Here is a 53,800-nt window from a genome sequence, read left to right as displayed (position 1 = left end):
GTATGAAGCCAGTCAACAAGGACGACATTGACCCCTTTGAGGCGATCATTGAGGAGGTCAAAAAGGAGGCTGGCGTCAAGCTCGACAACGAGCTCACCACGGACCACCTCAAGGATCTAGTCAAGCGCTTCAAGGCTGCGGTCATGAAGGCTACGGGTCACGACTTCCCCACAGATCCATACGAGCAGCTCTGGGGCGCTATCATGGCGGTCTTCGGCTCATGGATGAATGACCGTGCGATCCTCTACCGTAAGATGGAGGGTATACCCGATGACTGGGGTACCGCTGTCAACGTACAGGCGATGGTCTTCGGTAATATGGGCGACACATCTGCTACGGGTGTGGCTTTCACTCGTGATGCTGCTACTGGCGAAAATCTCTTCAACGGTGAGTACCTCGTCAATGCACAAGGCGAGGATGTCGTCGCTGGTATCCGCACGCCTCAAGAGATTACAATAGAAGGTTCTCGTCGCTGGGCTGAGCGTGCTGGCATCGATGAAGCAACTCGCAAGGCTCAGTACCCCTCTATGGAGGAGACCTTCCCCAATATATATGCTGAGCTAAATGCGATACAGCACAAGCTTGAGGAGCACTATCACGATATGCAGGATCTAGAGTTTACCGTGCAGGAGGGCAAACTATGGCTTCTCCAGACGCGTAATGGTAAGCGTACGGGTCAGGCGATGGTCAAGATCGCTATGGATCTTCTTCGCGACAAGCTGATATCTGAGGAGGAGGCACTACTACGTGTGGAGCCTGCTAAGCTCGATGAGCTACTACACCCCGTCTTTGACAAGAAGGCGCTACAGTCTGCTAAGGTTCTGAGCAAGGGTTTGCCCGCTTCTCCAGGCGCAGCTACCGGACAGATCGTATTCTTTGCCGATGACGCTGCTAGCTGGCACGAGCAAGGCAAGAATGTGATTATGGTACGTATCGAGACCTCGCCCGAGGATCTCGCAGGTATGAGCGTGGCTCAGGGTATCCTTACGGCTCGTGGCGGTATGACCTCACACGCAGCTGTTGTGGCTCGTGGTATGGGTAAGTGCTGTATCACAGGTGCTGGTGGACTCATCGTAGACTACAAGGCTCGCACCGTAACTATCGATGATAAGGTCCTTCGCGAGGGAGACTTCATCTCGATCAACGGCTCTACGGGTGAGATCTACGAGGGTCAGGTTGAGACCAAGGCTGCTGAGATGGATGCTGACTTCCGCCAACTCATGGAGCTAGCCAACAAGCACTCCAAGCTCGCTGTCCGCACCAACGCTGATACGCCTCACGATGCTGCTACGGCACGTGCCTTCGGCGCTGTCGGTATCGGTCTCTGCCGTACGGAGCACATGTTCTTTGAGGACAACAAGATCAAGGCAATGCGTGAGATGATCCTCGCTACAGACACTGAGGGGCGTCGCAAGGCTTTGGCAAAGCTCCTACCGATCCAGACAGAGGACTTCAAGGGTATCTTCCGTGCGATGAAGGGGCTCCCCGTCACCGTTCGTCTGCTAGACCCACCTCTCCACGAGTTCGTACCTCAGACCGAGAGCGGTCAGGTAGAGCTCGCGAAGGCTATGGGCGTCGAGCCTAAGGTCGTCCATGACCGCGTCGAGCAGCTCCACGAGCTGAACCCAATGCTCGGACACCGTGGTTGTCGTCTTGGCAACACTTATCCCGAGATCACCGAGATGCAGACGCGCGCTATCCTAGGCGCTTGTCTGGAGCTCAAGAAGGAGGGCATCGAGACGCATCCTGAGATTATGATACCCCTCGTCGGTGTCGTCGAGGAGTTCAAGCAGCAGGCACGTGTGATCCGTGAGACCGCTGAGACGCTCTTTAAGGAGCAGGGCGATCGTATCGACTTCCTCGTAGGAACTATGATCGAGGTGCCACGCGCAGCACTGACGGCTGACGAGATTGGCAAGGAGGCTGACTTCTTCTCCTTCGGTACGAACGACCTCACGCAGATGACCTTCGGCTACTCTCGTGACGATGTCAATACCTTCCTACCGACCTATCTGGACAAGAAGATCCTGAAGGTAGACCCCTTCCAGCAGTTAGATCAGAGAGGTGTAGGTCAGTTGGTACAAATGGGTGCCGAAAAGGGTCGCTCAGCCAAGCCTACGATCAAGCTCGGCATCTGTGGCGAGCATGGTGGTGATCCCTCATCCGTAGAGTTCTGCCACCGTGTCGGTCTCAACTACGTCAGCTGCTCACCCTTCCGTGTGCCCATCGCACGTCTCGCAGCAGCTCGTGCAGCCGTTGAGGACAAGAAGTAAGTAGCGCAGGCGAGCCTCGCTCGCTGAGCTATACATAATAGTAAAGCAACTCTCAGGAGTCGCTCCCTCGTCGGAGCCTCTAGAGAGTTGCTTTCTTGTTTCGGCAGGACCGATGCATAATTCAGGATGAGTACATCTACGGCACTATCAAGGAAATCAAAGGATTCCTCGGTGAAGATCTTGGATTATCCAGCGAGGAACGGAAAAATTCTTCCGAACTTCGATTCCTTTCTTCCGAAGTTTCATTTCATTCTTCCAAACTTTTATTTCCTGGTTCTGTGGGGAATTCTCGTTTGCTCCCTGGAGATCCCCGATTTCCTCGGGAGAGATTGGGATCAACGGAGATGTGCGAGTAGCTATGGCGCTGTATAGCAGGAATCTAGCTGTATACTCCCTTGAAGGTCATCAAATGTACTCCCTACAAGAGAGACTTATAATGCGTCAGCCCTGCTTCTTTCGGACTAGTTTATTGTCAGTTTGCAAAATAGTTGTACCTTTGCGGTGCTGATTATTATCGAAATGAGATAACCAGTGCAAGCTTTTGACCTCACAAGAGCGTCGCACGGGCATCTGTGTCGGTTTATACGGAGTGCGTCCACGCTCCATTGATAGCCTACCGACAGGTGAACAGAGCCCTTACGACAGCCCCAGGGGTGACTGCGTCTTTGAAGATCAGTCCTCATCGGGGAGCTCGAGGAGCCTGCGCCTAGGGAGATCTCCTTTTGTATTAATCCCAATCAAACAATTAGCGTGAACACATTAAGCTATAAAACACAATCCGCCACCAAGGAGTCAGCTCAGAAGGAGTGGCTCGTGGTAGATGCCGAGGGGCAGCGTCTCGGACGTCTCTGCTCTATTGTTGCTAAGATACTGCGTGGCAAGTACAAGCCCTGCTTTACACCACATGCAGACTGTGGCGACAATGTCATCATCATCAATGCCGACAAGGTCGAGCTCACTGGTCACAAGTGGGACACACCTAGCTATCTAACTTTCTCAGGCTATCCTGGAGGTCAGAGGGAGTTCTCTCCAAGAGACTTCCAAAACAAGAGCTCTCGCAAGCTCTTTGAGAAGGTCCTCAAGGGTATGCTCCCTAAGAACAAGCTCGGTGCTGAGCTGCTGACGCACGTCCGGGTCTTCGACGGTCCCGATCACACTATGGAGGGTGTACAGCCCCGTAAGGTTGATATCAATTCATATAAATAAATACGCGGTAAACGATGGAACAAATCAATGCTATAGGTAGACGTAAGGCTGCGGTAGCCCGCGTATATCTCACCGAGGGCTCAGGCAAGATCACAATCAATAAGAAGGATATTGCCAGCTACTTCCCCTCTTCTGTACTTCAGTTTATTGTCAAGCAGCCTCTCGTCAAGCTTGAGGTAGCTGACAAGTATGACATCCGAATCAATCTCGCTGGTGGTGGCTTCAAGGGTCAGAGCGAGGCGGCTCGTCTTGGTATCGCTCGTGCGCTTATCAAGATCAATCCTGAGGACAAGGCTGCACTTCGTGCTGCTGGTCTCGTAACTCGCGACCCACGTGTCGTAGAGCGTAAGAAGCCAGGTCGTCCTAAGGCTCGTAAGAGATTCCAATTCAGCAAGCGTTGATGGTGCTGGGGGTATGCCCTCGCAGTGTGGAGGATCCATTCTGGTACTCCTCCTGTGGTACGGCACACCCCGCACGATCTTTCGCGTTTAGTATCTAAATTGCATCGATGGCGTGCTAGGAACTAGACTTTAGACTTTAGAAGTTAGACTTTAGAAAGGCTAGACCTCCGACGCCCTACCCTGCGATTGCTTATTACACAAGAACGTAAACGAAAAAACACTGAGACTACTATGTCACTAGTATCATTTGACCAGCTCCTAGAGGCTGGTGCACACTTCGGCCACATGCCACGTAAGTGGAACCCCGCCATGGCTCCCTACATCTTCATGGAGCGCAACGGTATCCACATCATCGACCTGCACAAGACAGTCGCTAAGATCGACGAGTGTGCCGAGATCATCAAGAATATGGCCAGCTCTGGCAAGAAGATCCTCTTCGTCGGTACCAAGCGCCAGGCTAAGGAGCCTATCGCTGAGCTCGCTAAGAGCGTAGGGATGCCCTATGTCACAGAGCGTTGGCCAGGAGGTATGCTTACCAACTTCCCCACGATCCGCAAGGCCGTCAAGAAGATGGGTCAGATCGACAAGATGCGTGAGGATGGCACCTACAACAACCTATCTAAGCGTGAGCGCCTACAGCTAGACCGCCAGCAGGCTAAGCTAGACAAGAACCTCGGCTCTATCCGTGATATGAACCGTCTGCCCAACGCACTCTTCGTCGTAGACGTTATGCGTGAGCATATCGCTATCCGAGAGGCTCAGCGCCTAGGTATCCCCGTCTTTGCTATCGTTGATACCAACGCCAACCCCAGGGATATTGACTACGTCATCCCAGCTAATGACGACTCTACACAGGCTATCGAGCTCATCGTCTCTGCCATGTGTCAGGCCATCAACGAGGGTCAGGTTGAGTACAAGGCTATCAAGGCAGAGAAAGAGGCCGAGGAGGCTGCCGAGCTAGCACCCTCTGGTCGTCGTCAGCGCACAGGTGCTCGTCGTGAGCGTATCCGCCCAGCCAATGAGGAAGAGCACAGCGAGGAGGCTCCCGAGACCGTAGAGGAGGTCGCACAGGTCGCTGAAGAGACTGCTCCAGCTAATGAGGAAGCAGCTAATCAACAATAATACTATACACCATGAGCGTAACAATAGAAGATATCAAGAAACTTCGTAAGATGACCGGCGCAGGTCTCTCTGACTGCAAGAATGCACTCAACGAGACAGCTGGTGACTTTGAGAAGGCTATCGAGATCATACGTGCCAAGGGTAAGGCTGTCGCAGCTAAGCGTTCAGATCGCGAAGCTACCGAGGGCTGTGTCCTAGCTGCACATAGCGAGGGCTTTGCAGCCATCGTCTCTCTCCAGTGCGAGACAGACTTCGTTGCTAAGAACGAGGGGCACATCTCCCTCACACAGCAGATCCTAGATGTAGCTATGAAGGAGCAACCCGCCACCAAGGAGGATCTCCTCAAGCTCCCACTAGCGGATGGTCGTGCGGTATCAGATCACATCACCGACCGCATCGGTAGCACGGGTGAGAAGATGGAGTTGGGCAACTACGAGTTCCTCAAGGCTCCCTACACCACATCCTATATCCACTTCGGCAATAAGCTGGCAGCTATCGTCGCATTCAACGAGGCTATCGACGCAGAGATGGGTCGTGAGATCGCTATGCAGGTAGCATCGATGAATCCTGTCTCAGTCTCAGAGCAGGACGTCCCAGCTCATGTCCTTGAGGAGGAGCGCAAGGTCGCTATGGATCGTGCTCGTGAGAGTGGCAAGCCTGAGGCTATCTGCGAGCGCATCGTAGAGGGCTCCATCCAGAAGTTCTACAAGGAGAACACACTCCTACACCAGCCCTTCGTACGTGAGCCCAAGATGGATGTACAGAGCTATCTGCACACCGCATCTAAGACGCTGACTGCTACAGGCTTCAAGCGTGTCAATCTGAACGAAGACTAAAGTCAATACTGAGGATAAGTAGTCGCCCCCCTGTGGGTGGCTATGAAGCTTAATTGAGAAAGCCCCATACACCTCTCAAGGTGTGTGGGGCTTCGTTCGTTGTGCACTACGACTTAGCGCACCTCCCATAAAAACGATAACTACTCCGCATCAAAATTCAACCGAGACTGTTGCAAAAGTCAACAGTCCCACAATCTTGCAAGCAAGATTGTCCTGACTTTGCAGAAAGGATGAAGCGCAAGGCGCTGAGGGTGATGTCTGAAGGGCACATGCCTCCGTATGAGACCAAAGCCGAATCCCGAAAGCAACACAGTGATCCGCCTTTATGCAACAGTCTCCAACCGAGATGTCCCTCCCCTCCCTAACTTCCAGCGAGGAATCTGCCAATAGCTTACGAGGAAACGAAAATTCTCCACCGAGGGGCGAAATAAAACATCGGAAGAATGAAATGAAACTTCGGAAGAAGCAAATCAAAGTTCCGAAGAATTTTTCCGTTCCTCGCTGAGCGATTCCAAACGCCTATCGAGCAATCTCGCAATTCTTCGCTGGAGCCCACTGGAGTTACCTTTGTTGTGAATCAGCTCCCGTTAAGCCAAAGACGAATACTGCTCGTAATATTTCCCGTTTATAGCATAGTTTGATGTTTTTTATTACCTTAGCACCTGAGTTAGAGACCGCAGGGCTACTCCTTGACAAGATAGGTGACTAGCCTTACGCCCCTACTATCGTAGCACTAACTAAAAAACCTGATAAGCAGTGAATCGAGGATTACTACTCTTTGTCGTCCTTCTAGTGGCGACCTTGACATGGCCAGTGATGGCACAGACACCCAAGCCTCTTGTACCGTGCTATAAGACGGGCTTTGAGGAGATGGAGGTGCAGACATTTACGGATGATACGGTTGAGATCGAAGGGGTGCGCTGGCGCATCGTCAACGGTCGCATCGTCGATGACCCGAAGGCTAATATACCCTTTGGCAAGAAAGCGCTTGAGCTGACGGCGGGCTACGTAGGCGACGTACCGGCAATGATCGAAGCGATAGATCCGATCCGTGGGACACAAGTAGCTGTCTCTTATACCCAAGGGTGGACGGACGCACTAATCTCCAATGCGGGTAAAAGTTGGTTTGCTCAGGAATCCTTCGACGGAGGTAAGAGCTGGGCGGAGAAGGAGATCATCTTTGATGCCACAACAGTAACGAACGATCTGTACGAGCGGATTGATACTGTTGCTCCTTCTTTCCGCTTTAGGATTATCTTCAATGATCCAGACAAGACGAAAGGTGTGGGATGGCGCATTATGCTAGATGACATATCCTTTTACGATACGGGTGAGGGCGCTCCCATACGCAACCCTTGGCGTGTCTATCCAGCGAATATACGGAGTGGCTTTGAGACAGCTCAGAGCTCTGTCTCCTACCATATCTTGACCTTCGGTGATGAATGGATGATGGGAGACCCCAAAGGGGACTCGGACTTTTTCAATTCTTATATAGAGGCGCGTCTCGACGACCAGCCCGCCACGCAGCACTGGCGGCTGAACTCTGTCGACTCGCTGATTACTTACAGCAACTTGCAGCCTGGCAAGCATACCATAGGGCTACGCTTTATGAACATAGCCACGGGAAAGCCGTACCCAGAGTTGGAGGAGCATGTAACCTACTTCACGGTCAAGGAGACTACACAGCTACACTCGCTAGAGGAGCTACTACAAGCTCCCGTGGGAGGCTTTTACGAGGTGATCTTTGACAAGAAGAAGACTTTGGTCAATATGACAGTGCCTGTGACACCCGAGAAGTGGCTCTGGGACGGTGAGAAGGGGATTATGATGTTTGACCCTCGGCTACATGACCCGATCTATGGCAATCCGCCTGAGAAGGTGCTCCTTGCTAAGCGCATCGTGGGGCAGCTGGTGGAGCGTGATCACAATATCTACTTTCAGGTAGATGCGCCCAGCACGCTAGAGGAGGTGGATCATCCCTTCATGTTTGACAACCGGACGACCAAGAGTATCAAGGATCTGCTAGACAATGTGGAATACAATATGTACGCTCCCGTCTCTATCCAGAATGTGAGGATCAAGCCACGCACAGACTCGAAGGTCCCCTATCGCTTTGGGGCGCTAGATGATATCACCATTACGGACAGCACGGGCGTGTCGATGAAGATGCAAAACTTCTTCCCCTTCCTCTTCTTGGCCAATAAAGAGGTCAATCCCTCTGGCGACTTGACCGTCTTTGGTATGCTGGCCAAACATCGCACTACGGGAGAGCCTGTGCTATGGCCACTCTTCGCACTAAACTATAAGCCGACAGCCAACGATCCTGTCCTTGCCGCTCCGAGCGATCTGCGTATTGCTACCGAGGAGGGCGTGACCCGCTTTACGGCAGAGCAACCAGTCAGCCTATTCGTATGGGATATGGCTGGGACACAGCTCTACGCATCGACCACTACCGCTACGGAGCATGTCGTCTCTGCCGAGGGGGCTGTCCTAGTGGCTGCGACCTTTGAGGATGGTCGTGTGTGGATTCAGAAGTTATACCTATAAATAATGAGTGATATGAAGAAGATTCTCTACACATTCCTAGTCCTAGGTCTCTGTCTAGGGCTACCCCTAGGCGCTACGGCGCAGGATCAGCTCCAGAATGGGCAAGTAGACACAAACTTTCGACCTGATTTAGACGCCAATCCGCAGGCTGTCATCCCGCTTAAGGATGGCAAGGTCCTCATCGGTGGTACCTTCGAGCATGTGGGTGGACGAAAGGTAACTGGTGTCATGCGTCTTAATGCGGACGGATCGGCGGACGGATCCTTTAACGCGGGAGGTACGGGCGTCAATGGCGTGGTGACACATATAGCTCTACAGTCTGACGGCAAGATCCTCGTACTCGGGGTCTTCACCACGTACAATGATACTCCTGTGGGTCAGATCATACGTCTTAGTCAGGACGGCTCGCTGGATACGACCTTCAAGAATGACAATGCCATCACCCTAGATGGTTCAGCTCACACGAGTCAGTACAAGTGGAATCTACAGCCCAACAAGCTACTGGTGTCGCCTGATGACTCCTTCTATGTCTTAGGAGGCTTCAACAGGGTCAACGGCAAGCTCGCTCCGCTGATTGCTCGCTTTAGCGCTGCAGGTGTGCGTGACGAGAGCTTCCTCCCGACAGACAAGGAGATCTACTTCAAGAGCTCTCCCTATGTGGACGGAGCGGTGCTTCTACCCTCGGGAGATATCTACTTCGGTGGCATGATCAATGGATACAACGGCTCTCCGCTCAATAAGAGGCTCTTTCACATTGATGCTCAGGGAAAGTATGACGAGAGCTTTGCGAAGCCTAAGTTTGACTTTGGCGGGCCTCGCGCCTTAGCTATGAAGGGTGCTGACACGCTACTGGTGGCGGGCTCTTTCTATGAGTCGTTCGGTCAGAAGACGCCTCTGATGACAGCGCTACATCTGGACGGGACGCCCATAGATGGCTTTAAGGTGTATGACTTTTCCATCCCCGATGCTGAGGATATGATCAACGGATTGGTCGTGACCGATCAATATATCATAATCGGTGGCGGAGACATCCAGGTTCCTAAGAGGAGCTTTGTCTACGCTCTGGACAAGACGGGGGCGGCACTGACGCCAGACTTTGACTTTGGCAAGGGACCGAACCAGATTGTCTCAGGACTTACCTACGACCCTGCGGGCTGGCTCTACGTGAGTGGATTCTTCACCGAGTTTGACGGGGTTAGTGTGAAGTACTTCACCCGCTGTAAGATAGCTGGGAGCGCGCTGAGCGTTGAGACACCAAGCGCTGCAATGACAGCGGTGCGGGTAGCGGTCAGCGAGGGGCACTTCTGCTTGCATCATTTGGAGAGTAGCGCTGAGGTGTCGCTCTACAGCAGTGACGGCGTCCTATGCGCCTCTTACCCTAGTGTAGCTGAGGGAGAGATGATCTCGCACAAGCTCCCAGAGGGTCTCTACCTGATGGTCATCACGCAGGCTACGGGCACTCAGCAGGTCAAAGTACAGCTCTAGCAACCTGCCCTAGCAACCTGCTTTAACAAAATAACAGAGCCTCTGCGCTGTGGATAGGTCTATCCTATCATCACAACGCAGAGGCTCTGTGGCTATACGGTCTAAATGAGTACCTTTGCGGTAGAGATTGCCACGAGGAGTAATGGCTTCCTCCACATTAGCACACAAGACTATGACACAGTTTAAGACGACGCACCTGTATGCCCTGCTGACCTTTGTCCTGCTGGCTCTGGTTATCACGCTACTCTCACCACATGATGAGGAGACCTTTCAGTATCAAGTGGTGGAGGGTAAGCCGTGGACGGGCGATGAGCTGCTGGTGGCGCCTTTTACCTTCCCGATCTACAAGTCGGACGAGATGATACAGCGGGAGCGTGACAGCGCACGCCAGACGGTCTTGCCTTACTATCAGATAGATACTGTCGTGGGGAGTAAGATGCTCCACAAGTGGGACGAGGATTGGAACAGTAAGTGGAGCGGTGAGGTAACGGACGATGCCTACTACTTCTATATGCGTGACTACCTCAAGGACCTCTATCGGAATGGTATCATAGAGGAGGAGGCTGCCTCTAAGCTTAGACAGGAGGATGTGCTGGAGGTCAAGCTCCTGAGCGCTGATCAGGTGAGTCGCCTGACGCCTACGACGCTCTTCTCGACTCCTATGGAGGCGTATCAGCAAGCTACTGAGAGGCTACCTCAGGGGATGAGCAAGTCAATCGTCCGTAAGTTTGACCCGAGTAAGTATATCGAGGTCAATGTCTATCCTAATGAGGCTAAGACACAGCAGGTGATTGATGATGAGCTGCGCAACCTGTCTAAGTCTATGGGCGTGGTGCAAAAAGGTGAGCGCATCATTGGCAAGGGTGAGATAGTGAGCCCGCATCAGTACGATATCTTGCAGTCGTTGCGCCGTGTCACAGAGGAGCAGCAGGATAGTAATCTACGTCAGGTACTACCGATGAGTGTGGGTACCTTCCTTATTATAGTCTCGCTACTACTGGGGTTGTGGTTCTTCCTCTTCTACTACCGACCGCAGATTGTCAAGGAGTACAAGAATACGCTCTTCCTCTCGCTACTGATACTGATCTATGCGGTCCTGACGATCATCTTCGCTCGCAATGAACTGGGAGCTTGGGTCTATGCGATCCCATTTGTCTCGGTGGCGATACTGGTGCGCACCTTCTTTGAGTCTCGTACGGCTATCTATGCCTTTCTTACGACGGTGCTGATCTGTGCACTCTATGTCGCATTCCCACTGGAGTTTGTCGTGATACAGTTTGTCGCTGGTATGGTGGCTGTCTTTAGCCTTCGGTCGCTCTCCTCACGAGCGCAGATCATCCGTGCTACTTTCCTCATCTTCGTCATATACAATGTGATGACCTGTAGCTACTCGCTGATGATGGGAGGTGCCCTGGGGGGGAATGATCTGAGCAATCTGCTTTACTTCTCCTTCAACCTGATCTTCAACATGTTTAGCTATCTGCTCATCTACCTTATCGAGCGTGCCTTTGGCTATGTCTCCAACATAACGCTCGTGGAGCTGAGCGATGTCAATCGGCCTTTGCCTCGACAGCTCTCGGAGCAGGCGCCTGGCACCTTCCAGCACTCGATGCAGGTGGCTCTCCTAGCGAGTGAAGCGGCTACGGCTATCGGTGCGGACGCTCGACTAGTACGTGCTGGAGCTCTCTACCACGACATAGGCAAGATGCGCAATGCGGCATACTTTACGGAGAATCAAGGCGCGATCAATCCGCACGACCAACTCACTCCTACAGAAAGCGCAGCGGTCATCATCAAGCATGTGACGGACGGTCTAGCTATGGCGCAAAAACACAATCTCCCGCAGGCGATCCAAGACTTCATCCGTATGCACCACGGGCGGGGTATGACGAAGTACTTCTACACTCAGTACTGTAACGAGCATCCTGACGAAACGGTCGATGCGGACAAGTTTACCTACCCAGGACCTAATCCAAACACTAAGGAGACTGGTATCCTGATGCTGGCGGATGCTATCGAGGCGAGTAGTCGCAGTCTCAAGGATCTGAGCAAGGAGACCTTGATAGCTCATGTCAATAAGATCATTGATGCGATCGTTGCAGACGGCTTGCTCAACGATACGCCACTGACCTTTAGGGATATCCAGACGATCAAGGATGTTTTTGCTGAGAAACTTGCTACTATCTATCACTCACGTATTGCTTACCCCGAGTTGAAGCGATGACACTCTATCTGATCGGCTATATGAGTGCTGGCAAGAGTACCGTAGGTCGTATGCTGGCGGAGCTACTAGGCTATGAATTTGTAGATACAGACATCTACATCGAGAGTCGCTTTCGTCAGCGGGTGTCTGACCTCTTTCGGCTGCATGGAGAGGAGTACTTTCGCCAGAAAGAGCGGATGATCCTCGAGGAGATTGCGGGGCTCAATGATGCGGTCATCGCTACGGGTGGTGGCTTGCCTATTTACCACGACAATATGGATGTGCTGATAGAGAGTGGTACTGTGCTCTACCTGCGCTACAGTAGTGAGACGCTAGCTCAGCGACTAGAGCTCACGAAGCGTACCCGTCCCTCTGTGGCGCACCTCTCGGGTGAGGAGCTCCGTCAGCATGTCGCAGAGGCGATGCGTCTGCGTGAGCCGATCTACAGTCGGGCTCATCACACGATTGATATGGAGGCTCTCGCTAAGCAAGGCATCAACAGCGAGGCGAAGATAGCTAGCTGGATAGCCCAGCAACTGCGTCTGAAGGCGTAGTGGCTCACTGCGTAGGGTCTTGCTGTGAGCCTGGCGATGCGTTAGTTTTGTGCTAGCTCAGTGGCTATATTGTTTAGCTCAGTCTCTAGATCAAAGGGGATCTGCTCTCCACGCTCGAAGGCGGCAAAGGTCTCGCTATTGAGACTCTTGTACTCGTGGATGGCCTTCTTGAGGAGGTAGACGACACCATTGACATCTCCCTCGTGGGCGAGACGCTTGAAGAGCTGTACCATCAGGCGAATCCGCTCAAAAGACTCCTCGCGGGTCTGTACGATATGTATCTTGTTGTGTGCCGTAGGGAGGTCTTTCTCCTTGTCGTGGATGGTCTCCTCGTAGAGTTTCTCGCCAGGACGTAGACCAGTGTAAATGATCTTGATGTCCTTGTCGGGCTCGTAGCCAGCTAGCTGTATCATACGCTTGGCTAGGTCAGCTATCTTGACGAGGTCGCCCATATCAAAGACAAAGACCTCACCGCCACGAGAGAGCATGCTGGCCTCTAGAACTAGTTGGCTAGCCTCGGGGATGGTCATGAAGTAACGCTCGATGCGAGGGTCGGTGACTGTCAGTGGTCCGCCCCGCTGCAATTGATGCTTGAAGGTGGGGATGACGGAGCCAGCCGAGTTGAGTACGTTGCCGAAGCGTGTCGTCGCAAAGCGTGTCGGCACCTCTGCTAGCACCTCTCCACGCTTGATGGCTAGGTCTAAGCTCTGGACGATCATTTCGCAGAAGCGCTTAGTAGCTCCCATGACGCTACTGGGGTTGACCGCTTTGTCCGTTGAGAGCATGACCATCTGCTCGACACCATACTCAAGGCATTTGCTTGCTATGTTGAAGGTGCCGATGATGTTGGTTGTGACTGCCTCACAGGGGTTCTCCTCCATAAGCGGAACGTGCTTATAGGCTGCTGCGTGAAAGACTTTGTCGGGGTGAAACTTGCGCATGACAAAGTCTAGTCGCTGAGGATTGCGTATGTCTCCCATGACATAGGCAAAGTGACCACTCGGATAGCAACGCTGTAGCTCTAGGCGCAACTCGTGCATAGGTGTCTCCGCTATGTCAAAGAGCACAATCAGCTGAGGCTCAAGCCGAGCTAGCTGACGTACTATCTCACTGCCGATAGAGCCTGTCGCTCCTGTTACGAGGATGGTCTTGTCGTGCAGCGCCTCTGAGATAGGCTTCATGTTGAGGAAGATGGACTCACGACCCAGTATGTCCTCAATCTGTATCTCCTCGATGGGTGGACGACTGTCCACGTTGAGTATGCGTCGTGGCTCCTGATCAACGAGGAGACGAATCTTGCGGTCTATGCAGATTGATGCAAAGGGGGCATTCTCGTGCAGCACATCGTAACCAGAGAAGAGGAGGACGGAGATATGGTGCTTGTCCAGTAGTGCAGAGAAGGCGGCGGTGTCTGGCGTGTAGAAGATTGGTTTGCCTCCGACGGTCATCTTTTCGGTCGGTTGGTTGGTCTCGACAAAGCCTACGACGTAGAGCCCTTTGCCCTGATAGGAGTTGGAGAGCTTGTCGGCAAGTTGCGAGGATCGGTCATCAACACCGAAGATGAGAGCTGGCGTGCGACTCATTGTCGAGGGAGCCCCATTGACAAAGCTCCAAATGAACTGCACGACAGTTCTGAAGCCCGTTAGGAAGAAGAGGGTGAAGAGGGTGTCTAGTGCGAAGTATACCACCCCAAAGAGCCACTCTCTAGACAGTACGCCTAAGGTTAGTCCAAGGACGAGCGCCTTGCATAGTGAGAGCCAAAGGTAGTTAAAGCCGTAAGAGAAGGTGCGGATACGGATGATCCCCTTGTAGACTGGGAAGAGTAGGAGTATCAGTAGAGAAAACCCTCCCGAGAGTACGATAAATGAAAGAGTTGGGTGGTCAATACCTGTATACTCAGCCACAGCCTCGTGAAAGTAGATCCCCGTGAGCGTCAGGAGTGCGTAGCTAGCGATGAAAACAGCGGACAGCGAAGCGATGACACTCAGCAGTAAGTCAATGAGTGCGATGATGCGGTAGTTGACATACCGACTACCTAAGCATTTCCGTAGGAATACTTTTGTCTTCATAATGATCAAGTGCTGTTAGTCGTTTTTGGGATGGGGCTCACAGGTGTGTGGTTATGAGCGTATCATTGTTCTTTATAAGTGTGCGTATAGGTTCTTCGTATCTAGTATAGGTCTTGGCAGATGAAATGGTCCTGCGAAAGAGCTCTATCCGATGGGTGTCCGTGCCTACAAAGCTGTAGACCCCACGCTCGAGGAGCTGCTGAGCACGTTGCTGTACCTGCTCTCCATACATCCCCGTGAGACTGAAGAGATTGAGCTGGAAGGCACAGCCTGCACCTCGCAGGTGGTCGTATGTCTTATCATCCATATAGAGGTATCGCTCAGGGTGTGCGAGCATAGGGATGGCTCCAGACACAATGACTGATTGAATGAGTCGATAGAGGTCTAGAGGAGCTCCTACGAATGAGGTCTCTACGAGTAGGTACTTGCTGTCTCCTAGCGTGAGAAGAGGCTTGTCAAGGTGCGCCTCAAAGCCTTCGTCCAGCATATGCTCAGCGCCTAGCATCAGAGGAACCCCCATATCCGACAGCTTTGGGAGCAATTGCTCTAGCTCCTGCTGGAGGGTATTGCTATCGTTGTGAGGGTAGCGCCTATAGATATGTGGTGTGGTGATGATGCGTTGGATGCCGATAGAGCGCATCGTCTCAATGAGCTGGCGGGTCTCCTCAAGAGAGCGACTTCCGTCATCGACAGCAGGGACGAGGTGACAGTGTATGTCTGTCATCCCCTCGAGCCAGCCTGCAGAGATGATGTCTACTTTCTTATGCTTCGTGAACCACCACATGTGTCTATCTGTTTATTGTAGCACTAGCACACAGTCTTACTCCTTTTCACTGCCATAGTTACCGTAGCTACCATAACCGTAACTGCCGTAGCCATATCCATAGGCGGAGGCTCCTACGCCAGCATCATTGAGTACGACGCATAGTCCCTTGAGTCGCTTATCACGATAGAGAGCCTCCAGCTCGGGAAGGAGACGACGTGGTAGGTGATTCTCACGAATGACCATAATCGTAATGTCGGTCAGATGACTGATGACTCGTGTATCAGCGAGATTGAGGACAGGTATCGTGTCCAGGACGATATAGTCAAAGGCTTCATCTGCATACTGCAGAAGCTCCTCAAAGCGTGGCGACATAAGTAGCTCAGTAGGATTGGGAGGTATGGGACCACTGGGCAGGAAGATGAGAGACTCAGTCTGTAGCGAGGGAGACATAATCTGCTCTGGTGTAATCCGAGCATCAGAGAGATAGGAGGAGAGTCCTAGTTGACCTCTGCAGTGCATACCGATTGCTTTCGAGAGGGTGTTCTTGCGAATGTCGCAGTCTATGAGGAGTACCCGCTTGCCCGACAGAGCTAAGCTTAGAGCTAGATTGGACGAGGTAAAAGTCTTACCCGATCCAGGTATAGCGGAGGTGACTAGGATGCGCTTGACTGGAGCTCCATTATCAGGAGCTAAGAAAGAGATGTTGGAGCGTATTACGGTGAAAGCCTCCGAGACGAGACTACGCCGATGGCGCCCGACGATAAACGTTCGTGAAGCCTGATCGATTACCTCACTCTGCTCCTTTGGTGTCAGACCGATGAGCTGATCCTTCAGGTGCTCAGCAGTACTCTTGACGTGATGCTTGGAGGCTTTGTAGTGGGGCACCTCTCCTAGTACAGGTATAGTCGTGTAGCGCTCTATGTCTGCCTTGCCACGTACCTTATTGTTAGCGATGCTACGTATGTAGATTATGGCCGTTGGGATTAGCAGTCCGAGCAGACCAGCAGCCAGTATGATGATTGGGACACGAGGGCTGACAGGTGCGACAGGCCCTGTGGGTGCTTGGATGAGTCGTGCGTTTGACTCGGCCGACTCTATGGAGAGTGCGTTTTGCTCCCGTACGTTGAGGAGGAAGAGGTAGAGCTCCTCCTTGATCTTCTGCTGTCGGTAGATGCTCCCTACGATGCGCTCCTGCATAGGCACGGAGGTGATGCGACCCTTATAGCTAGACTGCTCTGAGAGTATACCTTGTCGCTCCACTTCGAGGGTCGATATGAGGTTATCTATGGAGGTGATGATAGAGAGCCTCTGAGCAGCAAGCTGAGTGTTGAGCTCCTGAACGAGTGGGTTCTGGCTACTAGAGTTGGCTTGTAGTTGGTCACGCTTGAGCAGGAGCTCGTTGTATTTAGCGATAGCAGCTTCAATGGCAGGAGAGGCTATGCCCACATTGGCGGGTATGAGCGCCTCCATCTGATTCTTGTCCTTGAGGTGTCCACGGACAAACTGAGCGATGGAGATACTATTGTTGAGCTCGACGAGACGCGTCTTGATTTCTGAGCGCCCCTTGATATATTCCTGAGCTTCGGCCTGTATATCAGCGATCTGCTGTGACTGCTTGAAGCCTTCGATCTCAGCGTCTACCTGTCCTAGCTCAGAGCTAATGATCGCTAGGCGGTCATCGACGAAGCGCTGGGTGCTCTCAGCAACCTTCACCTTGTCCTCGCGCTCTAGCTCTGTGTAGACGAGGATGAGGGTAGAGAGAAAGTCCTCGGCGAGCTGTGGATTGCTAGACTGCATGGTAAGCTTGATGACGGAAGCATCTTTCTGCTGGAGTGATACTTGGAGAGAGCTCATATAGCTATCCACGACGGAGTGAAAGTTCTCTTTCTGCACCTTCAGCACCTCATAGTTAGGGAAGTTGCTGTAGTATGGTGTTGCCTCTACGACTACCTGACCAATGGGTGTCGCGATGGTGTCGCCTAGAGGTGCCGTGATAGGCTCCTGAACCTTGCCTACGAGCGAACTCTTGATGTCGTAGAGTATGACTTGGCTGTCAGATCCCTTGTCTGGCTTGACACGGAGTGTAATCTTTTCATCTGGATCTGCATTGACAAAGCGGATAGAGACGGGCGACTGCTTGTAAAGGTCTTTCTCTCGTAGGCCAGCACGGTAATGGTACTGCACGTCTAGACCTAGACGACGTACAGTCTCGCTGACGACACGCTCCGTGCTTAGGATGATGATCTGATTGGAGACATCATCGCTGTAGGCGTGCTTATCTCCTGCAAACTGAGCCAGTTGCTGCATAGCAGAGTTCATTGGAGTCTCGCTCTTGATCAAGAGGCTAGCAGAGCGACTGTACTGATGCGGGGAGGACTTGATATATAGGAATCCTAGAGCTAGGCATACGATGAGCGATAGCAGTATGAAGAGCCAGTTGGCCTTAAGGATTATGAGTATGTCTTGCAGGGAGAGCGTGCTGGTCTCCTCTGGAGAGTGTGCAGGCTCCTGCTGGATAGAATCTGTAGCGTATTCCATACTAAAAATAAACCATGCTGAGTGGTAGGTGTGAGCGCAGAGAGAGCTTATCGCCTCTGGTTAGCTACGATGGTGACGACAAAAGTAGTCAGAGAAGTAGCTGTGCTGACGATACTGAGCCAAGTGCCCACATTGTTGTTGGGGTTTATACTGGCTGTCTGCGCCTTGGCAGCGTTTGGCTCTACATATACGATATCTCCCTGACGGAGGAAATAGCAGGGAGAGTCAAATATCTTGTCACTACGTAGGTCGTGAGCCACGATGTGTCGCTCCCCGTTGATCTCTCGGATGACCAGTACATTGTCTCTGCGCCCTTGTATGGTTAGGTCGCCCGCCATGGCGATAGCGTCTAGGAGGGATAGCTGGTCACTTACCATTGGGAAGCGCCCTGGGTGAGCCACCTCACCGAGTACCGATACCTGCGCATTGAGTAGAGAGACGGTGACAGTAGCATCGTTGAGAAAGCCCTTGTCACGGAGCTCTGCAACAATCTTTGTGTTGAGCTCATTGCGTGTTAGCCCCTCTACGTGGATGCGTCCTAGTGTGGGAAAAGCAATGTAACCCTCATCATCTACGATGTAGCCTTGCTGAGAGGTGGCCGCTGAGACCCCAAAGGAGCTATAGTATCCGACCATAGGGAGGTTAAAAGGCTCCGAGAGTTCGCGATTTTTTGAGTTGACCGTGATGCCCAGCATATCTCCCTTGGCGATACGAGGTACGGGGATAGTATATTGAGTGACAGCTCCATTCGTCGCATCTTGTAGGTAGACGACATCTTTGCGTGATGCACAAGAAGTTGCTATGAGCAAGAGACTAGCTATGAGCAAGCTGCAGAGAGTGGAAGTGTGTGTGCGAACTAAAGGTTTCATTCGTAAGCTAAGTATGTATAGTCGCTTAGAGAGTTTGTACCAAAAGAGTCTGACTCTCTTCACCAGTCTCTTTCTACAGCCACTCTCCTTACTATAGATTTTAGAGTTTTTAGATAAGAGCAAAGGTACGGATAATAAGTGATTCAATCGTCGGTTACGTAAATCGCTGACAAGCCCAGTCAGTGCAAAGCACTCTGCAGGAAGTCTATGGAAGTAGTACGACAGTGTGCTAGAGTCTGCGCAATAGCCTTCACATCGTAGCACTGAGGCGAGCTGACCAGCTCATACGCTCCCTCCTGATGGTGCTCCAGATTAAAGAGCTTGATCAGGGTGTCAAAGCGACTGCATCCAGCACTGCTGTTGACGATAGCAACAAACGGCTTGCCAAAGATGAGCGAGAAGGCAACCCCGTGGAAGGAGTCCGTCACCACGCACTGAGCGTTGAGGATCCCCTCGAGCCACCTCTCTACGGGAGGCAAGATGCACGCCTCCAGCCCTCGTCCACGCTCCGTCCAGTGGCGCCACGGAGCGAAGAGTTGGCAGGTCGTATGATGCGACTCAGCGATCTGCCGTGCGAGCTCCTCCTTGTGTGGCGAGTGCGTTAGCATATAGGCGAAAACCTCTCCCGAAGGCTCCTCTAGCAGTCCAAGCTGGTCAATGTACTCCTCCCTCGTGAAGAGCATCGTCGGGTCCAGTACCCACTGCGCAGAGGCGCCAAATCGTTGCTCTAAGAGTGGCACGGCCGAGCTCTCACGCACCGATATAGCCACAAAGCGACTCAAGAGCTCACTGTAGAGAGCCGTCCGCTCAGGAGCTATGTCTATCGGCTCTACTCCAAAAGAAGCCGCATAGGCGATGCGTCGCACTGGATCTGTCTCAGGGATAAAGCCGAGGAAGTAGTCGTCCAGCATCGGGACAAACTCCTGTCGCCACACTTGATCACTTCCCACGATATAGGCATGAGCGGGCTGCTTGCGGTAGTATTGTCGTAGCTGTGCGTCACTGCGTAGCGGTGGCGAGAGCGTGATGTGCTGCTGTACGAAGCGAGACGTGTGCTGTAGTACGACACGCTCCGATCGTATAGATTGATCGTAGGAGATTCGCTTGACAGTGCGAACCTGCGCCTCAGCCCATCGCCTTAGCCGAGAGCGACGGTCGTAGGGTATGTCTAGCGTCACAGGCTCGTAGTCCATCTGGCGCAAGGCTTGCTGTAGCGCATAGGCCTGCATGATACCACCATAGTTAGCCCCTAGGGGATGGGTCAGTATATGGATTCGTTTTGTCGTCATCGTCTTAGTCTAGTAAGTTCTTTGGGACCAGTCTCCTCTTGGAGAGATGCAGGTAGCCCTTTACGAGTCGTCTCTCTTCGACAGTCAGCGAGAGCGTTAAGATGACCACGACACACAATCCGCCAAGCAAGATAGACGCCACCAGTAGTCCCCAGATAGAGCCTACGTAGGGGAGTAGGTGCCGATAGAGGTAAGCTCCTAGTACCATAATTATGGTCGGTGGCAAGATAGGTAGCACCACCCGCTTTAGGTAGTAGCCCACGCCTAGAGCGTGATATTTGTAAGAGAGTCTAAGTCGTACCGCTAGGCACGCTATAGATACTAATATATTAATGTATATAGAGTACTCAGGAGGGGCGCCCAACCAGAAAGCGAGCATCGAGAGTGGCAGGATCATAATAATCATACTACCTACGATTACCTGGTAAGTGCGGACACGCCCCGTCGCTTGTACTCCTGTCATAAGTGCACCTGAGAGACTCTCTATGAGCAGTACGACGAGCGTCAACTGGAGCAGTAGGCTCGCATAGGCAGGAGGCTTGACAAGCCACAGACGGAGCAGTAGGTCTATGTCTAGCGCAAAGGGAATAACTACGCAGAGCATCAGCAGGTAGGAGATCTTAGCACTGGCGCAGATGAGCTTGTGCAGGTAGCCATACTCCTCAGCAGCGTACGACTTGATAATCTGCGGATTGGCGGCCATCTGGTAGTTGTTGGCAAAGGTGATGAGCGCACCTCGCACCGAGTTGACAATACCAAAAGCTGCATTTAGAACTGGTCCGAAGAAGTAGTTGTAGACAATATTAATTCCCTGAGTTTGCGCCACGGCAGCGAGATTGCCAAAGAGGTTCCACCCCGAGTAGGAGAGTATCTCTCGGTAAGCCGACCTGTCCCGTACCCAGCGAAAGTGTACCTGACGAAAGAGCCTACGCGTGCACCCCACGTAGCAGAGCGCCATCACGCCACTGACGACAAGGAGCAGGATAGGGTAGAGGAGGAGCTTGTCGTCAGCGTATGCCTTCAGGAGTAGCACGGCACCTAGTCGTAGCGAGATGTCCACGATGCTGAGCAGGGCAAAGAGATTCATCCGCTCGTGAGAGACTATAAGGCTTTGAAACGGGGTGAGCAGCATGTTGACCACGAAGGTGCCCAGGGAGATAAAGTAGATCCACAGCGCCACCGTCAGTCGCTCAGGCGGAGCCACCAGATGGCTCGGCACGTACCATAGACCGAAGGGGATCGCCACGGCGCAGATGAGTAGGATCAGTAGTAGCTGCGCCACGATCGAGACACTGTAGATGCGCCCCACGCCTGAGTCGTTGCCCCGTCCCAGCTCGTAGGAGTAGAAGCGCTGTGTGGCGGCGACCATCGCCCCATTGACAAAGCCAAAGGCGGTCACCAAGCTCCCCACCACCTGATAGACCCCAAAGTCCTCTACCCCGAGCGCTGCTAGGAGCTCCCTAGAAATATAGAGGGAGAGTAGGGTGACCACCGCCATACGCACGAAGAGAAAGAGCGTATTGCGAGCGATACGCTGCGTGCGAGACGATGGCATCGTGCGCACATCGGTAGTCTGGTCATGTAGCTCTTGTGCCATAGGATCTGCTGAGCTGGAGGGTGCGACTGTCCTATGACAGTCTCACCACTGCAAAGGTAGTGAATTCGTGCAATCAGCCACTCCGCTCATCACCTAGACTGATTCATGCGAAAGACGTAGCGCTCTATGAATGATTTATATATATTTGTAGGCGTAATAACCTTGACACTAGATATCCACAAACTAAAACCCTATAACAATGATGAAGCCCATTACCTACATGAGATGCGCAGCTTCTCTTCTTGCGCTTTTGCTGCTAGCCACCTCTTGCAGTCACAGTGAGCCACCGACTCCTCAGGAGCCACAAGAGAACACCTTCAAGGCCAAGTTTACGGCCACGCCCAACTCCTTCTCAGGCGATGGAGGCTATGGGAAGGTTTATGGAGTGCTACAAGAACTATCTCCCAGCGGCGAACTACTCCATGAGACCCCGCTGGAGAACTCAGAGTTTACGCTACACTTTGAGAAGTATTCATCTGAGATAGCGCCCTGTGTGTATCGACCCAATGAGTTTTTAGTCCGAGAGGGTATTGACTCTAAGACCTTTAAGATTGAAGCTGAGGTCATCAGTGGCAAGGGTAAAGGCTGTAAGCAGACCATCCTCATAATGCGTGGCGGATGGAGATTCTCTTTCAAAGCCGAGCCAAGTCAGTTCACCTCGAAGGGCGGGACTGGTAAAGTGATAGGGACGATGTATATTACAGACTTTGATGGAAACGTCGTTCGTGAGGGCGATCTCGGTGATTGCAACTTCGGACTCAATGTGAGTGGTAATCCAGAGGGTATCACGATTGATGACCTTGCGAAGACCTTCACGGTCGCAGCGGGTGGCCCAGCGACCTTCGAACTGCAGGCTTATACAGGTTTTGGACAGCCATATCTCATTGAGATAAAGCGTGAAGGCTGATAGGCTCCTCGTTACCCATCTCGCTCTAACCTCTAATTTCTAATCTCTAATTTCTACCCTCCAAGCCACCCCACCGAGGAATTTGCGATTTCCTCGGTGGGGAATTTTCATTCTGCACCGAGGAACGGAAAAATTCTTCGGAACTTCGAAATCTTTCTTCCGAAGTATCATTCCATTCTTCCGAACGTTTATTTCTCGGCTCCGTGGAGAGTTTCCATTTCCTAGTGAGTTGTTGCGGAAATTCCTCGTGAGCTATTCGGATTTAGTGAAGGTGTATGAGTCTATAGCGCTACGCAACCAGACTCAGTCCATATGTCCTAGAGTTGTTGTCAACCGTAGTTAGGAGCATACAAAGATATGATGCGTCAGCTCGGCTCGTGCCCTCTGTGCCTTTTGTCGGGTGCAAACTTTTTTGTAACTTGCGCCACATATCGGTTTATCCTAACCCATTAACCATCTAAATAAATCTCAAGATAAGACTTATGACATTAAAACTGAATGCTTTCAATAGACTCTTGCTGGTGGGGGCTATTATGACTCTCGCCTCCATCTCGGTCTACGCCCAGCAGTCATTTGGAGGTTCCCCTCTAGCTATCGATGCTGAGACCTCTCTACGCTCTTCAGCCTTAGAGACGCATATGGTACCTCTTGCCTTTAACCCTGCAGACTTAGAGCTACAGGACGCTTGGGCTGCTCCTCGTGATGGTCGTCCTCTGAATGTGGGGCATCTTGTCGACTATAAGGTTGACTTCGCTCAGGAGGCTCATCTCGTGCTAAACGAAAACGGCACGCAAGTCTATCGTCTTGACATAACGCTCGAAGGCACTCCTGCGGGTATAGGTCTATACTACGATGACTTCTATATACCAAAGGGGGGGCGCCTCTTTATCTACACACCTAGTGGACGTCAGCTCCTAGGTGCCTATACAGAGGCAACGCATCCACGTCATGGAGCCTTTGCTACAGAGCCTTTAGCTGGTAATAGACTGATCCTAGACTATGAGAGACCGCAAGGCGTAGAGATGCCTTCAATACAGATCTCTAGTGTCGCTTATCTCTATATCCCCGTGATGCAAGCTGCTCAGGGACAAGATGGTCTAGATATATATCAAGGTAATGAGGATAACTCTGACCCCAGTCTTAGAAGCTTCTGTCAAATCAATGCAAACTGCCCTGAGGGTGATGATTATCAAGACCAAAAGGCGAGTTCCGTAGCAATGCTGATGCCTATTGGGAGAGGAGTCGGAATGTGCTCTGGGAACCTTATTAACAACGTCGAGGGAGACCTTAAGCCATATATTATCTCTGCAGCACACTGTGCATCTCTGACTGATAAATATGACCTTGGTCCATACGCTTTGGATCAGTGGATTTTTGGATTTCACTACGAGAAGCCTCGCTGCTCTAGTGGAGATCGTGCTACACAAACGCTATGCTCTATGGTGGGTGCTAATTTGAAGTCTTTTATACCGATCGTAGGAGCTTCTGATGGTCTACTCCTAGAGCTCAAAGGGATGATTCCCCCTGAGTATCGAGTCTACTACTCTGGCTGGGATGCTACGAAAAAGGTTTGGCAAAAGGGCGCTGGTCTACACCACCCCGCAGGAGATGCGCTCAAGGTGTCTCTCTTCGATGGTAATGTGTCAATCGGAACCTGGAATGAAAATTTCCCAAATCGAGGTGGAAAGGATGCCCACTTCCAGTTTCACTTTACAAAGGGAAATACAGAGGGAGGCTCCTCTGGATCGCCACTATATAATGATCGTGGCAATCAGATAGGTACCCTTTCTGGAGGAAACCCTGGGATTTGCCCTAAGGATGGTGTATATGGTCGTATGTACTATCACTTTGATCAGTACAAGGAGAAAGGCGATACTTGGTATATGGCTAAGTGGCTTGATCCTAAGGGTACTGGGCGGAGAGAAGTCAATGGAATGTGGAATGGCGACTGGAAGCCTCTCGGACTAGTCAAGGAGCTGCGTGCCACTATCAGCAATCCTAAGACTGTAAAGCTCGAGTGGGATGCTGTGCCTCCTCATGTTCAGGGGTATGCAATAACCTATAATTTATACCGCAACAATAAGTTAGTGACGTCTCAGCTTACGACGACATCCTATGAGGACGCCCTCAGTGAGAAGGATATACAAGCTGGACAAGTGACCTATAAGGTAGAGGCTAGCTATAAAATTGAAGACAAGGATGTGACTACGCCTGCGGCTTATCGGAGCGTTTACCTAGGTGAACTCGTGAGTCGTGTAGAGCCTAAAGTATCTAAAAAATCTTCAGGAGTGGAGCTGAGGTGGAAAAAACCATATAACACCCAGATCGTCTCTAAGGTTGAAACTCGTGAGAGAGCTAAACTGTACAAAACTTCTCATGGCACTAACGGACTCAGTTTTCAAGAGTTGAAGATCCATCGAGTATTTATGTATGACCTATATCGTCTTGGTCAGTCGCCCCTTGGAGGTCAGAAGCTTTATATTCATCAGATCAATTTCGTTCCTGCTATGGATACCCCACTAAAGGCTGATGGCAAGGTGGATTACAATAAGGCTCTAAGATTTTATGCTCTTCAGAAGGTCTATGGTTCGGCTCGCCCATTTTATGATACGCCTGTAATAGTGCCTCAAGGCACTGCAAAGAAAAAGGAGTGGATGTCTCTACAGCTTAATCAACCCATTCCTCTAGATGATGCCTACAACCTTGAGGTGGGCTTCATTTGTCCAAGTCAAAACGATGAGGGAGTAGTGTACATTGACACACGCTCTAAGGATGGGCATATCAATACTGATGGATGCTTGATTAAGTTTGAGGTTTCTGGCAATAATTCCTTTGAGACTTATCGTGGTGGGCATTACAGTGCTGATATGCTGGGTTATCAAGCTCTCGAGCTTGTGGTCTCTGACAATCCTGATATGCAGGATGGGACGACTAGTAGAGCCTTCACGAGAGGTAAGCTGCCTGTACCTTTCCCAGCCGTCAAGGGCTACAAAGTCTATCGCAACGGAAATCCAGTTAAAGACGAGCTCCTCTCTCCTGAGACCTTGAAATACAAGGATGCTGAGGGTAAGGATTCCGACAAGTACTACGTTGAGGTAATCTATGCTGACTATCCTAACGAGTTGCGCCCCCTCGAGCAGATCACACAGGTGGCTCCTAAGCTTTACCCAGTCCACTTTGCTGAGACTCTACAGCTCTCCAATCCTGATGAGGTGCTACGTGTACAGCTCTTCAACCTGCAGGGTGTAGCTGTTGCTGAGTTTAGCGGAGCTGAGCTAGCTGGTATGCTAGACGTATCTCAACTCCCAGCTGGCGCTTACGTAGCTGTCGTCACAACGGCCGAGGGTACAACGACCCAGAAGCTGGTCAAGTAAAGACGACCCCCAAATACTATACTCCCGAGGGACTGTGCGATGTCACAATCCTTCGGGAGTTTGGTTTTTAGCTAGAGAGACTAGTGCTCCTAGTGCTACTGGAAGCAACCTTCTCTCTAACCTCTTTTCTCTAACTTCTAAACACGCGAGCCACCTTCTCTAGCTAGAGAGGGTGGCTCGCTCGTTTACGCGTTATTGCTGTCCGATGAAATAAGAAAGCCCTTCCCAAAGATTAACGAAAGGTGGTGTGTCATTCTTGCTCGTAATGAACTGTAGGGTTGGGGTATAGACTTTGTGTCTTACAGATTTTGTCTAGTTGTTATGTCGCTCATCTTGGTAGACTCTTAAGCTGTGTCTAGGTTATAGACGTATCTTGAGTACACTAGAGTGCAGTCTCAACTGTCGTCTATATTACCTTTGCATTGTCTATCTACTCAGGTTGCGCAAAGAAACAACAAACATTTTACCCTGAAGTATGCTACACCTTTTTATCTGACAGTAATGTTTATGCGAAGCTTGGAGTAGCTCTACTTGCCTTGCTTAGCGACGCGCTCTTGGTCGGCTATGAAGGCTGCGAGACCGCTATCGGTGAGCGGGTGCTTGAGCAGTCCGAGGATAGCCTTGAGCGGGCAGGTGGCTACGTCAGCACCGACACGCATACAGTCGATGATGTGCTGGGTGTGACGGATGCTAGCTGCGAGCACTTGCGTGTTAAAGCCATAGGTCTCGAAGGTCTCTACGATGTCGGCAATGAGCGAGACACCGTCCGAGCTGATGTCGTCAAGACGACCCACAAAGGGAGAGACGTAGGTAGCCCCCGCCTTGGCCGCTAGGACAGCCTGACCGAGGTTGAAGATGAGCGTACAGTTCGTCCGTATGCCCTCCTTGGTGAGCTGGCAGATAGTCTTGATGCCGTCTTCGGTGCAGGGCACCTTGACCACAATGTTCTTGTGGAGGGCCGCTAGCTCGCGAGCCTCGGGGAGCATCTTGTCGTAGGTTGTGCTGAGCACCTCGGCGCTCACGTCGCCGTCTACGATATTGCAGATCTTGAGGTAGTGCTCACGGCAAGCAGCATCGCCAGCGATGCCTTCCTTAGCCATGAGTGAGGGGTTGGTCGTGACGCCATCGAGGACACCGAGCGCTTCGGCCGTGCGGATATCTTCGAGATTGGCTGTATCAATAAAAAACTTCATAATATGAGGTATAGGTTGAGATATAAAATGCTATTCGTGCGAACCCTCAGAGTACTTCTCAGGATTCATAAACCAGTCGGCATACATGCCGTAGTCGTGAGCTATGCGCTTGTTGAGCTCTTGACTTTGCTCGGGAGGCACATCCTTGATATACTTGGCGGGCGTGCCAGCGTACATCGTGTAGGGCGGGATGATCGTATTGGCCAGGACGACCGCCCCAGCTGCTACGATAGCGCCCTCACCAACCTCCGCATTGTCCATGACGACAGCGCCCATGCCGATGAGTGCATAGGCACCCACCTTGGCACCGTGTAGGATGACGTTGTGTCCGAGTGAGACGTAGTCGCCTAGGTCGCACACGGAGCGCCCGTGGAGCGTATGGAGCGTACAGCCGTCCTGTATGTTGACATGCTTGCCAATGCGGATGCTACTGACATCGCCACGTAAGACTGCGTTGAACCATACGCTACTGCCCTCGCCAATGACCACATCACCGATGATGCGAGCCCCCTCGGCGACGAAGATGCCCTCCCCGAGCTGAGGCGTAAAGCCCCGCACGGGGATGATGCTTCCTGCTGGATATTCGTATGCCATAGGATTAGAGAGGTAAGGTCTTATTGCGTAGCCACTGAGCCTCCTCAGGGGTGAGTAGGGGAGAGAGCTCCTGGTAGACATGTTCCTGATAACCGTTGTACCAAGCTATCTCCTTGTCGGTCAAGAGCGACTTCTCTACAAGCGCATTGTCTAGGAAGCAGAGCGTCATAGTCTCAAAGCCGTAGAAGGTGCCGAACTCGGTCTGCTCCTTCTCGACCGTCAGGATCAAGTTCTCGATGCGGATACCGTGCTGGTTCGCACGATAGAGACCAGGCTCATTGCTAGTGAAAGTGTGCAGGTGCATCGGCGTTGGGTTATTGTCCGTGCGAATGTTTTGCGGTCCCTCGTGTACATTTAGGAAGACACCGACACCGTGTCCCGTGCCGTGACCATAAGAGAGACCCCTATCCCAAAGCGCCTTGCGGGCTAGTATGTCTAGCTGGTTGCCACGGGTTCCCTTGGGGAAGTGTGCCGTAGCGATTGCTATGTGTCCCTTGAGCACCAGCGTGAAGTCTGTCCGCTGCTGATCGGTGACGGGACCGAGAGCGATCGTGCGGGTGATGTCTGTCGTACCATCAATGTACTGCCCCCCACTGTCCAGTAGGAGCATGCCCTTGGGCTCTAGCTTGTAGGCACTCTCGGGTGTGGCGGAGTAGTGCACGATAGCTCCATGGGCTTCGTAACCGCAGATGACGCCAAAGCTGTCACTGACGTAAAACTCTTGCTTCGCGCGGAACTGCTGGAGCGTCTCGCCTGCTGAGTACTCGTCGACGTGCTCGCCATTCTTGAGAGCCTGCTCGAGCCAGATGAAGAAGCGAGTCAGGGCGACACCATCACGGTGCATAGCACGGTGGATGCCAGCTATCTCTGTCTCATTCTTGATCGACTTGAGGTGCGATATGACTGAGTCGCCTGTGATGACTGGACGCTCGCCCAGCTCCTCACGAACACGTTCTGTCGTGCGCTTAGGATCAACCATCACCTTGAGTCCCTGTGGTAGCTTGCTCAGAAAGTCGTAGAAGGTGTCGTAGTCGCGAACCTCTACGCCCTCACCATTGAGGATCTGACGTAGCTCGAAGACCGTTTTCTCAGGCAATGCAAAGAGATAAGCGTGCTCATTGTCGATAAAGCCAAAGGCGATGCCGACAGGATTGTAAGAGACATCGTTGCCCCTGATGTTAAAGCTCCAGCAGAGTTCGTCAACCATCGTGATAGCGACCGCCTCGGCGCCATAGCTCTGGTAAGACTCGCGGATACGCTGCAGACGGTCACGGGTGCGCTCGCCTGAGAACTTGACATCCTGTAGGTAGAACGTATTGGTCGGCACGCCAGGTCTGTCGCTCCACACCTCCTCGATGAGGTCATACTGGGAGACTAGCTTGATGCCGTGGTTCGCTAGCGACTGGGCAAGCGGCGCGTATTCAGCCATAGAGTAGCAGGCTCCGTCGACACCGACGACAGCACCTTTGCTCAGATGTGCAGAGAGATACTGCTGGATCGTAGGCGTGTCAGGATCGTCGCCACGCTGTAGTGTCATCTCGCTACCTTGTAGCTCGTTCGTTGCTTGTAGATAGTAGCGTGAGTCGGTCCACATGAAGGACTTGTCTAGCGTCACAAGCGCTGTGCCGGCAGAGCCGGTGAAGCCACTGATCCAGGTGCGCGACTTCCACCGCTCGGGGGTGTACTCGCTCAGATGAGCGTCGCCACTAGGTATGATGTAAGCATCTATATGATGCGTGCGCATCGCTTGGCGGAGCGCCTCGATACGCTGATTGATAGGACTGTTTGTTGGCATATATATGATTGTTTGTTCTTTGTTCTAATGGGTCAGGGATTAGTCGGCAAGCGGTTGGTGCTCAGGACGGAGCAAGTCTAGGACCGTCTTGACCGGGGTAAAGGTATCGCTCGGCACCTCGACGAAGATCGTATTCCAGTCGTGCATTGCTCCATTCCAAAGTCCAGGGTGCTCCAGCGCTTTGAGTGGGCGCCCCTCGACGCTCTTCTCACTGATGAAAGCAGTCTGCGGATTGACATACTTGTGGAGGTCAAAGGGGTTCCCCTCGTAGTCTCGTATGTAACAGCAAAGGTCGACCGGATTGAAGTGGGTCCCCTCGCGCATCATCTCAAGAGCCTCTGGATTGTTCTTGTCTACCTGCACGCTCTCTAGGATTTGTAGCGAGGTCGTGCCGTCCGCTTCGCGTACTAGGTAGGGTCCACCGCCCGGCTCGCCCTCGTTGCGTACCATACCGCAGACACGTATCGGGCGATCCAGCTTAGCCACCAACTTAGGTATCAGCTCCTCCTCGCTGAGTAGCTCAGCGTGCGGGATCTTTATGCAGAGCGTCTCATCGAGGAAGGTCAAAACCTCCTCCGTCAGCGCCTTGCTCACCTTCGAGCGCTTGAGCTGTTGCAGATAGCCGAAGATGCGGTCGCGTACCGCCAGGAGGATACCGCCGAGGAGCTTTTTGTAGAGGACTGTATTGCTCTTCAGGTGGTCGGGCGTGACGTTGTCAATGTTTTTGATGAAAACGACTGAAGCGTCCAGCCGACCAAGATTGCCAATGAGCGTACCGTGCCCACCAGGGCGCAGGAGTAGCGTACCGTCAGCACGGCGGAAGGGCGTGCCACGCTCTAGGTCTAGAGCGATCGTGTCGGTGCTGCGCTCCTGAATACTATAGGTCACATGATAGCGACAGCCAAACAGATCCTCGAAGCTCTGGATGCGTCGATCGACTAGAGAGCGAAAGGCCTCCAGATGCTCAGGCGATACGGTGAAGTGCAACCGCACATCTCCGTGAATGTTTTGTGTATAGAGCGCACCCTCGACCATATGCTCCTCAATAGGGGTGCGCTTGGTGCCGTTGGGGTAATCGTGGAAGAGGAGCATCCCCTTCGGCAACGACCCGTAGCCCATGCCGTGCGGGTCGAGAAGGTTGTCAATGATGGTGCCGTACTGCTCACTCTCCATCAGCTTGCTCATGGTACGCCAATTGTTGCGCAGGCAGGTCTCGCTCAGTTTCTCATAGAAGGCAAACGACTCTAGATGATCCACAAACGTCTGTTGGTCTGGGGTCAACTCATCGTGCGAGATCTGCTGCTCCTTGGGTAGCCCATAGAGCGACTTAAACATGCGACTCGCAGCTCCCGAGGCGGGTACAAACTTGATGACATCGGCTCCAGGTTTCTGCAGGTAGTCGTGCCATAAGTCTAGGTAGTAGGGCATCTCGTCAGTTGCTAGGCGCATGATGCCCCGCTCAAGCTTTGCCGAGTCGACGATGACTAGATAAGGTGTCCCATCGATAAGTAGCTTGAGCTGTCGCTCCGCTTCTCCAGCGGAGATGCCCCGCTCAGCAAGGTAGCTGAGGTCTTCGGAGGTAAATGTGTTAGAGTCGTCCATACGATGTGAGGTGTCAGAATAATAGGCACCTCAAAGATACGAAAAAGCCATCAGACGCTAGCGCTCCGTAGCGAGCCTCTAGGCATATACCCCATACTTGTCGTCCCCGCATAGCTCTCGAATACAGAGTTCTCATATGTCAACCCTTGGGGCGGTTAATCTGCAAGCAAGAAGGATTGGACGTTTTTCACTACATTTGCAGGCGACTTGCGATATGCGGGTCACAACCATTCATATAAACATATAAAAGACATCTGTATGAAAAGTAAGATTTACTGCCTGCTCCTGATACTCCCACTACTCGCTCTCGTGGGGTGTAACGAGGACAAACCACAAGAAAAGAAAGTTGAGAGTCTCAGCATCACTCCCAATGAAAAGGAGATGACAGTTGGGGAGACCTTGGAGCTAAAGGTGACTCAGCAACCGAATCTAAACAAGAAGGTTTCCTTCCGCAGTCTCAATACTGAGCTCGCTACGGTCTCAGACAAGGGGGTAGTCACAGCCGTTGCCAAGGGTGAGACAACCATCCTCGCAGAGGTGGACGGGGTCTCTGCTACATGCAAGGTCACCATCAAAGAACAAAAACAGACTCCGATGGAAGACTTTACCGTGGAAACGCAGGACATTACTCCTATCAACATTTTCGTCACGATTACGCCAAAAGATCCCAACATGCGCTACGCTGTCAATGCGGGTACGGAAGAGGGTTACGAGCGTATCATTGAAAATAGAGAGTCTCAACCTAACGCAAATCGCGAGTGGTGGAAAGCCCTCTCTGGTGGCGAGCCAGGCTCTGATGCATATAGAGAAGCGGTAAAGAACGACAGCTACCAGGGGACAAAGAGTTTTAATCTAGGCTCTATCTCAGGGTCTGACTATCCTTATCCAGCTGACCATACTATCGTAGTAAGAATCTATGGTATGGATCAAGATGGCAAGGAGCTAACCAAGGTGTTTGAGTACAAGCTACAGACAAAGCCTCGTACTCCCAAGGTAGATCTCACTTTCAAGGTAGAAGGGATTACAGCTGGTGCTATGCCAACCACCGTTAAGATTATACCATCTGATCAAACTAAGCCTTATTATTTTGCAGTTCAGTCCAAGAGATATGTGGACTTCTATAGGACGGCTAAAGATGAGAATAGGCTTATAGATGGTGTTCCCCCTATAGATATGATGTGCCTAAGACTAGTTCAGAGCTCTCTCCAGCAGAACCCTGTGCCTGATGTATTCAAGACTGGGGTACATGAGTTTGAGATGAAGGACTTTACCTTACAGCCTAAGCGAGACTATGTCTTGATCATATTCGGGTGGGACAAGGAGCTAGGATTAACTGCAGATCCAACTTTAGTTGAGTTCAAAACGCCAGCTAGCGCTACGAACTAGACGGTTTATATGTTGACTAGATAAAAGCGAAGAGACAAGTCAACAGTCTCTAAATAGACGACGGATGCCTAAAGTTGTGCGTCCGTCGTCTTTTTTGTGTGACACACACTCAGTCCTTATAGATAACTACGAGTACTGAGAGGTGTCTTGATGATAAAGTGTCGCTACTCGTCAGTTGTTGAGCATCTGCTTGAGGGCGTTGAGTTGCTTGAGAGCGTCTAGAGGCGTGAGGTTGTTGATGTCTAGCTCGTTGATCTTGGTGCGGACTGCTGTGAGGACGGGGTCGTCTAATTGGAAGATAGACATTTGCATGCCTCCGCTCTGGGACGTGCTGGGCGTAGCGGAGTCGGAGCCTTGCTCGCTTTCGGTGCGGTAAGCCTCTAGGTGCTGGAGCACTTCGCCTGCTCGCGCGACGATCCAGGTGGGCATACCGGCCAACTTCGCTACCTGTATACCGAAGCTGTGTGCAGAGCCTCCAGGGACTAGCTTGCGGAGGAAGAGCATCTCGCCATCGATCTCACGAGCTGAGACGTTGTAGCACTGGACCCGCTCGAGGTGGTCGGCTAGTTCGTTGAGCTCGTGGTAGTGCGTGGCGAAGAGCGTCTTGGCTCGTCCTTGCGTCGTGCTGTGCAGGTACTCGACAATGGCCCACGCTATGGAGACCCCGTCGAAAGTACTGGTGCCACGCCCCAGCTCGTCAAAGAGGATCAAGCTACGAGGCGTCAAGTTGTTAAGGATGCTGGCGGCCTCTTGCATCTCAACCATAAAGGTGGACTCGCCTACGGCGATATTGTCCGAAGCGCCCACACGAGTGTAGACCGAGTCAACGATGCCGATGGTGGCTGAGGTGGCGGGGACGAAGCTTCCCATCTGAGCCATGATCACGATGAGCGCCGTCTGGCGGAGCAGGGCACTCTTACCGCTCATGTTCGGGCCGGTGATGATCATGATTTGGCAGTCGATGGGGGAGAGCTTCACATCGTTGGGGATGTAAGGTTGTCCAGCGGGAAGGGTTCGCTCGATGACTGGGTGGCGTCCGTCAACGATCTCTAGGTCGTACCCCTCGTTGAGCGTGGGGCGACAGTAGTCATACGCCTCGGCAACAGCGGCTAGCGAGGCGAGGACATCGAGCTGCGCTAAGATCTGAGCATCCTGTAGGAGTTGGTTGGCAAACTGCTGGAGCGTCCCAATGAGCTTCGCAAAGAGCTCTTGCTCTAGAGCTAAGATACGATCTTCGGCTCCGAGAATCTTCTCCTCGTACTCCTTTAGTTCTTGGGTAATGTAGCGCTCCGCATTGACGAGGGTTTGCTTGCGAATCCACTCTTCGGGCACTTGCTCCTTGTAGGTATTGCGCACCTCGAGATAATAGCCGAAGACATTGTTGAAGCCAATCTTGAGACTGGCGATGCCGGTGTGCTCTGTCTCACGAGCGAGGAGGTCGTCGAGGTATTGCTTGCCCGACTTGAGCAAGCGCCGTAGCTGGTCTAGCTCTTCGCAAAAGCCCTCGGCGATGGTCATCCCCTTGCCGATCTGCTGCGGTGCCTCGGGGTTGAGCTGATAGGTGATTTGTTGGCACAGCTGGGTGCAGGGATCGAGTAGCGAGCAGAGTGCTGTCAGGGTCTCCTCGCCTTCGTCTAGAGCGAGCTGGCGTATGGGTGCGATGAGAGCGATGGAGAGTCCGAGGCGAACCACTTCGCGAGGGGTGATACGACCCATGGCGACACGTCCCACGAGGCGCTGCAGGTCGCCTATCTCCTTCATCTGGTCGGTGAGCTTGGTGCGTAGCTGAGGATTGTCCACAAGGTTTGCGACAATGCTTTGGCGCTGTTGGATCGCTTGGAGCTCTTTTAGCGGGAAAGCTATCCACTGATCCAATAGACGAGCACCCATCGGCGTGACCGTTTGATCCAGGATCTGACGGAGCGTGGTGCCGCCCGCATTCATTGGGGTGGTGAGCTCCAGACTGTGAGCCGTAAAGCCGTCGATGCGCACATGTCGCTGCTCGTCAATGCGGACGATGCGGGTGATGTGCCCGATCTCGGTGTGCTTCGTCATATCAAGGTAGTGAAGCACGGCCCCTGCGGCGGTGATCGCTAGCGGGAGGGTGTCGATGCCGAAGCCCTTGAGCGAGAGCGTGCCGAAGTGCTGCAGGAGACGCTCACGGTTGTTGCTCTCGGAGAAAATCCAGTCGTCGTAGTCCGAGAGATGTCCCTCGGGCTGGAGAAGGCGCTGCAGACGGTCCCGATGCTTGCGCTCGATGAGGATTTCCTTGGGGTTGTAGCCCGAGGTGAGCTTGGCGAGTACCTGATCGGTGCACTCGCTGGCGTAAAACTCTCCCGTCGAGAGGTCGAGCAGTGCTAAGCCGTAGAGGTTCTCCCCTTTAGCTTCGGGGTAAACGGCTGCGAGGAAGTTGTTTTGCTTGCTCTGGAGAACATTGTCCGTGGTGACCACGCCAGGGGTTACGATCTCGGTGATGCCTCGCTTGACCAACTTATTGGTTAGCTTCGGATCCTCGAGCTGATCACAGATAGCCACCCGTTTGCCCGCCCGCACCAGCTTAGGCAGGTAAGTGTCGAGCGCATGGTGGGGAAAGCCCGCCAGCTCGACATGTTGCGCCGCTCCGTTGGCACGCTTGGTGAGCGTGATGCCGAGGATCTTGGACGCCTCGATGGCATCGTCGGAAAAGGTCTCGTAGAAGTCGCCCACACGAAAGAGCAAGATAGCATCGGGATGCTTCTTCTTGAACTGCAAGTACTGCCGCATCATCGGGGTCTCGGCGATCTCTTTCTTAGCCACGGGATAAATAGTCTCTTAGGTAGTTATGGCATCAAAAGTACCAAAAAAAAAGCATACGCCTCGTCTCCACAACCCCCTAAAGTAAGGGAGGAGAGCTAGAAAAGGAGCTAGAGTAGTCCCTCTTGGCGGAGGCGGTCACGCACTTCGCTGGCGGAAGTGTAGCGCTCGATCTGCTCAATGAGCTGACGAAGCTCGACAAGTTCGTCGCGCACCGCTTTGAGCTGGGCGATCGCCTCGGCACGTTGCTCCGCCTCTTGGGGATTGTGTCGGAGAGTTGCCTTGGCACCGTCAATCGTCAGGTTAGACTCTCGCAGTAGGTGACGGATTAGTTGCAATTCGCGCAGATTATCTTGCGAGTACTTGAGTCGTCCCGTGCTACTGCGACGCACCTGCACGGCAAAGGTCTCAACCCAGTAGCGCACCGTAGACTGACTCTCTTGGAGCGCCTCAGACACCTCTCGGTGGGAGTAGTAGAGCTTCTTACTGTCCATACGATCTTACGCTTTGCGAGGTGTGAGCTTCTCCTTGAGATAGTGACCCGTGATCGAGTCGGGGCAGGCGGCCACCTCTTCGGGTGTGCCCGCCACTACGAGCTGTCCACCCTTGTCGCCCCCATCGGGCCCTAGGTCGATGATGTAGTCGGCGCTCTTGATCACCTCCATATTGTGCTCGATGATCAGCACCGAGTGCCCCTGGTCGATCAAGTCTCGGAAAGCGGCTAGGAGCGTGGATATATCGTGAAAGTGCAGCCCCGTGGTCGGCTCATCGAAGACAAAGAGCGTGTGCGGCTCGTGGTCACGACCGAGGTAGTAGGCGAGCTTGAGACGCTGGTTCTCACCGCCCGAGAGCGTCGAGCTGTTTTGCCCTAGCTGTAGGTAGCCTAGCCCGACACGCTGCAACCCCTCGAGGAGACGAATGATCGAAGTGGTCTGGTCTGCTGGGTACTTGGTAAAGAACTCTATCGCTTGGTCCACCGTCATCTCCAGTAGGTCGTAAATGTTGACCCCGTGGTAGGTCACCTCGAGGATGTTCTTCTGAAAGCGTTTCCCCTCGCACGCATCGCAGACCAGCGTTATGTCCGTCATAAACTGCATCGGCACCTCGACGACACCATCGCCCTTGCACACTTCGCAGCGTCCGCCCTCCTTATTAAAGGAGAAGAAGTAAGGCTTGTAGCCCATCTGCTTTGCCAAAGGTTGGTCAGCGTACAGTTCGCGGATCGGTGTAAACGCATCTATATAGGTAACCGGATTGGAGCGCGTGCTACGCCCCACGCTGTTTTGGTCCACGTAAAGGACCTGCTCCACGAGGTCAACGTCGCCCGTCAGCATACGGCTCTGCGTCTCTCGAGGACGTGCATTGATGATGCGCTGTAGCTCCTCCACAAGAAGGTCGGAGATGAGGGTACTCTTGCCCGAACCGCTCACGCCCGTGACCACCGTCATGTTAAAGAGCGGGATGTCCACGTCGAAGCCTTTCAGATTGTTCTTATGCACACGGTGCATCGTTAGCTTGCGCTTCACCGGGCGACGATACTTGGGTACAGGTATCTCCTCGCGCCCCGTCAGATAAGCCGCCGTGTAGCCAGGAGTCTCGGCTGTTATGTCGCTCGGCTTGCCGTGGTAGATCACCTCGCCACCGAGACGACCCGCATCAAGCCCCATATCAATCAGGTAGTCGGCCGCACGTATCGTCAGCTCGTCATGCTCCACGACGATTACCGTGTTGCCCTGATCACGTAGCTCCTTGATGACCGAGATCAGCCGATCGGTGTCGCGGTCGTGCAGTCCGATGCTCGGCTCATCCAGTATGTACATCGAGCCGACAAGGCTGTTGCCCAGACGTGTCGCTAGGTTGATGCGCTGGCTCTCACCGCCCGAGAGCGTGTTAGAGCGTCTGTCTAGGGTCAGGTAGCCGAGCCCCACGCCGTCTAGCGTGCGGAGTCGGTTGCGGATCTCTTTGAGCGGACGCTCCGCTATCTTAGCCTCCTCGGGGTCCTCCAGCTCTTGGGCAAAGAAGGTCAATGCCTCACGGATCGACATTTGCCCGATCTGGTGAAAGTTCTTGCCCATATAGGTAAAGAGCAGGGCATCCTCCTTGAGCCTACCGCCGTGGCAGGCGTAGCACTCGCTCTTGCCCCGATAGTGCGCCAGACGAACACGGTTCTGGATCTTGTAAATGTCCTTCTGGAGCATGGCGAAGTAATCGTCAATGCCGTAGAGTGTCCCTTTGCCCCAGCCCCCGCCTTCATGCCCGTGCCAAAGCAGGTCTCGCTGCTCCTGCGTTAGCTCAGCGTAGGGCGTGTGGATGGGAAAGTCAAAGCGCTTCGCCTCATGGATGAAAGCTTTCGCCCACTCGGAAGACTTAGCTCCACGCCAGCAATCCACGCACCCCTCGTAGAGCGAGAGACTGTCGTCGGGGATTACCCGCTCAGGGTCAATGCCGAGGATCGAGCCAAAGCCTCCGCAAACGGTGCAGGCACCCGCAGGACTGTTGAAGTTGAAGAGGTCTGGCGTAGGTTCCGTAAAGGTCCGCCCATCTGCCTCAAAGCGTGCGCTAAAGTTGCGCCGGCCCTTGCTACTCCACGCGCCCTCGCTATCTTGCCAACGGAGGGCGCAGGTCTCCCGACCCTCGTAAAGCGCTATTTCGACCGAGTCCCCGAGGCGAGACTCGTAGCTATCGTCGCCCGTGCGGACGGTCAGTCGATCCACGATCAGCTGAACCTGCTTCGCCTCACGTAGCTCCTTATTGCTCACATCCTCAATACGGTAGACCGTATCGTCAATGAGGACACGGTTGTACCCCTGCCCCTGTAGGAGCATCAGATGCTCGATGAGACGTCGCCCCTCAGGCGGATAGAGATCCGCTAGGATGTAAAGCTTGCTATCGGTCGGAATCTGATGAGCCGCCTCAACCACATCGGCAGCCGTGTGACGCTTGACCAGTTCGCCACTGATAGGCGAGTAGAGCTTGCCCACACGAGCCATCAAGACACGCAGGTAGTCGTCGATCTCTGACGAAGTGCCGACAGTAGAGCGGGGGTTGCGACTAACCACCCGCTGCTCGATAGCGACCGCAGGCGGGAGGTTCTTAATCTGGTCACACTCAGGCTTCTTCATACGCATGAGAAACTGCCGTGCATACGACGACAGGCTATCCACATAGCGACGCTGCCCCTCAGCGTAGAGCGTGTCAAAGGCGAGCGAACTCTTGCCCGAGCCACTCACGCCCGTGATGACGACCAGCTCCCCACGGGGGATGTCTAGGTCTATGCCCTTGAGATTGTTGACACGGCAACCACGGATTATAATATCATTGAGGGGACTCTTCTTCATAGCTACTCTTTTTCCAAAACAAAGATACGAAATCACCGCCACACATAGGAAGGCTGTTCCCTAAAACAGCCGAGCTGATTGTTGTTGGGGGCTTTATTTAGGTTGCTGCAGTAGATACGATGAACGCACGACGGTGAGTCCCTGGAAGGGGGGGGGCTACACGGTCGTGCGTTTTATTTCCGCCTCTACTCAGAGCGGTGTGGAATCTTCCTGCTAGTAGCTTAGATGCGGTAGGCGAAGCCCGCAAAAGCGTAGATGTTGTAGAGCGGGAAAGGCATCATCGTAAAGCTCCTATTGAGAGCAGGCTCGAAGCTCATATTGAGCTGTGTGGTCAAGCCGATGCGCTGATGAAAGAAGTAGTCGAAGCCTATCCGTACACCCATATCTAGCTTGTTGAAGTGATCTGATAGGTCGTAGTCGACGAGATGGTCTGGGGCGATGGCTTCTCCATTGAGCGTGCCGTCACCATCAAGAGTCACCTTAAAGCTCTGTTGCATCAGGTAGGAGAGGTAGAAGCCCACCTGCATGCGAAACTTGTCACTAGTCGTATGGTAGGCGACCAGCATCGGGAGCGTGAGGTAGTAGTTGATGAACTCAGTGCTGTTATTGCCTGTAAAGAGTCCCCACGCAGCTTCCTGACCTTCGCCCATATTGATGCGCATATCAGTGGCATGGGTACAGACGTACATCCCCTTGCGCTCCATCTCTAGACCCGTGTCTAGATGCCACCCCTTAGTGTCGGGGAGGTGGTAGGAGAGCCATCCCTTGATGGCGATGTTCATGTGGGGATTCCACGTATAGATCTTGTCGATCGCCTTCGGCTTGGGTAGGGGCGTGGTAGCTCCGACATTGAGTCCAGCCTTGATGCCAAACTCTAGGTCATCGTTGCTCTCCTGAGGAGCTTGTGCCCACAGGAGGGGAGTCGTGAGGAGTGCCAGTAGGAGCGTGATAGCTCCTCGGTGTAGTTGCCGTGTAGTCATATCTGTAGCGGGTTACTTCTTGGTGGGTATGCCGAGTGTCACAGTGAAGTCATCAATGCGTAGACGACTGCCGATGGCTCCTCTGAACTTATCCCCATCAGCACTCGACGAGAAGATGAGTGCCATGCGGTACTTGCCCTTCTGAAGGTCTATCTGCTTGTAGGCAGCCTCTTTTCCTGCGACAACCTCCAGCTTTCCCTCAAAGGGTGTCCAGGCGCCATCCTTCGTAGGGGTGGGGTGTAGTTGCACCTTTGCTAGGATACGTGAATCGTTGTAGAGTGTATTACCATTGAGGTAACTATTGTTTTGCGAGATGTCGTAAAAGACGCAGGCGATGGTAGCCTTGTCTTGTCCTTTGATCACCTGGTTCTTCTTCGTCCCATCAACCAAGTCTTTGCCAGGGAGCCACTGATAGTACCCTTTGATAGAAAGAGGTATGGCAAAGACGGACTGGCCAAACTTTGTAGATTCTAGAGGTCGGGTGGCCATAATGCCCTCGTCCAGTGATCCGCAGTAGAGAGCTCCAGCGATGATGCCTTTGCCAAGCAGTGGCCAAGCCTTGATGGTTGTCAACTCCAAAGCCTGTCCTGAGCGTCCCTTAGCGAGAGGCAGTACGGGGTAAGTGGTTAAGAGAGCCTTGACAGCCCCCACATTGCTTGCAGACATCCAGTAGGGGTCGCCATCGAGTAGCTTAGAGAGACTCTTCTCTACGGGTAGCTGGTAGGTTCCCTTTGGCTTGACCCACTCGTCAAAGGTGAAGGTAACCTCCTGTAGCGTCATCTGCTCCTTTGGATCGGGATTAGGGTTGGGCTCAGGATTCGGGTTTGGATTAGGCTCTGGGTTAGGATTTGGTTCTGGATTGGGATTGGGGTTTGGCTCTGGTTCCGGCTTTGGTTTGGGCTTGTAGGTGCCGTTCTCGATGGCGATACGCTTTGCCTTGATAGGATCTTCGCCACTGCAACTCATCGTCATAAGGAGTGACAAGGCAAAGAGCAGGCTGAGGGTCCAATAGGTTCGTTTCATATCGTACTATGTTTACACTTAGACGGAGCAAAGGTAATTATTTCCTCTCATATCTAGGAGAACCCTTAAAGGTCGCACATAGGGCTGATAATATAGGATGAGTGTACGGAAGGGAATCAAAAGGTGGAGGAAATCGAGCAATTCCTCCGTGAAAATCTTGGAATATACAGCGAGAAACGGACAAATTCTTCCGAACTTTTATTCCGTTCTTCCGAAGTTTCATTTCGTTCTTCCGAAGTTTTATTTCGCCCCTCCGTGGAGAATTTTCATTTCCTCGTGAGCTATGGGAAAATTCCTCGGGAGATATTGACATCAACGGAGATGTAGGAGTCGCTATAGTATGGATTTGTAGTGCTAGGTAGCAAGGCTTCGGCCATATATTCCTATAGTGATACCTTCGCATACATGGTGATAATTTATCTGCTCTGATTGCTAGAGACAAGATTGTCTTAACTCAGATATTATTGTTATCTTTGCGAGAGAATCGTGTGAGCTACCGCTCGCACTAGAGGGTAGGGAGCTTAGCTCACCCGAAGTATGATGACTAACGTATTTAATTTCACATAGAATGAAAAGAGACCAAGAAATCTTTGATCTGATTGAACAGGAGCATCAGCGCCAGCAAAAGGGCATTGAGCTGATCGCCTCTGAGAACTTCGTCAGCGACCAGGTCATGCAGGCTATGGGTAGCTGTATGACCAATAAGTACGCTGAGGGATACCCTGGCAAGCGTTACTACGGCGGTTGCGAGGTCGTGGACAAGTCTGAGAACCTAGCTATAGAGCGTATCAAGAAGCTCTTTGGCGCTGAGTATGCCAACGTGCAGCCACACTCTGGTGCTCAGGCAAACATGGCAGTCCTCTTTACCTGTCTCAAGCCTGGCGACACTTTTATGGGGCTAAACCTAGACCACGGTGGTCACCTCTCACACGGTTCGCCTGTCAATAGCTCTGGTACGCTCTACCACCCCATCGGCTACAACGTAAGCAAGGAGACTGGTACGGTCGACTACGATGAGATGGAGCAGCTAGCTCGCCAGCACAAGCCTAAGCTCATCATCGCTGGTGGCTCGGCTTACTGCCGCGAGTGGGACTACGCACGCTTCCGCAAGGTAGCTGACGAGATTGGTGCTATCTTTATGGTTGATATGGCTCACCCCGCTGGTCTGATCGCTGCTGGCCTACTTGACAACCCTGTCAAGTATGCTCACATCGTCACCTCTACGACGCACAAGACTCTACGTGGTCCTCGTGGCGGTATCATCCTCATGGGTAAGGACTTTGAGAATCCTTGGGGTCTCAAGACGCCTAAGGGCGCTGTCAAGATGATGTCTCAGCTACTCAACTCGGCTGTCTTCCCCGGCATCCAGGGAGGTCCGCTAGAGCATGTCATCGCTGCTAAGGCTGTTGCCTTTGGTGAGGCTCTTGATCCTTCATTTAAGGAGTATCAGAAGCAGGTGATGAAGAATGCTAAGGCGCTTGGCGAGGCTTTTGTCAAGATGGGCTACAACTGTATCTCTGGCGGCACGGACAATCACTGCCTCCTCATCGACCTACGCTCTAAGTACCCCGACCTAACGGGTAAGGTGGCTGAGAACGCACTCGTACGTGCTGACATTACGGTCAATAAGAATATGGTACCCTTTGACTCACGCTCTGCATTCCAGACCTCGGGTATCCGTGTGGGTACGCCCGCTATCACGACGCGTGGAGTCAAGGAGGACAAGATGCCATACATCGTTGAGCTCATCGACCGCGTACTCCGCGATCCAGAGAACGAGGCTGAGATAGCTAAGGTACGTAAGGAGGTCAACGAGATGATGTCTCCACTACCTATCTTCGCTTGGTAAGATAAACTACACAGAGGCCACGCCTCTTAACCTGATAGAGACTGAATGCAGGGGGGACACACGCTCAGACTTCTAAGGAGCAGACCCTAGCACTCAGTCTCTTACTCTTTCCACTATTTGAGTCTGACCAAACCGTTGGCAGGCTCGGTACACACACTTAACCGACACACGAGAGATGCCCACACCACCGTTTAAGTACCAGCCGATGTATCCCGTAGGACCCGATCGGACTGAGTACGAGTTAATCACCTCTGACTACGTTCACACGGTCGACTGCAATGGTCACCAGATGCTCCAAGTCGAGCCTGAGGCGCTACGCATACTTGCGGAGCGAGCTATGCACGATGTAGCCTTCTACCTACGTCCCGCTCACCAGGAGCAGGTCGCATCGATACTGTCCGACCCCGAGGCTTCGGACAATGATAAGTTCGTCGCTCTCACCTTCCTCCGCAATGCTGAGGTAAGCGCTCTAGGGCAGCTCCCCTTCTGCCAAGACACCGGTACCGCCATCATCTTGGGTAAGAAAGGTCAAAACGTCTGGACTGGCGCTTGCGACGAGGAGTACCTCTCGCACGGCGTCTACGACACCTACACGCGCTACAACCTCCGCTATTCGCAAAATGCGCCCCTCGATATGTACCGTGAGGTCAATACAGGGTGCAACCTTCCTGCACAGATCGACCTGATGGCGACCGAGGGCGATGAGTATAAGTTCCTCTTTATCGCTAAGGGCGGTGGCTCTGCCAATAAGACTTACCTCTATCAGGAGACCAAAGCACTCCTCACGGAGGAGCGGCTCTTCCCCTTCTTGGTGGACAAGATGCGTTCGCTAGGTACCGCCGCCTGCCCGCCTTATCACATTGCCTTCGTCATCGGAGGCACCTCGGCAGAGGCCAACCTCAAGACGGTCAAGCTCGCCAGTGCTAAGTACTACGACGAGCTACCGACCAAGGGCAACGAGCTGGGACACGCCTTCCGTGATTTAGAGATGGAGCAGCGGCTCCTGGAGGCGACCCACGAGATTGGTCTCGGAGCGCAGTTTGGCGGTAAGTATTTCGCCCATGACATACGTGTGATCCGCATGCCACGCCACGGAGCTTCCTGTCCTGTCGGACTAGGTGTGAGCTGTTCCGCCGATCGCAATGTGCGGGCTAAGATCAATAAGGATGGACTGTGGATCGAGCGACTGGAGAAGCATCCCGCACGGCTCATCCCCGAATCGATGCGCCACGGCACCGAGGGCGAGGTTGTGAAGGTAGACCTCAACCGCCCGATGGACGAGATACGCAAGCAACTGAGCCAGTATCCTGTCTCTACCCGTCTCTCGCTATCTGGCACCATCGTCGTGGGACGAGACATCGCTCACGCGAAGCTCAAGGAGCGCCTAGATCGTGGCGAGGAGCTGCCTCAGTATATCAAGGATCACCCAATCTACTACGCTGGTCCCGCCAAGACGCCTGAGGGGATGCCGAGCGGCTCTTTCGGACCCACCACTGCGGGTCGTATGGATCCCTATGTCGATCTCTTCCAAAGCCATGGCGGTAGCCTCATTATGATAGCCAAGGGCAATCGTAGTCAGCAGGTTACGGATGCTTGCAAGGCACATGGAGGCTTTTACCTCGGCAGCATCGGTGGCCCCGCAGCGATCCTAGCGCAGGAGAGCATCAAGCGTGTCGAGTGCCTTGAGTATCCCGAGCTAGGCATGGAGGCGATCTGGCGTATAGAGGTGGAGGACTTCCCTGCCTTCATCCTGGTTGATGACAAGGGCAACGACTTCTTCCAGCAGATCAGACAGTGCGCTGGCTGTCCCCGCAGTTAGCTCCACGGCGCAGCGTCCCCGCTGAATAAATAAAGAAGAGTAGGAACACACAGACTAGTGCGTTCCTACTCTTGTGCGAAATAGTCGTACCTTAGCAGAGTCTTCAAGTAGACAAATCAGAGCACAGAGACAGATGATACCACAATACAAGAGTAATCCACCTCAGTGGACAGAGATATACAGCCAGTCTAACCTCCCCGCAGAGCTGCAATCGCTCAAGGACTTGACGATGAACTTATGGTGGTCTTGGCAACCATGGGCGATACGACTCTTTCAGTCTATTGACCCTGAGCTATGGGCGCAGACTGATGGCAATCCTCGCTGGATGCTTCACCTCCTAGGGGCGGAGCGTATAGCGGAGCTTTGCCAGGATCAGCACTTCCTCGCAGAGGTGCAGGCGCTGTACGATGAGTTGCAGTCCTATCTGCAGGAGCGTCCCGATGAGACGCGTCCCTCGGTCGCTTACTTCTGCATGGAATACGGCATTAGCAATACCCTACACATTTACTCGGGAGGCTTAGGCATCCTCGCGGGTGACTATGTCAAGGAGGCGAGCGATAGCAACGTTCGCCTCACCGCCGTGGGGCTCCTTTATCGCTACGGTTACTTCACTCAGAGCCTTGACCCGAGTGGTAATCAGGTGGCGCACTATGTGCCACAAAACTTTTACAACCTGCCCCTTGAACCCGTACTCAACGAGCGTGGTGAGCGTCTGACACTACATCTGGAGATGGCTTCGCTGCCTGTGGCTTGTCAGGTGTGGCGTGTGCCGGTAGGTCGTGTGTCGCTCTATCTGCTGGACACGGATGTGCCTGAGAATGGGGATCTGGCGAAGAGCATTACCCACAGTCTCTATGGTGGTGACTGGGAGAATCGACTCCGTCAGGAGTACCTCCTAGGTATCGGTGGTACGATGCTACTCAAGCAGCTCGGCATCACGTGTGATGTGTACCATATGAATGAGGGTCATGCGGCCTTTATGAATGTGGAGCGACTGGTCAATCTGGTGGAGGATAGGGGCTTGCCCTGTGACGTAGCGCTGGAGGTGGTGCGCGCCTCTTCGCTCTATACTGTGCATACGCCTGTGCCAGCGGGGCATGACTACTTTGAGGATGCTTTGATAGATCGTTACTTCGCTCCTTTCTATAGTCGTCTGGGTATCTCTCGTGATGAGTTTATCCAGCTGGGCAAGGACAGCCACGGGAGCGGTGGTAAGTTCTCCATGAGCGTCCTAGCGCTGCACACTTCGCAGGAGGCCAATGGCGTGAGCAAGCTTCATGGCGATGTGTCGAAGCGTATGTTTGCTCCCGTATGGGAGGGCTTTTTCCCCGAGGAGAGCCACGTCTCCTATGTAACGAATGGGGTGCACCTGCCTACCTGGGCAGCGCCTGAGTGGCAGCAGTTCTTCGTTCGTCACTTCGGCGCTGACTACCTGAGCCATCAGTCTCAGGAGGAGATGTGGGCTAGGATCATGAGCGTGCCGAGCGAGGAGATACGTCAGATACGCCAGTGCCTGAAGAGACGACTGATACAGCACATCCAGAGCACGATCATAAAGACTCACGGAGAGATAGGACTGCCGCCACAGCTTGCTAAGGCAACGCTTGACGAACTACAGGAGCGGGCCCTTTACATAGGCTTCTCCCGCCGCTTCGCCACTTACAAGCGTGCTCATCTACTCTTTGAGGATCTAGAGACTTTGGCAAAGATCCTAGACAACAAAGAGCGACCCGTTCGCTTTATCTTTGCGGGCAAGGCGCACCCTGCTGATGGCGGTGGGCAGGCGCTCATCAAGCGCATCATAGAGGTGAGCCGTATGCCACAGTTTGTCGGTAAAATCATCTTCCTACCTGACTACGACATAGCGCTTGCCAAGACGCTTATCCCGGGTGTCGATGTATGGCTCAACAATCCGACGCGCCTTATGGAGGCCTCTGGCACTTCTGGCGAAAAGGCCGAGATGAACGGAGTCCTCAACCTCTCCGTGCTGGACGGCTGGTGGTACGAAGGGTACAAGGAGGGCGCTGGCTGGGCACTCTCGGCAGAGCGCACTTACACCGATCAGCATCTGCAGGATCAGCTTGATGCTATGACGATCTATCAGCTCATAGAGCAGGAAATCGTACCTACTTACTATGCCGACATGCCGACTGGTTGCTCGGATCACTGGGTAGACTATATCAAGCGCTCGATGCTCTACATCGCACCACACTTTACGATGCGTCGCATGCTGGATGACTACTACGAGCGCCTCTACAATAAGTTGGCAGTACGCTCCGAGCTTCTAGAGCATCAGGGCTACCGGCAGGCTCGTGATATCGTTGCCTGGAAGCAACGGGTCGCTGCCACATGGGATACGATCACCGTGCAGGAGGCGACCTTCGATGGGGTCATGCGAGAGCCAAACTACAATGGTCAGCATAGCGATCCGACCTTTAGGGTGACGATCGATGCGGGACAAGTGGAAGCAGAGCTCGTTGCCGAGCTGATTGTTACGACGCGGGACGATCTGACGGGCGAAGTGCAGTATGTGGGCAAGGATCTCTTTCACGAGGTGATGCCACGCATGGGGACGACCCGTACTTATGAGCTAACGGTGCCGTCGGTTCAGCCAGGCAAGTATCAGATAGCAGTGCGTCTGCGTCCCTATCTACCCGAGTTGCCTCATCTGATGGACTTCGCTTACGTCCGCTGGATCTCGTTCTGAGTGCTGGCTGTTGGCCTTTAGCTGTTGGCCTTTAGCTGTTGGCCTTTAGCTGTTGGCTTTTGGCTGTTAGCTAGAGCTTCTAGTGCCACTAGTGTCCCTAGTGGCACTAGTGCTCCTAGGAAGTGCCCTCTAGCTTCTAATCTCTAATCTCTAACCTCTGACCTCTGAAAGGATCTTTCGGTAGAACTGTAGTACCGAAGGGGCGGTGCGTAGATTGTGTGGCTTGAGTGGCTGTGTGAGCGTCAAGCCCTCGAGCGTGCGACAGCGACTGAGTGCCACATACCCTTGTCCAGGGGCGAAGAAGCGACTCGGGTCGACCACAATCTGATCGCACGTTTGCCCCTGCGCTTTGTGTACCGTGATAGAGTAAGCGACGATGAGCGGTAGCTGCGTGTAGGAGCCGGTCTGTCGCTCGACGATCTCTCCCTTCTCCTCGTCATAGTCGTAGTCCACCTGCGACCAGGTGTGAGGCGAGACGATGATGGTCTCGCCTTCGGGCGTCTTCACCTTGGCGTACGGCTCCATGATGTCGCCGACAGAGCCACCGACGAGCTTCGTGATGACGCCTGTAGTGCCATTGACCCACGCACCGTCGGGATGATTGCTCACGAGCATCACTTGGGTGCCCACCTTGAGCGAAAACTCTTCGGGCACGGGCAGTGCAGAGGCGGGGATATTACCCTTTAGCTTGCCACGGAAGGTCACTTCTTTGGTATCAAGCTGAGCACAGCGAGATAGGTTGTACGCCTCCACATTGGCTCTGTGAGAGAAGAGTAGCACCGCATGCTGGTCGCTCTGGAGCAGCTCCTCCTGCCACTGAGGGGAGACGCGACTGTTGAGCAGGGCGACCGTGTCATCGCTGACACGTCCTAGGCGGATCTCCTCCAGTGCAGAGACAAAGTGCTGGTCGCTCTGGCGATACATACGCCGCAGGACTATGGAGATGGGCGCTAGTGTAGCGTAGGAGTGCGCCTCGAAGAAGTAAAAGCCGTCACTCTCAGGATAAGCGCGCTGCATCTCCTCCTGATCGGCTGTTGTCGTGACAGGTGGTAGCTGAAAGGGGTCGCCCACCATAAGGAGTTGCACACCCCCAAAGGGTACCTTGCTATGTCTCACGCTGCGCAGGATACGATCCATGGCATCAAGCAGGTCGCAGCGCACCATCGAGATCTCGTCAATGATGATCAGGTCGAGCTGACGGATGAGCTCCCGCTTGTCTTTGCGGTAGCGACGCGTGATGGCGGAGGTATGGTTGGGATCTGTCAGCGGAGCGAGCGGTAGTCGGAAGAAGCTGTGGATCGTCTGACCATGAATGTTGAGCGCAGCAAGTCCCGTCGGAGCCAGCTTGACAAACTTCTTACGAGTCACCTCGCAGTAGTTCTTTAGGAAGTAAGATTTGCCAGTCCCCGCGCTACCTGTCAGGAAGAGACTCATAGAGGTCTGCTCCAAACATTGCAGGGCAGACATCTGCTCGGCATTGTTCTGATCGAAAGCTTCTGGGACAACTAGCATACCGCCACCTACTCCTCGTAAAGCGTCGGATCCTCTAGCCCGTTTGCTACAAAAGCATCGTGCCGCTCCCTACAAGTGCCGCAGCGTCCGCAGTGGCGCTCGCCACCCTGATAGCAACTATAAGTTTTGCCGTAAGGCACCCCAAGACGAGTGCCCCGAGCTACGATCTCAGCTTTCGTGAGGGTCGTGTAGGGCGCCACCAGCTTGACCCCATTGCTGGTGCCAGCCGTGATTGCCTCGCCCATAGGCTTGACAAAACTCTCCCGACAGTCTGGGTAGATGGCGTGGTCGCCGAAGTGATTTGCTATGAGTACCTGCTGCAAGTCTCGGCTCTCGGCCAGCCCTGCGAGGACGCTCAGCATGATGCCATTGCGAAAGGGCACCACCGTCGAGCTCATATTCTCCTCCGAATAGTCTCCCAGCTGCATCTCGCCACCCGAGAGAAGGAGGTCACTGCGAAAGTACTCCCCGATGAAGGCGAGCGGGATGATCAAGTAAGGGATTTCTAGCTCACGGCAGATAGCCTTGGCAGCGGCGAGCTCACGGGCATTGTGCTTGGAGCCGTAGTCGAAGCCCACGGCACAAGCTATCTCCTCACGATATTCGTAGAGGAGTGTCGTGCTATCCACGCCACCTGAGAGAGCAATCAGCGAATTGCGCATTACCGTTGTCTTAGTAAGAGCGAGCGATGATGACTCTGCACTTAGAGGGGCGACCAGTCACCATACAGCGACCAGGCTCCGAGGGAATGTCACGAGGTATGCAGCGGATCGTCGCCTTGGTCTCCTCCTTGATACGTGCCTCGGTCTCGGCAGTGCCGTCCCAGTGGCAGAGGAAGAAGCCGCCGTCCTCAATGCGCTCCTTGAATTCATCGTAACTGTCGCAGATGTAGGTGCGCTCCTTGAGCGACTGGAGTGAACGGTTGTAAAGGTTGCTCTGGATATCCTCGAGCAGTTGCTCAATATGTGCGGAGATGCCCTCTAGCGGCATCGTCTCCTTGGTGAGCGTGTCACGACGAGCCACCTCGACGGTGCCATGCTCCAGGTCGCGCATACCGAGAGCGAGACGTACGGGGACACCCTTCATCTCATACTCCGCAAACTTCCACCCAGGCTTCTTATTGTCGTTGTCATCGATCTGAACCGATACGCCATGCTGACGAAGCTCGCTGACGATCTTGTCGGCTGTCTCGTGGATGCGCTGTAGCTCCTCTTCGCTCTTGTAGATCGGCACGATGACCACCTGAATAGGTGCAATGCGTGGCGGCAGAACCAGTCCGTTGTCGTCGCTGTGCGCCATGATGAGCGCACCGACAAGGCGAGTGGATACGCCCCACGAAGTAGCCCAGACGTAGTCACGATTGCCCTCCTTGTCAAGGAAGGTAACGTCAAACGCCTTAGCGAAGTTTTGCCCTAGGAAGTGCGACGTCCCAGACTGCAAAGCTTTACCATCCTGCATCATAGCCTCAATGGTGTAGGTGTCGATAGCGCCGGCGAAGCGCTCGGTCTCACTCTTGACCCCGACGATGACAGGCAGCGCCAGCATCTCACGGGCGAAGTCCTCATAGACACCGATCATCTTGCGTGCCTCAGCGATTGCCTCCTCCTGGGTAGCATGTGCCGTGTGACCCTCTTGCCAGAGGAACTCAGCCGTGCGGAGGAAGAGACGCGTACGCATCTCCCAGCGCACCACGTTGGCCCACTGATTACAGAGTAGAGGCAGGTCACGGTAGCTCTGGATCCAGTTTTTGTAGGTACTCCAGATGATCGTCTCACTCGTTGGGCGAACGATCAACTCCTCCTCGAGCTTCGCATTGGGGTCTACCTCTACGCCATCGCCCGCCTCGTTGGTACGTAGTCTGTAGTGCGTCACGACGGCACACTCCTTGGCAAAACCCTCGACGTGCTCTGCCTCGCGGCTAAGGTAGCTCTTAGGGATAAATAGAGGGAAGTAAGCGTTGCTGTGTCCCGTCTCCTTAAATCGACGATCGAGGTCCTGCTGCATCTTCTCCCAGATGCCGTAGCCGTAGGGCTTGATGACCATACAGCCACGCACGGAGGAGTTCTCTGCCAGTCCGGCCTTTACAACGATATCTTGATACCACTGTGAGTAGTTTTCGTCACGTGGTGTGAGTTCTTTAATCTCTTTTTTAGCCATGATGCTAGTCTATCTGATTTATTTGCTAGCAAAGGTACCGCTTTTCGCTAGAATTCACAATCTGAGACGGTTGTCTCTCAGTTATTGCTGAGAAGTGCTGAGGGGGAAGTGACTAGAGCTAATAGGGGATGCCTTTAAAATGGCAAATTCCTCGGAAGAATTCACTAAATAGCTCGGAGGAAATCAACCATTTCCTCGGAAGAATGAAATAAAACTTCGGAAGAATGAAATGAAAGTTCGGAAGAATGAAATGAAAGTTCCGAAGAATTTTTTCGTCCCTCGGTGGAGGTTTTTTGTTTTCTACCGAGGTATGTGCGATTTCCTCGGGGGTGTAGATTGGCGGTTGGCTAGTGGTACTAGTGCTCCTAGTGCCTCTAGAGAAGTCTCCTCTAATCTCTAATCTCTAATTTCGTATCTTTGCAGTTAGATCATTTTGCTCATCCTATTACTTAACCACGAGATGTCTTTACCTCAAGAGCCCGTAGCAACCCACACGCCTAAAGTGTCGGTCATCGTACCAGTCTACAACGTCGAGCAGTACCTCCGTCGCTGTCTAGACAGCATACTAGGTCAGACGATGCCCGACTGGGAGGCGATCTGCGTAGATGACGGTAGCCCCGACGGCTCCGCAAGCATTCTCGCAGAGTATGCCGAGCGAGATAGTCGCTTCCGCATTCTAACGAAGGAAAACGGCGGACTCTCCTCTGCTCGCAATGCTGGGACGGCTTGGGCGCGTGGAGAGTTTGTCAACTATGTGGACTCGGACGACTTCATCCACCCGCAGACCTTTGAGCTGGCGGTCACGCTGGCTGAGCGTGACGGATCAGACATTGTCTCGTGGGTGCCAGATATGGTCTACAAGCGTCGGCTACTCCTGCGCGCTAAGCTGGGACAGCCTTACGATGAAGTGGTGCCCTGGAGCATGTCGCAGCGCTACGACCTGAGCAAGGTGCACGCCGTCTGCACGACTGAAGTAGTCAGACATGCGACGAATCATCGCTGGCTTGACGGAGTATCGGATCCGATTCGCTACTTCTACGCTGTCCGCCATCTGGTGCGTCGGGAGCTAGCGGTGGAGACCCCTTTTGTTGAGGGACTCAAGTTTGAGGATTTCCCCTGGTGGAGCGACTTAATGCTACGTTCGCCTCGTGTCACCATCACGCACTTGCCACTCTACTATTACTACTATAATAAAGTGTCTATCTCAAGTGCCTCGTCTGAGTGTGATAAGATGACTCACTGGATAGCGGGTATCCGTCACACTTTCCCACAGTATGCGACCTCGGCATCGGTGGTACAGTGGCACTGTTGGAAGGATCAATGTCTCTGGGCGGTCATCTGCGATCGCATCTCCAAGCAACTCTACAAGGTGCGAGATGATGCTAGTCGTGCAGTGCTCGTGCCACTACTGACTGATCTATGGGATATGGGAGTCTTTGCGACACCGTATAATAAGCGTACGAGGTATCATCAGGGTCGTATCAAAGCCTACATCAATCAGTGATACCATACGTCGTACTCACAGGCTTGATGCTCCTGCTCACGGGGCTATACTATAGAGACCAGCGCTTTGAGGGGCTATACCAGCTCTTCATCTTTGTCCTATTGGTCGGCTTCGCAGGTCTGCGGGTCGGACTAGGTCAGGACTACGAGGTGTATGAGAATGGGTATAACTGGCCTACGTCTGAGTCCTTTCAAGCTTTTGAACCATTGTGGCGAGGTGTGATACTGGGCATGCGTGCGCTGGGTATGAGCTTTCGCTCCTTTATGCTCCTCACCTCGGCGATTACGATTGCTCTATTCTTTCAAGGTATACGACGGCTTTCTATCTCCTATCCGCTAGGGGTGCTCTTCTTTGTCCTTTGGGGTACAGGATACCTGGAGACGCTCAATGGGGTGCGACAATGCCTTGCCTTGATGATTACCTTTGCCACCTTTCACCTCTATGTGGAGCGACGCTACTGGCGATTCTTCCTATGGGTCGTCCTCTCCTGTTTGGTACACAGTTCCTCGGTGATATGGTTGCTCATCCTGCCGATGATGGCTATACGGTGGAACTGGCGCGTGCTGACGGCGCTACTCGTGGTGACGCTCGCGATAGGGAACCCGCTCTTTAAGGTGGTGGGGCATGTCCTGGAGCCGATATTGCCTGAGCGCTACTCCTTCTACATATCCTCTGATGGATGGGAGACGCACCAAGGATGGGTCAATGTACTAACACAAAACGGGATGGCGATCCTTTGCCTCATTGGGTCCCTCTACCTAAATAAGGAGCGTGATAGGGTGACTCATCTGGCTATCCTACTCATCGCTTTCAGTAGTATGATCTACAACTGTACCCTCTCCTCCAGCGTGGCGATGCGCTTTATGTACAACCCTGGCATCATGGTCTGTGTGGCACTGCCGAACTTGCTGCTATCGGTAAAAGACAAATGGTATCAGCTGGCTATCGCTGGGGTGATGATACTATACTTCATTTTTACTGTAAACAGTGTGATGGATCCTGGTAGCTCCCTCCATACCTATCGCTGGATCTATGACGAATACATCTATACCCCTACGTTATGGTAAGCAATGAGCCTATACCGCCTAGAGCGATCGCCTTTGTAGTGAATCAGATCCGCCCGCAAGGACCTCTCTTTGTGGTGCGAGACATTATTGCTGGACTACCCGAGGGCTACTACAAGCCGTACATCATACAGCTCTGTACACTAGAGCCTCAGGGCGAGGCGATGGCTGACGAACTGCAAGCGATGGGGTGCGAGATCATCGAGCTAGGCTTCACACGTGGACAGCTGGAGCTCTTTCCCCGATCGGCAGCCAAGCTCCTCGATGAGTGTCTGCAGCACTACAACATCACACTGGTGCACAGCCACACTTACCAGCCCGACATCGTCACCAGCTATCTAGCGCATCGCTACATCCTCTTGTCGACACAGCACAACATCGCCAAGCTAGACTTCACCTACGGCAAGGGTCGTCTGCTCGGTGGCTATATGTGTCGTCGCTTGATGCG

35 protein-coding genes and 1 pseudogene are annotated in these 53,800 nt (G+C 53.1%); 18 read left to right on the top strand and 18 right to left on the bottom strand.

The features are described 5' to 3' along the window. The 9 genes from ppdK to Q0X57_RS00140 all read left to right on the top strand — a co-directional run. The coding region (ppdK, locus tag Q0X57_RS00180) for a pyruvate, phosphate dikinase (RefSeq protein ID WP_297725898.1) at window positions 1–2,273 on the top strand (2,273 nt) is incomplete at its 5' end. Window positions 2,274–3,023: 750 nt separating this feature from the next. After that, window positions 3,024–3,479, top strand: a complete 456-nt coding sequence (rplM, locus tag Q0X57_RS00175; RefSeq protein WP_297725895.1) for a 50S ribosomal protein L13 — start codon at window positions 3,024–3,026, stop codon at window positions 3,477–3,479. 14 nt (window positions 3,480–3,493) lie between these two features. Continuing rightward, window positions 3,494–3,880 carry a 30S ribosomal protein S9 gene (gene rpsI, locus Q0X57_RS00170; RefSeq protein ID WP_007365266.1) on the top strand — a complete coding sequence of 129 codons (387 nt, stop codon included), beginning with the start codon at window positions 3,494–3,496 and terminating at the stop codon, window positions 3,878–3,880. A 231-nt stretch (window positions 3,881–4,111) separates the two neighbouring features. Continuing rightward, the gene (gene rpsB / locus Q0X57_RS00165) at window positions 4,112–5,002 is read left to right on the top strand and encodes a 30S ribosomal protein S2 (protein WP_297725890.1); all 891 of its coding nucleotides are present in this window, start codon (window positions 4,112–4,114) and stop codon (window positions 5,000–5,002) included. An 11-nt stretch (window positions 5,003–5,013) separates the two neighbouring features. Further along, window positions 5,014–5,838 (top strand): translation elongation factor Ts, encoded by an 825-nt coding sequence (gene tsf / locus Q0X57_RS00160; protein WP_007365248.1) that lies wholly within the window; start codon window positions 5,014–5,016, stop codon window positions 5,836–5,838. Between the two features lie 756 nt (window positions 5,839–6,594). Further along, window positions 6,595–8,385: a hypothetical protein gene (locus Q0X57_RS00155; RefSeq protein WP_297725885.1), complete on the top strand. Its 1,791-nt coding sequence runs from the start codon at window positions 6,595–6,597 to the stop codon at window positions 8,383–8,385. A gap of 12 nt (window positions 8,386–8,397) precedes the next feature. Beyond that, a complete protein-coding gene (locus Q0X57_RS00150; RefSeq protein ID WP_297725882.1) occupies window positions 8,398–9,870 on the top strand; it encodes a hypothetical protein in 1,473 nt (490 codons plus the stop codon). Window positions 9,871–10,042: 172 nt separating this feature from the next. After that, window positions 10,043–12,094, top strand: a complete 2,052-nt coding sequence (locus Q0X57_RS00145) for an HDIG domain-containing metalloprotein (protein ID WP_297725879.1) — start codon at window positions 10,043–10,045, stop codon at window positions 12,092–12,094. Continuing rightward, complete coding sequence (locus Q0X57_RS00140) at window positions 12,091–12,627, top strand: shikimate kinase (RefSeq protein ID WP_297725876.1); 537 nt, start codon at window positions 12,091–12,093, stop codon at window positions 12,625–12,627. The genes Q0X57_RS00145 and Q0X57_RS00140 overlap by 4 nt, the downstream gene beginning before the upstream one ends. A gap of 41 nt (window positions 12,628–12,668) precedes the next feature. Here Q0X57_RS00140 and Q0X57_RS00135 read toward each other — a convergent pair whose 3' ends face one another. The 6 genes from Q0X57_RS00135 to Q0X57_RS00110 all read right to left on the bottom strand — a co-directional run bounded on the left by Q0X57_RS00135 (window position 12,669) and on the right by Q0X57_RS00110 (window position 21,755). Next, window positions 12,669–14,696 (bottom strand): nucleoside-diphosphate sugar epimerase/dehydratase, encoded by a 2,028-nt coding sequence (locus tag Q0X57_RS00135; RefSeq protein ID WP_297725872.1) that lies wholly within the window; start codon window positions 14,694–14,696, stop codon window positions 12,669–12,671. Window positions 14,697–14,733: 37 nt separating this feature from the next. Further along, the gene (locus tag Q0X57_RS00130) at window positions 14,734–15,480 is read right to left on the bottom strand and encodes a CpsB/CapC family capsule biosynthesis tyrosine phosphatase (protein ID WP_297725869.1); all 747 of its coding nucleotides are present in this window, start codon (window positions 15,478–15,480) and stop codon (window positions 14,734–14,736) included. Between the two features lie 36 nt (window positions 15,481–15,516). After that, window positions 15,517–18,000, bottom strand: a complete 2,484-nt coding sequence (locus Q0X57_RS00125; protein WP_297725866.1) for a polysaccharide biosynthesis tyrosine autokinase — start codon at window positions 17,998–18,000, stop codon at window positions 15,517–15,519. A gap of 47 nt (window positions 18,001–18,047) precedes the next feature. Then, on the bottom strand, window positions 18,048–18,869 hold the full coding sequence (locus tag Q0X57_RS00120) for a polysaccharide biosynthesis/export family protein (RefSeq protein WP_297725863.1): 822 nt from the start codon (window positions 18,867–18,869) through the stop codon (window positions 18,048–18,050). 179 nt (window positions 18,870–19,048) lie between these two features. Then, window positions 19,049–20,158: a polysaccharide pyruvyl transferase family protein gene (locus Q0X57_RS00115; protein WP_297725860.1), complete on the bottom strand. Its 1,110-nt coding sequence runs from the start codon at window positions 20,156–20,158 to the stop codon at window positions 19,049–19,051. Window positions 20,159–20,162: 4 nt separating this feature from the next. Beyond that, window positions 20,163–21,755 carry a lipopolysaccharide biosynthesis protein gene (locus Q0X57_RS00110; RefSeq protein WP_297725857.1) on the bottom strand — a complete coding sequence of 531 codons (1,593 nt, stop codon included), beginning with the start codon at window positions 21,753–21,755 and terminating at the stop codon, window positions 20,163–20,165. Between the two features lie 199 nt (window positions 21,756–21,954). On the opposite strand from Q0X57_RS00110, the gene Q0X57_RS00105 reads away from it, so the two are divergent. Together Q0X57_RS00105 and Q0X57_RS00100 are read left to right on the top strand one after the other, a co-directional pair. Then, a complete protein-coding gene (locus tag Q0X57_RS00105; RefSeq protein WP_297725854.1) occupies window positions 21,955–22,662 on the top strand; it encodes a hypothetical protein in 708 nt (235 codons plus the stop codon). A gap of 482 nt (window positions 22,663–23,144) precedes the next feature. Continuing rightward, window positions 23,145–26,036, top strand: coding sequence for a T9SS type A sorting domain-containing protein (locus Q0X57_RS00100; protein ID WP_297725851.1), 2,892 nt, complete (start codon window positions 23,145–23,147; stop codon window positions 26,034–26,036). Between the two features lie 527 nt (window positions 26,037–26,563). Here the strand turns inward: Q0X57_RS00100 and fsa are convergent. Genes fsa through Q0X57_RS00080 form a run of 4 tightly spaced genes read right to left on the bottom strand, consistent with a single transcriptional unit; the run spans window position 26,564 to window position 31,220 of the window. Continuing rightward, window positions 26,564–27,229: a fructose-6-phosphate aldolase gene (fsa, locus tag Q0X57_RS00095; protein WP_297725848.1), complete on the bottom strand. Its 666-nt coding sequence runs from the start codon at window positions 27,227–27,229 to the stop codon at window positions 26,564–26,566. 30 nt (window positions 27,230–27,259) lie between these two features. Further along, a complete protein-coding gene (locus Q0X57_RS00090) occupies window positions 27,260–27,823 on the bottom strand; it encodes a gamma carbonic anhydrase family protein (protein WP_297725845.1) in 564 nt (187 codons plus the stop codon). Window positions 27,824–27,827: 4 nt separating this feature from the next. After that, window positions 27,828–29,618: an aminopeptidase P family protein gene (locus Q0X57_RS00085; RefSeq protein WP_297725842.1), complete on the bottom strand. Its 1,791-nt coding sequence runs from the start codon at window positions 29,616–29,618 to the stop codon at window positions 27,828–27,830. A gap of 39 nt (window positions 29,619–29,657) precedes the next feature. Further along, window positions 29,658–31,220: a DUF4301 family protein gene (locus Q0X57_RS00080; RefSeq protein ID WP_297725839.1), complete on the bottom strand. Its 1,563-nt coding sequence runs from the start codon at window positions 31,218–31,220 to the stop codon at window positions 29,658–29,660. A gap of 258 nt (window positions 31,221–31,478) precedes the next feature. Between Q0X57_RS00080 and Q0X57_RS00075 the strand changes: the two genes are divergently transcribed. Continuing rightward, window positions 31,479–32,606, top strand: a complete 1,128-nt coding sequence (locus Q0X57_RS00075; protein ID WP_297725836.1) for an Ig-like domain-containing protein — start codon at window positions 31,479–31,481, stop codon at window positions 32,604–32,606. A gap of 171 nt (window positions 32,607–32,777) precedes the next feature. On the opposite strand, the gene mutS is transcribed toward Q0X57_RS00075, so the two are convergent. The 5 genes from mutS to Q0X57_RS00050 form a co-directional block, all read right to left on the bottom strand. Then, window positions 32,778–35,372, bottom strand: a complete 2,595-nt coding sequence (gene mutS / locus Q0X57_RS00070; protein WP_297725901.1) for a DNA mismatch repair protein MutS — start codon at window positions 35,370–35,372, stop codon at window positions 32,778–32,780. A gap of 137 nt (window positions 35,373–35,509) precedes the next feature. After that, window positions 35,510–35,893 carry a MerR family transcriptional regulator gene (locus Q0X57_RS00065; protein WP_007364499.1) on the bottom strand — a complete coding sequence of 128 codons (384 nt, stop codon included), beginning with the start codon at window positions 35,891–35,893 and terminating at the stop codon, window positions 35,510–35,512. Between the two features lie 6 nt (window positions 35,894–35,899). Beyond that, window positions 35,900–38,737, bottom strand: coding sequence for an excinuclease ABC subunit UvrA (uvrA, locus tag Q0X57_RS00060; RefSeq protein WP_297725832.1), 2,838 nt, complete (start codon window positions 38,735–38,737; stop codon window positions 35,900–35,902). A gap of 221 nt (window positions 38,738–38,958) precedes the next feature. Further along, the gene (locus tag Q0X57_RS00055; protein ID WP_297725829.1) at window positions 38,959–39,717 is read right to left on the bottom strand and encodes a porin family protein; all 759 of its coding nucleotides are present in this window, start codon (window positions 39,715–39,717) and stop codon (window positions 38,959–38,961) included. Window positions 39,718–39,729: 12 nt separating this feature from the next. Continuing rightward, on the bottom strand, window positions 39,730–40,740 hold the full coding sequence (locus tag Q0X57_RS00050) for a PCMD domain-containing protein (protein WP_297725826.1): 1,011 nt from the start codon (window positions 40,738–40,740) through the stop codon (window positions 39,730–39,732). Between the two features lie 568 nt (window positions 40,741–41,308). Here Q0X57_RS00050 and glyA point away from each other — a divergent pair. The 3 genes from glyA (at window position 41,309) to glgP (ending at window position 47,115) form a co-directional block, all read left to right on the top strand. Next, complete coding sequence (glyA, locus tag Q0X57_RS00045; protein ID WP_297725823.1) at window positions 41,309–42,589, top strand: serine hydroxymethyltransferase; 1,281 nt, start codon at window positions 41,309–41,311, stop codon at window positions 42,587–42,589. Window positions 42,590–42,764: 175 nt separating this feature from the next. Beyond that, window positions 42,765–44,408, top strand: a complete 1,644-nt coding sequence (locus tag Q0X57_RS00040; RefSeq protein WP_297725820.1) for a fumarate hydratase — start codon at window positions 42,765–42,767, stop codon at window positions 44,406–44,408. Window positions 44,409–44,541: 133 nt separating this feature from the next. After that, a complete protein-coding gene (gene glgP, locus Q0X57_RS00035) occupies window positions 44,542–47,115 on the top strand; it encodes an alpha-glucan family phosphorylase (protein WP_297725817.1) in 2,574 nt (857 codons plus the stop codon). A 150-nt stretch (window positions 47,116–47,265) separates the two neighbouring features. On the opposite strand, the gene Q0X57_RS00030 is transcribed toward glgP, so the two are convergent. Genes Q0X57_RS00030 through proS form a run of 3 tightly spaced genes read right to left on the bottom strand, consistent with a single transcriptional unit; the run spans window position 47,266 to window position 50,784 of the window. Continuing rightward, window positions 47,266–48,627, bottom strand: coding sequence for a DEAD/DEAH box helicase (locus Q0X57_RS00030; protein WP_297725814.1), 1,362 nt, complete (start codon window positions 48,625–48,627; stop codon window positions 47,266–47,268). A gap of 8 nt (window positions 48,628–48,635) precedes the next feature. Further along, window positions 48,636–49,289, bottom strand: a complete 654-nt coding sequence (queC, locus tag Q0X57_RS00025) for a 7-cyano-7-deazaguanine synthase QueC (RefSeq protein ID WP_297725811.1) — start codon at window positions 49,287–49,289, stop codon at window positions 48,636–48,638. Between the two features lie 10 nt (window positions 49,290–49,299). After that, complete coding sequence (gene proS, locus Q0X57_RS00020) at window positions 49,300–50,784, bottom strand: proline--tRNA ligase (protein WP_004330435.1); 1,485 nt, start codon at window positions 50,782–50,784, stop codon at window positions 49,300–49,302. 460 nt (window positions 50,785–51,244) lie between these two features. Between proS and Q0X57_RS00015 the strand changes: the two genes are divergently transcribed. The 3 genes and pseudogenes from Q0X57_RS00015 to Q0X57_RS00005 all read left to right on the top strand — a co-directional run. Then, a complete protein-coding gene (locus Q0X57_RS00015; protein WP_297725808.1) occupies window positions 51,245–52,288 on the top strand; it encodes a glycosyltransferase in 1,044 nt (347 codons plus the stop codon). Next, window positions 52,285–53,355 (top strand): EpsG family protein, encoded by a 1,071-nt coding sequence (locus Q0X57_RS00010; protein WP_297725804.1) that lies wholly within the window; start codon window positions 52,285–52,287, stop codon window positions 53,353–53,355. Before Q0X57_RS00015 ends, Q0X57_RS00010 begins: the two co-directional genes overlap by 4 nt. Next, window positions 53,349–53,800, top strand: a pseudogene (locus Q0X57_RS00005) (glycosyl transferase family 1); the annotation flags it as partial. The gene Q0X57_RS00010 and the pseudogene Q0X57_RS00005, both read left to right, overlap by 7 nt.

The sequence above is a fragment of the uncultured Porphyromonas sp. genome (assembly GCF_947254915.1).
GTDB lineage: Bacteria > Bacteroidota > Bacteroidia > Bacteroidales > Porphyromonadaceae > Porphyromonas.
The sequence above is the reverse complement of the archived record's forward strand: the minus strand, read 5'-3'. Positions and strand labels throughout refer to the sequence as shown.

Excerpts from the sequence above, each read along its gene's own strand:
- rpsI (WP_007365266.1), top strand. The coding sequence starts at position 3,494 with ATGGAACAAATCAATGCTATAGGTAGACGTAAGGCTGCGGTAGCCCGC.
- rpsB (WP_297725890.1), top strand. The coding sequence starts at position 4,112 with ATGTCACTAGTATCATTTGACCAGCTCCTAGAGGCTGGTGCACACTTC.
- tsf (WP_007365248.1), top strand. The coding sequence starts at position 5,014 with ATGAGCGTAACAATAGAAGATATCAAGAAACTTCGTAAGATGACCGGC.
- Q0X57_RS00150 (WP_297725882.1), top strand. The coding sequence starts at position 8,398 with ATGAAGAAGATTCTCTACACATTCCTAGTCCTAGGTCTCTGTCTAGGG.
- Q0X57_RS00145 (WP_297725879.1), top strand. The coding sequence starts at position 10,043 with ATGACACAGTTTAAGACGACGCACCTGTATGCCCTGCTGACCTTTGTC.
- Q0X57_RS00140 (WP_297725876.1), top strand. The coding sequence starts at position 12,091 with ATGACACTCTATCTGATCGGCTATATGAGTGCTGGCAAGAGTACCGTA.
- Q0X57_RS00135 (WP_297725872.1), bottom strand. The coding sequence starts at position 14,696 with ATGAAGACAAAAGTATTCCTACGGAAATGCTTAGGTAGTCGGTATGTC.
- Q0X57_RS00130 (WP_297725869.1), bottom strand. The coding sequence starts at position 15,480 with ATGTGGTGGTTCACGAAGCATAAGAAAGTAGACATCATCTCTGCAGGC.
- Q0X57_RS00125 (WP_297725866.1), bottom strand. The coding sequence starts at position 18,000 with ATGGAATACGCTACAGATTCTATCCAGCAGGAGCCTGCACACTCTCCA.
- Q0X57_RS00120 (WP_297725863.1), bottom strand. The coding sequence starts at position 18,869 with ATGAAACCTTTAGTTCGCACACACACTTCCACTCTCTGCAGCTTGCTC.
- Q0X57_RS00115 (WP_297725860.1), bottom strand. The coding sequence starts at position 20,158 with ATGACGACAAAACGAATCCATATACTGACCCATCCCCTAGGGGCTAAC.
- Q0X57_RS00110 (WP_297725857.1), bottom strand. The coding sequence starts at position 21,755 with ATGGCACAAGAGCTACATGACCAGACTACCGATGTGCGCACGATGCCA.
- Q0X57_RS00105 (WP_297725854.1), top strand. The coding sequence starts at position 21,955 with ATGATGAAGCCCATTACCTACATGAGATGCGCAGCTTCTCTTCTTGCG.
- Q0X57_RS00100 (WP_297725851.1), top strand. The coding sequence starts at position 23,145 with ATGACATTAAAACTGAATGCTTTCAATAGACTCTTGCTGGTGGGGGCT.
- fsa (WP_297725848.1), bottom strand. The coding sequence starts at position 27,229 with ATGAAGTTTTTTATTGATACAGCCAATCTCGAAGATATCCGCACGGCC.
- Q0X57_RS00090 (WP_297725845.1), bottom strand. The coding sequence starts at position 27,823 with ATGGCATACGAATATCCAGCAGGAAGCATCATCCCCGTGCGGGGCTTT.
- Q0X57_RS00085 (WP_297725842.1), bottom strand. The coding sequence starts at position 29,618 with ATGCCAACAAACAGTCCTATCAATCAGCGTATCGAGGCGCTCCGCCAA.
- Q0X57_RS00080 (WP_297725839.1), bottom strand. The coding sequence starts at position 31,220 with ATGGACGACTCTAACACATTTACCTCCGAAGACCTCAGCTACCTTGCT.
- Q0X57_RS00075 (WP_297725836.1), top strand. The coding sequence starts at position 31,479 with ATGAAAAGTAAGATTTACTGCCTGCTCCTGATACTCCCACTACTCGCT.
- mutS (WP_297725901.1), bottom strand. The coding sequence starts at position 35,372 with ATGATGCGGCAGTACTTGCAGTTCAAGAAGAAGCATCCCGATGCTATC.
- Q0X57_RS00065 (WP_007364499.1), bottom strand. The coding sequence starts at position 35,893 with ATGGACAGTAAGAAGCTCTACTACTCCCACCGAGAGGTGTCTGAGGCG.
- uvrA (WP_297725832.1), bottom strand. The coding sequence starts at position 38,737 with ATGAAGAAGAGTCCCCTCAATGATATTATAATCCGTGGTTGCCGTGTC.
- Q0X57_RS00055 (WP_297725829.1), bottom strand. The coding sequence starts at position 39,717 with ATGACTACACGGCAACTACACCGAGGAGCTATCACGCTCCTACTGGCA.
- Q0X57_RS00050 (WP_297725826.1), bottom strand. The coding sequence starts at position 40,740 with ATGAAACGAACCTATTGGACCCTCAGCCTGCTCTTTGCCTTGTCACTC.
- glyA (WP_297725823.1), top strand. The coding sequence starts at position 41,309 with ATGAAAAGAGACCAAGAAATCTTTGATCTGATTGAACAGGAGCATCAG.
- Q0X57_RS00040 (WP_297725820.1), top strand. The coding sequence starts at position 42,765 with ATGCCCACACCACCGTTTAAGTACCAGCCGATGTATCCCGTAGGACCC.
- glgP (WP_297725817.1), top strand. The coding sequence starts at position 44,542 with ATGATACCACAATACAAGAGTAATCCACCTCAGTGGACAGAGATATAC.
- Q0X57_RS00030 (WP_297725814.1), bottom strand. The coding sequence starts at position 48,627 with ATGCTAGTTGTCCCAGAAGCTTTCGATCAGAACAATGCCGAGCAGATG.
- queC (WP_297725811.1), bottom strand. The coding sequence starts at position 49,289 with ATGCGCAATTCGCTGATTGCTCTCTCAGGTGGCGTGGATAGCACGACA.
- proS (WP_004330435.1), bottom strand. The coding sequence starts at position 50,784 with ATGGCTAAAAAAGAGATTAAAGAACTCACACCACGTGACGAAAACTAC.
- Q0X57_RS00015 (WP_297725808.1), top strand. The coding sequence starts at position 51,245 with ATGTCTTTACCTCAAGAGCCCGTAGCAACCCACACGCCTAAAGTGTCG.